This window comes from Streptomyces sp. NPDC002004, from assembly GCF_053593975.1.
The window spans coordinates 1-56,190 of the sequence record NZ_JBSFDP010000034.1 but is presented as its reverse complement, the minus strand read 5'-3'; the positions used below and the strand labels follow the sequence as shown (position 1 = coordinate 56,190).

Annotated in this window: 48 protein-coding genes, 2 tRNA genes, 1 pseudogene and 1 riboswitch (1 of these 52 only partly in view); of the genes and pseudogenes, 17 read left to right on the top strand and 34 right to left on the bottom strand. The window is 73.0% G+C overall.

Annotation, left to right across the window (positions count from 1 at the left end):
* Both ACWCP6_RS31265 and ACWCP6_RS31260 read right to left on the bottom strand, forming a co-directional pair.
* Window positions 1–694, bottom strand: the 5' portion of a protein-coding gene (locus ACWCP6_RS31265; protein WP_450935959.1) for a sensor histidine kinase. The gene continues 674 nt to the left of window position 1, outside the view; 694 of the gene's 1,368 nt are visible here — the first part of the coding sequence; the start codon lies at window positions 692–694; the stop codon falls past the left edge of the window.
* Complete coding sequence (locus ACWCP6_RS31260) at window positions 687–1,382, bottom strand: response regulator transcription factor (RefSeq protein WP_450935958.1); 696 nt, start codon at window positions 1,380–1,382, stop codon at window positions 687–689. Before ACWCP6_RS31260 ends, ACWCP6_RS31265 begins: the two co-directional genes overlap by 8 nt.
* Before the next feature lie 311 nt (window positions 1,383–1,693).
* Here ACWCP6_RS31260 and ACWCP6_RS31255 point away from each other — a divergent pair, with 311 nt between their 5' ends.
* Window positions 1,694–2,032 (top strand): zf-HC2 domain-containing protein, encoded by a 339-nt coding sequence (locus tag ACWCP6_RS31255; protein WP_450935957.1) that lies wholly within the window; start codon window positions 1,694–1,696, stop codon window positions 2,030–2,032.
* 88 nt (window positions 2,033–2,120) lie between these two features.
* Here the strand turns inward: ACWCP6_RS31255 and ACWCP6_RS31250 are convergent, their stop codons facing one another.
* Window positions 2,121–4,031 carry an ABC transporter ATP-binding protein gene (locus ACWCP6_RS31250; RefSeq protein ID WP_450935979.1) on the bottom strand — a complete coding sequence of 637 codons (1,911 nt, stop codon included), beginning with the start codon at window positions 4,029–4,031 and terminating at the stop codon, window positions 2,121–2,123.
* A gap of 305 nt (window positions 4,032–4,336) precedes the next feature.
* On the opposite strand from ACWCP6_RS31250, the gene ACWCP6_RS31245 reads away from it, so the two are divergent.
* Both ACWCP6_RS31245 and ACWCP6_RS31240 read left to right on the top strand, forming a co-directional pair.
* Window positions 4,337–5,299, top strand: coding sequence for a lysylphosphatidylglycerol synthase transmembrane domain-containing protein (locus tag ACWCP6_RS31245; protein WP_450935978.1), 963 nt, complete (start codon window positions 4,337–4,339; stop codon window positions 5,297–5,299).
* A gap of 63 nt (window positions 5,300–5,362) precedes the next feature.
* Entirely contained in the window at window positions 5,363–6,121 is a 759-nt protein-coding gene (locus ACWCP6_RS31240) for a crotonase/enoyl-CoA hydratase family protein (RefSeq protein WP_450935956.1), read from the top strand.
* 220 nt (window positions 6,122–6,341) lie between these two features.
* On the opposite strand, the gene ACWCP6_RS31235 is transcribed toward ACWCP6_RS31240, so the two are convergent.
* Genes ACWCP6_RS31235 through ACWCP6_RS31225 form a run of 3 tightly spaced genes read right to left on the bottom strand, consistent with a single transcriptional unit; the run spans window position 6,342 to window position 10,529 of the window.
* Window positions 6,342–7,604: an NAD(P)/FAD-dependent oxidoreductase gene (locus ACWCP6_RS31235; RefSeq protein ID WP_450935955.1), complete on the bottom strand. Its 1,263-nt coding sequence runs from the start codon at window positions 7,602–7,604 to the stop codon at window positions 6,342–6,344.
* A complete protein-coding gene (locus ACWCP6_RS31230; protein ID WP_450935954.1) occupies window positions 7,591–9,057 on the bottom strand; it encodes an FAD-dependent oxidoreductase in 1,467 nt (488 codons plus the stop codon). The genes ACWCP6_RS31235 and ACWCP6_RS31230 overlap by 14 nt, the downstream gene beginning before the upstream one ends.
* A 23-nt stretch (window positions 9,058–9,080) precedes the next feature.
* Complete coding sequence (locus tag ACWCP6_RS31225; RefSeq protein ID WP_450935953.1) at window positions 9,081–10,529, bottom strand: FGGY family carbohydrate kinase; 1,449 nt, start codon at window positions 10,527–10,529, stop codon at window positions 9,081–9,083.
* Between the two features lie 294 nt (window positions 10,530–10,823).
* Between ACWCP6_RS31225 and ACWCP6_RS31220 the strand changes: the two genes are divergently transcribed.
* The 3 genes from ACWCP6_RS31220 to ACWCP6_RS31210 all read left to right on the top strand — a co-directional run bounded on the left by ACWCP6_RS31220 (window position 10,824) and on the right by ACWCP6_RS31210 (window position 14,977).
* Entirely contained in the window at window positions 10,824–11,855 is a 1,032-nt protein-coding gene (locus tag ACWCP6_RS31220; protein WP_450935952.1) for a hypothetical protein, read from the top strand.
* Between the two features lie 63 nt (window positions 11,856–11,918).
* Window positions 11,919–13,454 carry an amino acid permease gene (locus ACWCP6_RS31215; protein WP_450935951.1) on the top strand — a complete coding sequence of 512 codons (1,536 nt, stop codon included), beginning with the start codon at window positions 11,919–11,921 and terminating at the stop codon, window positions 13,452–13,454.
* 425 nt (window positions 13,455–13,879) lie between these two features.
* On the top strand, window positions 13,880–14,977 hold the full coding sequence (locus ACWCP6_RS31210) for a mechanosensitive ion channel family protein (protein WP_450935977.1): 1,098 nt from the start codon (window positions 13,880–13,882) through the stop codon (window positions 14,975–14,977).
* 308 nt (window positions 14,978–15,285) lie between these two features.
* Here ACWCP6_RS31210 and ACWCP6_RS31205 read toward each other — a convergent pair.
* A tRNA-Pro gene (locus ACWCP6_RS31205) sits at window positions 15,286–15,359 on the bottom strand.
* Window positions 15,360–15,540: 181 nt separating this feature from the next.
* Between ACWCP6_RS31205 and ACWCP6_RS31200 the strand changes: the two genes are divergently transcribed.
* The gene (locus ACWCP6_RS31200) at window positions 15,541–16,080 is read left to right on the top strand and encodes a DUF309 domain-containing protein (RefSeq protein ID WP_450935950.1); all 540 of its coding nucleotides are present in this window, start codon (window positions 15,541–15,543) and stop codon (window positions 16,078–16,080) included.
* 50 nt (window positions 16,081–16,130) lie between these two features.
* Window positions 16,131–16,913 (top strand): precorrin-6A synthase (deacetylating), encoded by a 783-nt coding sequence (cobF, locus tag ACWCP6_RS31195; protein ID WP_450935949.1) that lies wholly within the window; start codon window positions 16,131–16,133, stop codon window positions 16,911–16,913.
* A gap of 250 nt (window positions 16,914–17,163) precedes the next feature.
* Here the strand turns inward: cobF and ACWCP6_RS31190 are convergent, their stop codons facing one another.
* On the bottom strand, window positions 17,164–18,351 hold the full coding sequence (locus ACWCP6_RS31190) for a thiolase family protein (protein ID WP_450935948.1): 1,188 nt from the start codon (window positions 18,349–18,351) through the stop codon (window positions 17,164–17,166).
* 174 nt (window positions 18,352–18,525) lie between these two features.
* Here ACWCP6_RS31190 and ACWCP6_RS31185 point away from each other — a divergent pair, with 174 nt between their 5' ends.
* Together ACWCP6_RS31185 and ACWCP6_RS31180 are read left to right on the top strand one after the other, a co-directional pair.
* Window positions 18,526–19,335, top strand: a complete 810-nt coding sequence (locus ACWCP6_RS31185; protein WP_450935947.1) for an alpha/beta hydrolase — start codon at window positions 18,526–18,528, stop codon at window positions 19,333–19,335.
* Between the two features lie 175 nt (window positions 19,336–19,510).
* Window positions 19,511–19,747 (top strand): WhiB family transcriptional regulator, encoded by a 237-nt coding sequence (locus ACWCP6_RS31180; RefSeq protein WP_450935946.1) that lies wholly within the window; start codon window positions 19,511–19,513, stop codon window positions 19,745–19,747.
* Window positions 19,748–19,907: 160 nt separating this feature from the next.
* Here the strand turns inward: ACWCP6_RS31180 and ACWCP6_RS31175 are convergent, their stop codons facing one another.
* Window positions 19,908–21,923: an ABC transporter ATP-binding protein gene (locus ACWCP6_RS31175; RefSeq protein ID WP_450935945.1), complete on the bottom strand. Its 2,016-nt coding sequence runs from the start codon at window positions 21,921–21,923 to the stop codon at window positions 19,908–19,910.
* A 230-nt stretch (window positions 21,924–22,153) separates the two neighbouring features.
* Here ACWCP6_RS31175 and ACWCP6_RS31170 point away from each other — a divergent pair, with 230 nt between their 5' ends.
* On the top strand, window positions 22,154–22,987 hold the full coding sequence (locus ACWCP6_RS31170) for a PP2C family protein-serine/threonine phosphatase (protein WP_450935944.1): 834 nt from the start codon (window positions 22,154–22,156) through the stop codon (window positions 22,985–22,987).
* A 36-nt stretch (window positions 22,988–23,023) separates the two neighbouring features.
* Entirely contained in the window at window positions 23,024–23,977 is a 954-nt protein-coding gene (locus tag ACWCP6_RS31165; RefSeq protein ID WP_450935976.1) for an MASE1 domain-containing protein, read from the top strand.
* 142 nt (window positions 23,978–24,119) lie between these two features.
* Here ACWCP6_RS31165 and ACWCP6_RS31160 read toward each other — a convergent pair whose 3' ends face one another.
* The 6 genes from ACWCP6_RS31160 to ACWCP6_RS31135 form a co-directional block, all read right to left on the bottom strand.
* Window positions 24,120–25,346 carry a cytochrome P450 gene (locus ACWCP6_RS31160; RefSeq protein ID WP_450935943.1) on the bottom strand — a complete coding sequence of 409 codons (1,227 nt, stop codon included), beginning with the start codon at window positions 25,344–25,346 and terminating at the stop codon, window positions 24,120–24,122.
* A gap of 98 nt (window positions 25,347–25,444) precedes the next feature.
* Window positions 25,445–26,839 (bottom strand): NAD(P)/FAD-dependent oxidoreductase, encoded by a 1,395-nt coding sequence (locus ACWCP6_RS31155; RefSeq protein ID WP_450935942.1) that lies wholly within the window; start codon window positions 26,837–26,839, stop codon window positions 25,445–25,447.
* Window positions 26,829–27,071 (bottom strand): ferredoxin, encoded by a 243-nt coding sequence (locus ACWCP6_RS31150; protein WP_450935941.1) that lies wholly within the window; start codon window positions 27,069–27,071, stop codon window positions 26,829–26,831. The genes ACWCP6_RS31155 and ACWCP6_RS31150 overlap by 11 nt, the downstream gene beginning before the upstream one ends.
* 173 nt (window positions 27,072–27,244) lie before the next feature.
* A complete protein-coding gene (locus tag ACWCP6_RS31145) occupies window positions 27,245–27,928 on the bottom strand; it encodes a hypothetical protein (RefSeq protein ID WP_450935940.1) in 684 nt (227 codons plus the stop codon).
* Window positions 27,929–28,149: 221 nt separating this feature from the next.
* Window positions 28,150–29,160: a zinc-binding dehydrogenase gene (locus tag ACWCP6_RS31140; protein ID WP_450935939.1), complete on the bottom strand. Its 1,011-nt coding sequence runs from the start codon at window positions 29,158–29,160 to the stop codon at window positions 28,150–28,152.
* A 169-nt stretch (window positions 29,161–29,329) separates the two neighbouring features.
* Window positions 29,330–29,406 (bottom strand) — tRNA-Pro (locus ACWCP6_RS31135).
* Between the two features lie 345 nt (window positions 29,407–29,751).
* Here ACWCP6_RS31135 and ACWCP6_RS31130 point away from each other — a divergent pair.
* Both ACWCP6_RS31130 and ACWCP6_RS31125 read left to right on the top strand, forming a co-directional pair.
* Window positions 29,752–30,477, top strand: a complete 726-nt coding sequence (locus ACWCP6_RS31130) for a transketolase (RefSeq protein WP_450935938.1) — start codon at window positions 29,752–29,754, stop codon at window positions 30,475–30,477.
* 64 nt (window positions 30,478–30,541) lie between these two features.
* Complete coding sequence (locus tag ACWCP6_RS31125; protein WP_450935937.1) at window positions 30,542–31,438, top strand: transketolase family protein; 897 nt, start codon at window positions 30,542–30,544, stop codon at window positions 31,436–31,438.
* A gap of 219 nt (window positions 31,439–31,657) precedes the next feature.
* On the opposite strand, the gene ACWCP6_RS31120 is transcribed toward ACWCP6_RS31125, so the two are convergent.
* The 5 genes from ACWCP6_RS31120 to ACWCP6_RS31100 all read right to left on the bottom strand — a co-directional run bounded on the left by ACWCP6_RS31120 (window position 31,658) and on the right by ACWCP6_RS31100 (window position 36,963).
* Window positions 31,658–32,017 carry an MmcQ/YjbR family DNA-binding protein gene (locus ACWCP6_RS31120; RefSeq protein WP_450935936.1) on the bottom strand — a complete coding sequence of 120 codons (360 nt, stop codon included), beginning with the start codon at window positions 32,015–32,017 and terminating at the stop codon, window positions 31,658–31,660.
* Between the two features lie 220 nt (window positions 32,018–32,237).
* Window positions 32,238–33,143, bottom strand: a complete 906-nt coding sequence (locus ACWCP6_RS31115; protein ID WP_450935935.1) for a LysR family transcriptional regulator — start codon at window positions 33,141–33,143, stop codon at window positions 32,238–32,240.
* Window positions 33,144–33,333: 190 nt separating this feature from the next.
* On the bottom strand, window positions 33,334–34,527 hold the full coding sequence (locus ACWCP6_RS31110; protein WP_450935934.1) for a glycine C-acetyltransferase: 1,194 nt from the start codon (window positions 34,525–34,527) through the stop codon (window positions 33,334–33,336).
* Window positions 34,528–34,548: 21 nt separating this feature from the next.
* Complete coding sequence (gene tdh, locus ACWCP6_RS31105) at window positions 34,549–35,577, bottom strand: L-threonine 3-dehydrogenase (RefSeq protein WP_450935933.1); 1,029 nt, start codon at window positions 35,575–35,577, stop codon at window positions 34,549–34,551.
* Window positions 35,578–35,772: 195 nt separating this feature from the next.
* Window positions 35,773–36,963, bottom strand: a complete 1,191-nt coding sequence (locus ACWCP6_RS31100; protein ID WP_450935932.1) for a Gfo/Idh/MocA family protein — start codon at window positions 36,961–36,963, stop codon at window positions 35,773–35,775.
* 412 nt (window positions 36,964–37,375) lie between these two features.
* Between ACWCP6_RS31100 and ACWCP6_RS31095 the strand changes: the two genes are divergently transcribed.
* A complete protein-coding gene (locus tag ACWCP6_RS31095) occupies window positions 37,376–39,259 on the top strand; it encodes a DUF2264 domain-containing protein (RefSeq protein WP_450935931.1) in 1,884 nt (627 codons plus the stop codon).
* A gap of 2 nt (window positions 39,260–39,261) precedes the next feature.
* Here ACWCP6_RS31095 and ACWCP6_RS31090 read toward each other — a convergent pair whose 3' ends face one another.
* The 6 genes from ACWCP6_RS31090 to ACWCP6_RS31065 all read right to left on the bottom strand — a co-directional run bounded on the left by ACWCP6_RS31090 (window position 39,262) and on the right by ACWCP6_RS31065 (window position 45,106).
* The gene (locus ACWCP6_RS31090) at window positions 39,262–39,867 is read right to left on the bottom strand and encodes a GAF domain-containing protein (protein WP_450935930.1); all 606 of its coding nucleotides are present in this window, start codon (window positions 39,865–39,867) and stop codon (window positions 39,262–39,264) included.
* On the bottom strand, window positions 39,864–40,466 hold the full coding sequence (locus tag ACWCP6_RS31085) for a GTP-binding protein (RefSeq protein WP_450935929.1): 603 nt from the start codon (window positions 40,464–40,466) through the stop codon (window positions 39,864–39,866). The genes ACWCP6_RS31090 and ACWCP6_RS31085 overlap by 4 nt, the downstream gene beginning before the upstream one ends.
* Window positions 40,444–40,815 (bottom strand): DUF742 domain-containing protein, encoded by a 372-nt coding sequence (locus ACWCP6_RS31080; RefSeq protein WP_450935928.1) that lies wholly within the window; start codon window positions 40,813–40,815, stop codon window positions 40,444–40,446. Before ACWCP6_RS31080 ends, ACWCP6_RS31085 begins: the two co-directional genes overlap by 23 nt.
* A 2-nt stretch (window positions 40,816–40,817) precedes the next feature.
* Complete coding sequence (locus ACWCP6_RS31075) at window positions 40,818–41,252, bottom strand: roadblock/LC7 domain-containing protein (protein ID WP_450935927.1); 435 nt, start codon at window positions 41,250–41,252, stop codon at window positions 40,818–40,820.
* 62 nt (window positions 41,253–41,314) lie between these two features.
* Window positions 41,315–43,285, bottom strand: a complete 1,971-nt coding sequence (locus ACWCP6_RS31070) for an ATP-binding protein (protein WP_450935926.1) — start codon at window positions 43,283–43,285, stop codon at window positions 41,315–41,317.
* A 606-nt stretch (window positions 43,286–43,891) separates the two neighbouring features.
* A complete protein-coding gene (locus ACWCP6_RS31065; RefSeq protein WP_450935925.1) occupies window positions 43,892–45,106 on the bottom strand; it encodes an MBL fold metallo-hydrolase in 1,215 nt (404 codons plus the stop codon).
* 553 nt (window positions 45,107–45,659) lie between these two features.
* On the opposite strand from ACWCP6_RS31065, the gene ACWCP6_RS31060 reads away from it, so the two are divergent.
* Window positions 45,660–46,280 carry a TetR/AcrR family transcriptional regulator gene (locus ACWCP6_RS31060; RefSeq protein ID WP_450935924.1) on the top strand — a complete coding sequence of 207 codons (621 nt, stop codon included), beginning with the start codon at window positions 45,660–45,662 and terminating at the stop codon, window positions 46,278–46,280.
* 19 nt (window positions 46,281–46,299) lie between these two features.
* On the opposite strand, the gene ACWCP6_RS31055 is transcribed toward ACWCP6_RS31060, so the two are convergent.
* The 3 genes from ACWCP6_RS31055 to ACWCP6_RS31045 all read right to left on the bottom strand — a co-directional run bounded on the left by ACWCP6_RS31055 (window position 46,300) and on the right by ACWCP6_RS31045 (window position 50,769).
* Window positions 46,300–47,091: an SGNH/GDSL hydrolase family protein gene (locus tag ACWCP6_RS31055; protein ID WP_450935923.1), complete on the bottom strand. Its 792-nt coding sequence runs from the start codon at window positions 47,089–47,091 to the stop codon at window positions 46,300–46,302.
* Between the two features lie 218 nt (window positions 47,092–47,309).
* A complete protein-coding gene (locus ACWCP6_RS31050; RefSeq protein WP_450935922.1) occupies window positions 47,310–48,221 on the bottom strand; it encodes a M23 family metallopeptidase in 912 nt (303 codons plus the stop codon).
* A 4-nt stretch (window positions 48,222–48,225) separates the two neighbouring features.
* Window positions 48,226–48,382: riboswitch (cyclic di-AMP (ydaO/yuaA leader) on the bottom strand.
* A gap of 293 nt (window positions 48,383–48,675) precedes the next feature.
* Window positions 48,676–50,769, bottom strand: a complete 2,094-nt coding sequence (locus ACWCP6_RS31045) for an alpha-galactosidase (RefSeq protein WP_450935921.1) — start codon at window positions 50,767–50,769, stop codon at window positions 48,676–48,678.
* A gap of 175 nt (window positions 50,770–50,944) precedes the next feature.
* Here ACWCP6_RS31045 and ACWCP6_RS31040 point away from each other — a divergent pair, with 175 nt between their 5' ends.
* The gene (locus ACWCP6_RS31040) at window positions 50,945–51,742 is read left to right on the top strand and encodes a tyrosine-protein phosphatase (protein ID WP_450935920.1); all 798 of its coding nucleotides are present in this window, start codon (window positions 50,945–50,947) and stop codon (window positions 51,740–51,742) included.
* 28 nt (window positions 51,743–51,770) lie between these two features.
* On the opposite strand, the gene ACWCP6_RS31035 is transcribed toward ACWCP6_RS31040, so the two are convergent.
* The 5 genes and pseudogenes from ACWCP6_RS31035 to ACWCP6_RS31015 all read right to left on the bottom strand — a co-directional run.
* On the bottom strand, window positions 51,771–51,881 hold the full coding sequence (locus tag ACWCP6_RS31035; RefSeq protein ID WP_450935975.1) for a DUF6126 family protein: 111 nt from the start codon (window positions 51,879–51,881) through the stop codon (window positions 51,771–51,773).
* 44 nt (window positions 51,882–51,925) lie between these two features.
* Window positions 51,926–52,618 (bottom strand): helix-turn-helix domain-containing protein, encoded by a 693-nt coding sequence (locus ACWCP6_RS31030; protein ID WP_450935919.1) that lies wholly within the window; start codon window positions 52,616–52,618, stop codon window positions 51,926–51,928.
* 125 nt (window positions 52,619–52,743) lie between these two features.
* Window positions 52,744–54,129 (bottom strand): aspartate aminotransferase family protein, encoded by a 1,386-nt coding sequence (locus tag ACWCP6_RS31025; protein ID WP_450935918.1) that lies wholly within the window; start codon window positions 54,127–54,129, stop codon window positions 52,744–52,746.
* Window positions 54,126–56,006 carry a 1-deoxy-D-xylulose-5-phosphate synthase gene (gene dxs, locus ACWCP6_RS31020; protein ID WP_450935917.1) on the bottom strand — a complete coding sequence of 627 codons (1,881 nt, stop codon included), beginning with the start codon at window positions 56,004–56,006 and terminating at the stop codon, window positions 54,126–54,128. The genes ACWCP6_RS31025 and dxs overlap by 4 nt, the downstream gene beginning before the upstream one ends.
* Window positions 56,007–56,060: 54 nt before the next feature.
* Window positions 56,061–56,190 (bottom strand): annotated as a pseudogene (locus ACWCP6_RS31015) (flavodoxin-dependent (E)-4-hydroxy-3-methylbut-2-enyl-diphosphate synthase); the annotation flags it as partial.

Below are 56,190 nucleotides of genomic sequence, written 5' to 3'. Positions count from 1 at the left end.
GTGCCACCCGGTCGGCCATGGTGTTGAAGGCGGTGGCCAGTTGGCCGATCTCGTTGTTGGGGACGGTGGTGGCGCGCCGGTCCCGCCGGCCCGCCGCCAGGCCCTCGGCCGCGCGGGTGAGCTCGGCGATGGGGGCGGTGGCCCGGCGCGCGGTGTACACGCCGACGACGAGGGCGAGCAGCGCGGCGCCGAGCGCCCCGCCCGCGAGCAGCCGGTTGACGGAGTTCTGGAAGTTCTTGTCGACGGCGGGGACCATGCCCTTCGGCACGCGCACATGAAGGGTGCCGACCCGGTGCCCGCTCACCGTGACCGCGAGGCTGCACCAGGGCCCGAGCTCGCTCAGCATGCGCCGGTGCATGCCCAACTTCTCGGTGTCCATCCGGATGTCGTCGAGCGACCACACCTTGCGGCCCGAGAGATCCAGCAGCTGGGCCTGGGAGCCGGTCATGGACACGGTCGGGGCGAGCTGGTCCAGCGAACCGGTGTCCCACTGGTGGTCGCGCTCGTAGGCCTCGGCGAAGAGGTCGACCAGCTGCTGCTGACGGGCCCGTTGCTGCTCGCCCAGATAGTCGTCGAAACGGGCGGTGAAGGCGGTGTTGACCAGAACGGCGGTCAGCGCGGCCGTGCCGAAGCCGAGCGCGGCGAAGGCCAGGGCGAGGCGGCGGGCGAACCGGCCGCGCAACAGTTCACGCATCGCGTTCCACCCCCAGCTTGTAGCCGACCCCGGGCACGGTGACGATCACCTGGGACGGGGGGCTGTCGACAAGTTTGCGGCGCAGGTTCTTCACATGCACGTCGATGGTCCGCTCGTACGCGTCGAAGGCGTGCCCCTGGACGCGGCCCACCAGCTCCATTCGGGTCCAGGCCTTGCCGGGGCGGGAGGCGAGGGCGGTCAGCAGGTCGAACTCGCTGCGGGTGAGGTCGACCGGCAGCCCGTCGGCGTGCACCTCACGGCGCTCGCTGTCGATGCGCAGCCGGCCCTGCCCGTAGGAGGCCGCCTCGGTGATGTCCGCGCGAGGACCACGGGCGCGGCGCAGCACGGCCTCCACCCGTGCGACCAGCTCCCGCGGGCTGAACGGCTTGACCACGTAGTCGTCCGCTCCGAGCCGCAGCCCCGTCACCCTGTCGTTCTCACCCGCCTTGGCGGTGAGCACCACGATCGGAACGTCGCTCGTCCGGCGCATAAGGCGTGCCACCTCCTCGCCCGGCACGCCGGGCAGGCCGAGGTCGAGCACGACCAGGTCGGGGTGGGAGGTGGCCATGAGGTCCAGTGCGGCGCGGCCGTCGGCCGCCTCCAGCACCGCGTATCCGTCACGCTCCAGGTAGTCGCGCAGCAGCGCGCGCAGTTTGGCTTCGTCGTCTACGACCAGCACCGTCGCCATTCCGGGTGCACCTTTCCTCGTACGTCCCCCGGCTCGACGCGGCCGGCGTCGCCGTGGGCCGAGCCCTACCCCCCAGGGGTAGCAAAGGCGCGCGGCGACGGCGAAGTCGGTTGCTCCAGGTAGTGCTATGCGCCACCGGCGGACGGCGGCCAGTCGTACGTGAGCGCCAGCCGCGCCCCGGGCGGGTTCCCGGGACGCACATGGCCCGCGCATCGCATGCTCACCACGTCTTCACACCCCTCGGTCTACCGTGCCGGTATGCCCGCAGAAACGGGACATGTCCGCAGCGCCGGGACAGAGAGGACACCGCCATGTTCGCCTCGCTCCAGGAATGCCGCACGATCCGTGAACTGCTGGCCGGGTACGCGTTGGGCGCCCTCGCCCCCGACGATGCGCTGCCGGTCCGTGTCCATCTGGCGACCTGTACCGGCTGCCGCGACGAACACGAGTGCCTCGCGGCCGTCTCCGCCCACCTGCCCCTGCTGCGCGCCGCCCTGGCCCGGGACACCGGCCGCCAGCTCGCCGCACGCTACGCACCCGCCCGGCCGCCGGCCGCGGCCCGCCGCCATATGAGCCGCCAGGCCTGTCCTGCCAGGGCCGCCTCCACCGTGCCCGCCCCGAACCGCTTCCCCGGCTGCGTTCCTCGTTGAGTCCGCGCGACCCACGGGCGGGCGGCGTCCCCTGGGCGCCCCGTGCCTCACGGCGGGCGGCGCACCCCTGGGTGCGCCGCCCGCCCGTTCACACGACCGCGCCCTCCTCCTCCGCCGCACCCACGGCCCCGCGGGGCGTCCGCCCGTGCTCGACGAACTGGGTCCGGTAGAGCTCCGCGTAGCGCCCGCCGAGGGCGAGCAGCTCCTCGTGGGTGCCGCGCTCGGCGATACGGCCGCCTTCGACGACGAGGATCTGGTCGGCGGCGCGGACCGTGGACAGCCGGTGTGCGATGACGACGGCCGTGCGCCCCTGGAGCGCCTCGGCGAGCGCCTCCTGCACGGCCGCCTCGGAGGTGTTGTCGAGGTGCGCGGTGGCCTCGTCCAGGACGACGACGCGCTGCCGGGCCAGCAGCAGCCGGGCGATCGTCATGCGCTGGCGCTCCCCGCCGGAGAGCCGGTAGCCGCGCTCCCCGACGACGGTGTCGAGCCCGTCGGGCAGCTCGCGCACGAGGTCGTCGAGCCGGGCCCGGCGCAGCACGTCCCACAGCTCGTCGTCGGTCGCCCCGGGCCGGGCCAGCAGCAGGTTCGCCCGGACCGAGTCGTGGAACAGGTGGCCGTCCTGGGTGACCATGCCGAGCGTGGCGCGCAGGGATGCCGCGGACACGTCGCGCACATCGGTGCCACCGATGCGGACGGTGCCCTCGTCGGCGTCGTACAGCCGGGGCAGCAGCTGCGCGATGGTCGACTTGCCGGCGCCGGAGGAGCCGACGAGCGCGACCGTCTGGCCGGGCTCGGCGCGGAACGAGATGCCGTGCAGGACCTCGGCGCCGCCGCGTGTGTCGAGGCTCGCGACCTCTTCGAGGGAGGCGAGGGAGACCTTGTCGGCGGACGGGTAGCCGAAGCGGACGTTCTCGAACGCGACGGACACGGGGCCGTTCGGCAGGGGCCGGGCGTCCGGCTTCTCATGGATGAGCGGTTCGAGATCCAGCACCTCGAACACGCGCTCGAATGAAACGAGGGCGCTCATCACCTCGACCCGGGCCCCGGCCAGCGAGGTGAGCGGTGCGTACAGCCGGGTGAGGAGCAGGGCGAGCGAGACGACGGCGCCCGGTTCCAGGCTGCCGTGCAGGGCGAACCAGCCGCCGAGGCCGTAGACCAGGGCGAGCGCGAGGGCCGAGACCAGCGTCAGCGCGGTGATGAACGCCGACTGCGCCATGGCCGTGCGGACACCGATGTCGCGCACCCGGCGCGCCCGCGCGGCGAACTCGACGGACTCCTCGTCGGGCCGCCCGAAGAGCTTCACCAGGGTGGCCCCCGGGGCCGTGAACCGCTCGGTCATCCGGGTTCCCATGGCCGCGTTGAGGTCGGCCGCCTCGCGCTGGAGGCGGGCCATCCGGGTCCCCATGCGGCGGGCGGGCACGACGAACACCGGCAGCAGGACCAGCGCGAGCAGTGTGATCTGCCACGACAGCGTGAGCATCACGGCGAGCGTGAGCAGCAGGGTCACCAGATTGCCCACGACGCCGGAGAGCGTGTTGCTGAAGGCGCGCTGGGCGCCGATCACGTCGTTGTTGAGACGGCTGACGAGGGCGCCGGTGCGAGTGCGGGTGAAGAAGGCCACCGGCATGCGCTGGACATGGTCGAAGACGGCCGTGCGCAGGTCGAGGATCAGCCCCTCGCCGAGGTTCGCGGACAGAAAGCGGTTCAGCAGTCCGATCCCGGCCTCCGCCAGCGCGATGACGGCGATCAGCAGGGCGATCCGGACGACGACGCCCGGATCGGCGCCGTGCACGATCGCGTCGACGACCCGGCCCGCGAGGACCGGCGTCGCGACGGCGAGCAGCGCTCCGACGATGCTGAGCAGCACGAACTGGGCGATACGGCGGCGATGCGGCCGGGCGAAGGCGCCTATGCGGCGCAGGGTCGCCCGGGCGAACGGGCGGCTGTCCCGCTGCGCGTTCATGACGCTGTGCAGCTGGGTCCAGGCGGTGGTCTCCATGCTCATGGGACGACCGTAGAACCTCAACCATTCTTCAGGTCAAGAGATGCCGTGCCACCGGGCGTCAGCCGCGCGTTCGTCGTGTCAGCCGCCCGGCGCGCAGTTGACCGGCGTGTCAGCGGGCGTCCTCGTGCACGCAACCCGACGTTGGTGCGGTGCGGAAAACCTCTGTGACTGTGACGGCTGTACGCGTTCCCCCCGCGCTCACGCGCCATCTGTCCCGCCGCGCGGACGGCGCACGCCCGCTGCCCCGCCGCGCCCAGGGCGCCACGGGAGAGCCGGCCCGTGCCGACGGCGCACTCCCACTGCGCCGCCGTGCCGAGGGCGCGCGCCGGCTGTCCCGGCTGCCCGTCCGCCAGGTGCTCTGTCTGCTGCCGCTCGCCCTCGTCGCGGTGGTGGCCGTGCAGCACCGGGCACTGCTGGCGGAGGGATTCGGAAAGCTGGGCGTGGCAGAGTGGCCGTGGCTGGTCGCGGCGGCGGGCACGACGTGTCTGGCCTGGGTGGCGGCGGCGTGCACCCGACAGGGTGCGGTGGTCGAGCGGCTGCCCGCGCTGCGCCTGCTGGCCGCGCAGTTCGCCTCGTCGGCGGCGAACCACATGCTGCCGAGCGGACTCGGTGCGAGCGCGGTGAATCTCCGCTTCATGACGGTGTGCGGCGTCCCGCTCGCCCGGTCCTCGGCCGCGCTCGCCCTCTACCTCCTCGCCGAATCGGTCGGCCGTGTGGGTCTGCTGGTCGCCCTGCTCGCCGCCTTCCCCGACGCCCTGCACCTCGGCACCCTCGTCCCGCACGGCGCCGTGGGGCCGCTGCTCCTCGCGGTCGCGGCGGGGCTCGCCGCAGCGGTCCTGGTCCTCGCGCTGGTGCGCCGCGTCCGTACCGCCGTGCTCGGCTTCCTGCGCACCTCGCTCGGCGAACTCCGCTCCGTGCACACCCGGCCGTCGCGCCTGTTCGCCCTGTGGGGCGGCGCCCTCGCCTTCCCGGCCTTCCAGGCGGGGGGACTGGTCGCGGTCGGCATGGCCATGGGACTGCCGGTGCCGCCCGCGCACATGGCGGTGGCCTACCTCGCGGCCACGGTCGCCGTCGCCCTCGTCCCCACGCCCGGCGGCCTCGGGTCGGTCGAGGCGGCCCTCGTGGTCGCCCTGGTCGCCGCGGGCGGCCCGGCGGCCGTCGCCACGGGGGTGGTCCTGGCGTACCGCATCATCACGGTGTGGCTGCCCCTGCTGCCGGGGGCGCTGACGCTCGGGGCGCTGGTCCGGCTCAAGGTCATCTGAGTACCCTCACGACGCGTCGGCCCGCACTGGGCGCGCAACCGCCGAGGAGAGGGGTCCGCCGGTATGCCGGTCCGCACTGAACGCGAGGGGTACGTCACCACGGTCGTCCTGTCCCGGCCGGAGGTGCGCAACGCCGTCGACGGGCCGACGGCCGCCGAACTCGCCGCGGCCTTCCGGGCGTTCGACGAGGACGAGAACGCGCGGGTCGCGGTGCTGTGGGGCGAGGGCGGCACGTTCTGCGCGGGCGCCGACCTCAAGGCGATCGGTACGGAGCGCGGCAACCGCGTCGCCGAGGACGGCGACGGCCCCATGGGCCCGACCCGGATGCGGCTGTCGAAGCCCGTGATCGCGGCGGTGAGCGGCCACGCCGTGGCGGGTGGGCTGGAACTCGCCCTCTGGTGCGATCTGCGCGTCGTCGAGGAGGACGCGGTGTTCGGGGTGTTCTGCCGCAGGTGGGGGGTCCCGCTCATCGACGGCGGCACGGTACGGCTGCCCCGCCTGATCGGCACCAGCCACGCCATGGACATGATCCTCACCGGGCGCCCGGTGTCGGCCGCCGAGGCCCGGACGACGGGACTCGCCAACCGGGTCGTGCCTCCCGGCCGCGCCCGCGCCGAGGCGGAGGCCCTCGCCGCCGAGATCGCCCGCTTCCCGCAGGCCTGCCTGCGCTCCGACCGTGCGTCGGCGCTCGACCAGGAGGGCCTGCCCGAGCCCGGGGCCATGGCCGGCGAACTGCGCCACGGCGCGGGCGTCCTGGAGGAGAGCCTGAAGGGCGCGGCCCGCTTCGCGTCGGGGGCCGGACGGCACGGGTCCTTCACCTGACCCGCCACGGCCGCCCGGCACACACGGCACTCGGGCCCGCCACGGCCACCGAGGCGGGTCGGTCACCCGATGCGGTCGGTCACCGGGCCGGTAAGCCGCCCTGCCGGCCCGGTGGACCGCCCCGCCGGCCCCGCCGTCACCCGGCCGGTCGCGTCGGTCACCAGGCCGGTCCCGTCGGTCACCCGGCCGGTCCCGTCGGTCACCCGGCCGGTCCCGTGGGTCACCAGGCCGAGATCCGCACCGGCCCGCCCTCGGGGTCCACTCGCTCCGCCCAGTGGGCCCCAATCCGGAGCGGTCTGTTCGGCACGGCGGTACGCCAGTGCCGTTCCTCGTGCAGGCGGTGGCCGTCCTGGGTCACCAGGAGCCTCGGGCGCGGCAGGAAGGCGGCCGTGCGCAAGGTGAGCCGGTCGTACACGGCGTCGGGGGCGATGCGGTGGGGCGCCGCCCAGCGCAACGGCGGGACCGCCTCGACCGGGACGCCCGTGCCGGGCGGCCAGTGGCCGGTGGTCAGGAACTCCGCCACGCGGGCCCCGGCGCTCCTGCCTTCGCGGGCCGCCGCACCGGCGCTCTCCACGGCGTGCAGCAGGTTGCCGACGGCGAACACACCGCGCCGGGAGGTGCGGAACGCCGCGTCGACCGCGGGACCGCGCGTCCCGGGGTCGATGTCGAGGCCGCCCCGGCGGGCGAGTTCGTGCTCGGGCACGAAGTCCCCCGTGAAGACGACGGTGTCACAGGCGAGGGTCGCGCTCCGGCCGTCCGCGCGGCGGATCCCGACTCCGGCGAGGCGTCCGCGGCCGTACAGCCGGGTCACGGTCGTGCCCGTGAGCAGCGGCACCCCGCACCGCAGGCGGGCGTCCATGACGCGTGACCGGGGCGCCTGGGCCCGTGGCAGATCGGTGACCAGGGCGACGACCTCGGCGCCGGACTGCCGGAGCGTGTCCGCCGCGTGGAAGGAGACGGGCTCGGCCCCGACGACCACGGCACGCCGGCCGACGGACCGTCCGTACCGGTGGACCAGCTGCTGGAGCTCTCCGGTGGTGAGGACGCCGGCGGGCCGCGTGCCGGGGACGAGCCGCGCGCTGCGCGGCCGTTCGCGGGCCCCGGTGGCAAGCACGACGGCCCGCGCCGTGATCCGCTCGGGACCGCACGGACCGGTGGTGTCGACGGCGGGCGACTCGCGCGGCCGGTCCCGTGATGTGCCCATGGGCGGATGGGGTCCGGGTGCCCAGTCGAGCACCGTCACGCCCGTGCCGATCACCGCGCCCGCCCGCACCGCGTCCTCGACGGCCCGGCGCGCGTAGTCGGGGCCCGTCAGCCACGGCGCTCCGAAGCCTCCGTGGCCGCAGTGCCGGGGCGCTCCTCCGGCCCACTGCTCCCGCTCGACCGCCTCGGCCCGCACCCCGTGCGCCGCCAGGTGTGCGGCCGCCGCGAGCCCGGAGGGCCCGGCGCCCACGACGAGGACGTCGACGCTACGCATCCGCATGGCCGCTGCCCGCTCCTTCCTCCGTGCCGGGCTCTTCGGCCGGCCCCGTCCCCGCCCCGCCGTCCCCTCCCCGTTCGAACAACTCCCGCACCGCCGCTCCGCAGTAGAACCCCTGGCAGCGCCCGGCCCGGGCCCGGGTGCGGCGGCGCAGGCCGTCCAGCGTCGCCGGGGGGATGGGGCCGGCCAGGGCGTCGCGGATCTCGCCCCGCGACACGCGTTCGCAGTGGCACACGAGGGTGCCGTAGGCGGGATCGGCGGCGACGAGCCCGGCGTGCTGATGGGGGCGGGGGGACGCCTCGCCGAGACCGGGCATGCGGACGGCGGGCAGGGCGCGGGCGGGTCCGAGAGCGAGGCCCAGGCCGGCCAGCAGTCCGGTGACGTGCGCGGCGATCCCCATCGACGCCGTCAGCCCGGTGGAGCGGATACCGCCCACGGTCACGGTGCGGTCGTCGGCGTGGGCCCGAATCCGGTAGTCGTCGTGTTCGGTCGCCGCGCGCAGCCCCGCGTAGACCGCCGTGACCTCCTCCTCCAGGAGCTCCGGGAGGATACGGCGGCCCTTCTCGCGCAGCAGGGCCAGCCCTTCGGCCGTGGACTCGGTGGCGGCCTTGTCGTCCAGGTCCTCGGCGGTCGGTCCGAGCAGCACGTTGCCGTACACGGTCGGCGCGACGAGCACGCCCTTGCCGAGGGCCGTCGGAACCGGCAGCAGGATGTGGCGGACCAGCCCCCTGGCGAGCTTGTCGAACACGATCAGCTGACCGCGGCGCGGGCGCACCGTGAAGTCGTCGTGGCCGAGCACGCGGTCGAGCTCGTCGGCGTGCAGGCCCGCGGCGTTGACCAGGTAGCGGGCGCGCAGGGTGCCCCGGGAGGTGCCCAGCCGGTGGTCTCCGTCCTCCCGGTCGGCCGTCTCCACCCGGCAGTCGAGGTGCAGATGCACCCCGGCGCGTACCGCCTGGGTCGCATGGGCGAGCGTCGTCGTCCAGGGACAGACGACGCTCTCGCCGGGGACGGCGAGGGCACCGAGCGCGCCCGGTCCCAGGTGGGGTTCGAGGGTGCGCAGTTCGTCGGGGCCGATGATCCGGGTGTCGTGGCAGCCGTTGCGTTCGGCCTTCTCGACCAGGCGCGGCAGGGTCGCGAGCTGTTCCTCGTCCCAGGCCACCAGCAGCGCACCGACCGGTTCGACGGGGATGCCGGCCTCGGCGGCGTACGCGGCGAGGCGCCGTGCCCCGTCCCGTACCAGCCGTGACTCGAGCGAGCCGGGCACGGCGTCGAAACCGGTGTGCAGGATCGCCGTGTTGGCCTTGGAGGTGGCGTCGCCGACGTCGTCCCGGGCCTCGACGAGGGCGATGCTGAGCCCGGCGTGCCGGGCGAGTTCGCGGGCGATCGCGCAGCCGACGACCCCGGCGCCGACGACGGCCACGTCGTACGTCCGGCCGGCCGGCGCCCCCAGGGGCATGCCCCGCCTCGTGACCGTCACCGTCACGGCCGCTGCACCGGCGTACGGGCCGTCAGGGCGTCGACCGCCGCGCGGAAGCCGGCGAGGCGGTCCGCGGCCTCGCTCGCGGAGATCCGCGGTTCGTACACCGCGGCGGGCTGCCACTGCGGTACCGCATCGTCCACGCTCAGGCCCGGATCGATGCCGACGCGGGCGAGCGCGCCGACGCCCAGCGCCGTCGCATCGGGCAGCGCCGAGACCTCGACGGGGCGTTGCAGCAGGTCGGCCTGGGTCTGCATGAGGAGCGCCGAGCGGGTGAGGCCGCCGTCGACGCGGAGGGCGGTGAGCGGTTCGCCGAGGTCGGCTGCCGCCGCGTCGGCCAGTGCGGCGACCTGTGCGGCGATGCCGTCGCACAGGGCGCGCACGACATGGCCGGGCGTGGTGTCGAGGCCGAGTCCGGTCAGCGAGCCGCGCAGGTCGCCGCGCCACCAGGGGGCGGCGAGCCCGGCCAGCGCGGGTACGAACGTGACCCCTGCGCTGTCGGGCACGGCCGAGCCGACCCGGTCGAGGTCCGCGGCGCCGGAGATCACGCCGAGGCCGGCCAGCCAGTCGACGGCGGACGCGGCGGCGAACACCTGCCCGTCGAGGCAGTAGCTGGTGTCCCCGGCGAGCCGCCAGGCGACGCAGCTGACCAGTCCGGAGGTGCCCCGCCTGGGCCGTGCGCCGGTGTGGGCGAGCAGGAACGCGCCGGTGCCGTAGGTGCACTTCGCGGTGCCGGGTGCGGTGACCCGCTGGGCCAGCAGGGCGGCCTGCTGGTCGACCAGCAGGCCGGTGAGCGGGAGTTCGGGGCCGAACGCCGTCGTGGTGCCGACCGGTCCGGCGGCGTCGACCACCTCCGGGAGGCGTTCCCCGCCGAGCCCGAAGGCGTCCAGTGCGGCCGGTGCCCAGTGCACGCCGTCGAGGTCGAGGAGCTGGGTGCGTCCCGCGGTCGCCGCGTCGGTGACGAACGCCCCGGTGAGCCGGTGGATCAGCCAGGAGTCGCTGGTGGTGACGACCCCCTCCCGGGTGAGGTGGCGGCGGATCCAGGTCATCTTCGGCGCGGCGAAGTACGGATCGAGGGGAAGTCCGGTGAGCTGTCGCAACTCGTCTGCGTACGGGGCGAGTTCCGCGCACACGGTCTCGGCGCGCTTGTCCTGCCACACGATGGCTTCGGTCAGCGGCCGGCCGGTCGCCGGGTCCCAGGCGAGGACGGTCTCCCCCTGGTTGGCCAGTCCGACGGCGGCGACGGGTTCGGCGGCATCGGCTAGCGCCCTGCGCCCGGCCTCGACGACGGAGTCGTAGAGGTGCCCGGGCTCCACCTCGACCCGGCCGCCGGGGAGATGGCGGGGGCGTACGGGTGCGGTGCCGGCACCGATGACACCGCGCTCGGGGTGGACGACGAGGGCCTTCGTGCCGGAGGTGCCCTGGTCGACGGCGAGTACCGCCCTTGTCATCGTCCACCCTTCATCAGGGGTTGTCAGTGATCACCGCGCGACAGCCTGCTGCAGGCCGTAGCGGCACGTCAAGCACCCTTCGTACGACCTTCAACTTCCTTGATGGGTAAGGGTGTTGAAGAGATCGACAAAGCATTCACCGAACATGAGAACGAGCCCTACACTGGCCGCCGACCACGCTCGCACCACCCGCCACGGCGCCACCCCCGATCACCGTCTTCCCCCCACGACCCTTCGGAGGGCCGTTTTGTCAGCTCACTCCGTCCGTCCGGCCCTCCCGGGAGCCGGAGACTGATGGCTCGCGACGGCTTCCGCCCCGCCTACCACCCGGCCGGGCACGACGCCGGGCTGCGCGCGGCGCTCCAGGACCTGCGTGCCGGGCGCTGGGTGTCGATGCGGAACCTCCTGGAGGAGACCCTGCGCACCGGGGGTTCCGGCGCACCCGGCGCGTCCGGTGCCGCCCTGTGGACCCAGCGCACCCAGATCCTGGCGGCCGCCGCCGCAGGCACCGACCTGGTGCAGACGTGGTGGGCCGAGGAGCCGGGCAGCGTCACCGCCGGGGTGATGCACGCCCGCGTCACGGTCGAACGGGCTTTACGCGCCCACCGCGAGGGGCACCCCCGCACCCACGAGCTGTGGCAGTCGGCCTGGGACGCCTGCCGGCGGGCGGCGCACAGCGCCCCGGAGGATCCGGTGCCCTGGGTGTGCCTGCTGGCCCTGGCCCCGCTGGACCTGGGGCAGAGGTGGGAGGAACACCGGGTCGCGCCGCCCGAGCCGATGCTGCCGCACGGGCCGTGGGGCCTGCTCGCCGAGGCCGACAAGCGGGATCCGAGCAACCGCGAGGCGTACCACCGGATGCTCCAGTTCATGTACGTGCGCCGGGCGGGCGGGCGCCTCTCGGAGGCCGTCAACTTCGCGCACTGGGCGGTGGCATCGGCGGAGCCGGGCTCCCCGCTGCACGTCCTGCCGCTGTACGTCCGGGTGGAGCGCTACCGCCGCGAGGAGCGTCGCGAGACGGCCCTGGACCTGCACTGGGTGGCCGAGGACGCCACCCGTGAGGCGGTGCAGGCGCTGCACCACTGGTTCACCTACGCCGATCCGGCGGAGAGTTCGCTGCTCGACCTCAACCATCTCGCCCACGGTCTGTGGGGCGCCCTCCAGTTCGCCGATGCGGCCCGGGTGTTCGAGGCGATCGGCCCGTACTGCACGCCGCCGCCCTGGGTGTACCGCACGCGCGACCCCGCCGATCCCGGGCTCGCCACGGAGCTCTTCGTGCAGGCCCGCGCCCGCAGCATGACCGCGGCGCGCGGCCCGGGCCGCGGCTAGCCGCGCACCACTCCCCCTCCATCGACGCACGGCACCATCCCCCTTCCCCCCGGAGGTATACGCGTGTCACGCACCACCACGAGCAGCAGCTGGTCGAGTTCCCGTTCGGCTCCCCCGCAGGACGAGGAGCAGCGGCTGCGCGAGCTGGGCTACCGGCCGGTCCTGGCCCGGCGCATGGGCGGCTTCGGCAATTTCGCCATCAGTTTCTCGGTCATCTCGATCCTGTCCGGCTGTATGACGCTGTACGGCTTCGGTCTGAACACGGGCGGCCCCGCGGTGATGCTGTGGGGCTGGGCGGGCGTGGGCCTGTTCGTGCTGCTGGTCGGCCTGGCACTGGCCGAGGTCACCAGCGCGTATCCGACGTCCGGCGCCCTGTACTACATGGCGGACAGGCTCGGCGGCCGCCGCTGGGGCTGGTACACGGGCTGGCTGAACCTGCTCGGGCTGCTGGGCGCGATCGCCGGTATCGACTACGGCGCGGCCCTGTTCACGGGCGCGTTCCTGAACCTCCGGTGGGGCTTCCACCCGACCCCCGGCTCCACCATGCTGATCTTCCTGGTGATCCTGCTGGTCCACGCCGTCCTGAACCTGTTCGGCGTACGCCTCGTCAGCGTCCTGAACTCCGTCAGCGTGTGGTGGCACCTCGCGGGTGTGGCACTGATCGTGGGCGTGCTGGCGATCGTCCCCGACCACCACCGCTCGCCGTCCTTCGTGTTCACCGAGTTCGTGAACAACACGGGCTGGTCCAACTCGCTGTACGTCGCCGCGATCGGCCTGCTGCTCGCGCAGTACACCTTCTCCGGGTACGACGCCTCCGCCCATCTGTCCGAGGAGACCGCCAACGCCTCGGTGTCGGCGGCCAAGGGCATCGTGCGCTCCATCTGGGTCTCCTGGATCGCGGGCTTCGCGCTGCTGGCGGGGCTGACGTTCGCCATCCAGGACTACCCGGGCACGCTGAACAGCGCGACGGGCGTGCCGCCCGCCCAGATCCTGCTCGACGCGCTCGGCACCGACGGGGCCAGTGCGCTGCTGCTGGTCGTCATCGTGGCGCAGCTCTTCTGCGGCAACGCCGAGGTCGCCGCGGCCAGCCGCATGGTGTTCGCGTTCAGCCGCGACGGTGCGCTGCCCGGTTCGTCGCTGTGGCGGAAGGTCAGCGCCCGCACGCAGACACCGGTACCCGCGGTGTGGCTGGCCGTGGTGGTGGCCGGCGTGCTCGCCCTGCCGTCCCTGTACTCGCCGACGGCGTACGGCGCGGTCACGGCCATCAACGTCATCGGCATCACACCCGCGTACGCCATCCCGATCCTGCTGCGGCTGCGGGCCGGTGACCGCTTCCGGCCCGGGCCCTGGCAACTGGGCCGCTGGAGCAGGCCGGTCGGTGTGATCGCGGTGGTCTGGGTCGCCCTGGTCACGGTCCTGTTCTGTCTGCCGCAGAGCTCACCCGTCACGGTCGACTCGATGAACTACGCGGCCATCGCCCTGGCCGTCGTCCTGGTCCTCGCCAGCGTGTGGTGGTACGTCGCCCGCCGGTCGTACGGGACTCCGCAGGCCTACGGGTCGGACCGGGAGCAGGCGGAGATCGCGGAGGGGATCGTCTGAGGCGAGGGGTGTCCGCGGAGGGTCGCGGGCGCCTCGCGGGAACGGGCGGGGCGGGCGCACGCCCGGACGGCGTGACCACCGCTCGGCATGCCGTGGCCGCTGCGCTGCGCGACGCGGGCCCTGGGGAAACACGCTGCGCGACGCGGGCCCTGGGGAAACAGGCCCGCGCTGTGCTGCGGGGCCCGTGCGGTGGGACCCCGGCCGAGTGCCGCGGCGGCCGCACGGGCAGCGGCGCGCGGGCTCTCGTGGGACGCGGGAGCCCGCCCGCCCAACGCCCCCTGCCGTACGGCAGGATGACTCGACGCGCCGCACCACTGGACCGTGGCCCGGCGCGTCCGCACATCCCACAGAACAGGCAAGCAGGTAGCACCAAGGTGACGACACATCACATCCCGCTCCCGGGGGCCGCACCCGCCGCCCTCGTCCTGAACCGGCCCCTCACCGTGCACGACATGGCCGCCGCCGGGATCGCCGTGGCCGCCGGTCTCGCCGCCGGCCTGCTGCTGCGCGCGCTGCTGCGCTGGCTGGGCGAGCGGGCCCGCGAAACCCGCTGGGCCGGGGACGACATCATCGTGGACTGCCTGCGCACACTGGCGCCGTGGGCCGCGGTGGCCGCGGGCGCCGCGGTGGCGGCGACAGAACTGCCGCTGACGTCGCGCACCGGTCACACCGTCGACCAGACGCTGATCGCCCTGCTCATCGTGGCCGGGACGGTCACGGCCGCACGCGTGGTCACGGGGCTGGTGCAGTCCGTCGCCCAGTCCCGCTCCGGAGTGGCGGGTTCGGCCACGATCTTCGTCAACATCACCAGGATCCTGGTGCTGGCGATGGGGTTCCTCGTCGTCCTGGAGACCCTGGGCATCTCCATCGCGCCGCTGCTCACGGCACTGGGTGTGGGCGGCCTGGCCGTGGCCCTCGCACTCCAGGACACCCTGGCCAACCTCTTCGCGGGCGTCCACATCCTCGCCTCGAAGACCGTACAGCCGGGCGACTACATCCGGCTCAGCAGCGGCGAGGAGGGCTACGTCGTCGACATCAACTGGCGCAACACGGTGGTCCGCCAGCTCTCCAACAACCTGGTCATCATCCCCAACGCCCAGCTCGCCGGCACCAACATGACCAACTACAACCGCCCGGAGCAGAAGCTGTCGCTCCTGGTGCAGGCCGGTGTCGGCTACGACAGCGACCTCGAACACGTCGAGCGGGTCACCATCGAGGTCGTCGAGGACGTGATGCGGGACGTCGACGGCGCGGTCCCCGACCACGAGGCCGCGGTGCGCTTCCACACGTTCGGGGACTCACGGATCGGCTTCACCATCATCCTCGGCGTCGGCGAGTTCAGCGACCAGTACCGCATCAAGCACGAGTTCATCAAGCGTCTGCACCAGCGGTTCCGGGCCGAGGGCATCACCATCCCCGCGCCCACCCGGACCGTGTCCCTGCGCAATCCGGGCGAGATGCCCATACCGCACCAGCGGGGAGCGGCCGACCCGGTGTCCGGGCGGAACGGCACGGCCGGCTGAGGCGGGACCGGCCACTCGGTGACGGTCCGCCCAGGTGGTGGTCCGTCCCGGTGCCGGCCGCGCTCCCCCGCGCCGTCGCGCCGTCGTCCCTCGCACCGTCGTGCGGGCCACGGGCCGCCGGTCACCCCGTCCGCGTGTCCGGGCGCCGATGACGCAGGCGGATGCCGATGACGCGGGCGGACGCCGATCGGACCGCCGACCGCCGGTGGTCGGCGGCGCCGAATCGGTCGGCGTATCACGACGGCCGAACGCACGGAGGCCGTACCGGAATTGCTCCGATACGGCCTCTGTGCTGCGACTTCAACAAGTCGGGACGACAGGATTTGAACCTGCGACCCCTTGACCCCCAGTCAAGTGCGCTACCAAGCTGCGCCACGTCCCGATGTGGTCCCTCGCGGTGTCCCGCGTGATCGCACAGACAGAACATTACCTCACGCAGAGGTGTGCCCGAACCGGGGCACCACGGCAGGGGCCGTGGAAGCGCGTCCGGGTGCCCGACGGGCCGGATCGGGCCGCCGCCGGCCCGGTCGGCCGGGAGCGATACCCGGCGGGACAATGGGCCCATGGGTACGGAACGAGGAACCGGCCGGGCACCACAGGCACCGTCGCGGGACCGGGACGCCGAGGGGCGGGCCCGGAATGCACGGCCGCGGGACGGGCTGGGGCGGCCGTTGCCGTACGGCGAACAGGGCGTGGCCCGGCAGCCCGAGGGGATCGTACGGACGCCGGACGAGACCGTCGCTGAGGCGCAGACGCTGCTGGACGCCGGCAGGCCCTTTCACGCGCACGAGGTCTTCGAGGACGCGTGGAAGAACGGCCCCGAGGACGAGCGGGAGCTGTGGCGCGGCCTGGCCCAGCTCGCCGTGGGCCTCACGCACGCGGCACGCGGCAACGTCACCGGCGGTGCGCGGCTGCTGCGGCGCGGCGCCGGTGCCGTGGAGCAGTGGTCGGCGGAGCGGGCGGACAGTCGCCCGTACGGCATCGACGTGTCCGGAGTGATGGTCTGGGCCAGGTCGCTGGCCGACCGCGTCGACGGGGCGACGGACGATGTGCGGGGCGTGGACGCGGCGGCGCAGGCGCCTCGTCTTCGCGGCGACGGCTGAGCGCGCGGCCCACCGGGACCTCTCCGCGCAGGGTGCGGCACACTCGACTCGTGCGAGAGATCCATGTCATCGGCATCGGCGCGGGCGACCCCGACCAGCTGACCCTTCAGGCGGTCAAGGCACTGCGGGCCACGGACGTCTTCTTCCTTCTCGACAAGGGCGAGCAGAAGGCGGACCTCGTGCGGCTGCGGCGGGACATGCTCGACGCGCACCTGCCCGACGGTGCCGCGTACCGGGTGGTGCAGGCGCGTGACCCGGAGCGCGACCGGGAGGCGGGCGGCGCGGCCTATCCCTGCGCGGTCGACGACTGGCGCGCCCGCCGGGCGGACGTATACGCCCGGCTGATCGCCGATGAGCTGGGCGAGGAGGAGACGGGTGCCTTCCTCGTGTGGGGCGACCCGGTGCTGTACGACAGCACCCTCGGCATCCTTGAGGACGTGCTCGCCCGCGGCACGGTGACGTTCACGTACGACGTGGTGCCCGGCATCAGCAGCGTGTCGGCGCTCGCCGCCCGGCACCGCGTCGGACTGAACCGGGTCGGCCGCCCCGTGCAGATCACCACGGGCCGACGGCTCGAGGGCGACGGGGGCTTTCCCGACGGCGTCGACGACGTGGTGGTGATGCTGGACTCCCGTCAGGCCTTCCGGCGGTACGCCGAGGAGGGCGAGCCGGAGGACGTGGACATCTACTGGGGTGCCTATGTCGGAACCCCGGACGAGATCCTCGTCTCCGGTCCGGTCCGGGAGGCCGCACCCCGTATCGAGCGGCTGCGCGCCGAGGCGCGCGAGCGCAAGGGGTGGATCATGGACACGTACCTGTTGAGGAGGCGCTGACGGGGTTCGCCCTCCAGGGTGGAGATGCCACCGCGCCCCTCCCGCCGGAGGGGCGTCCGTCCCACCGCTGGGGCACGCCGGACGGAGGTACCCGTCCTCGTGCCACCGACGCCATGGGCGGGACGGGGGGGGGAACAGGACGGGCCCCGCGCTTGTGGACCGCGCGGAGCCCGGGGCCATTCCCGGGTGACGAGGGCCGCGCCGGGCCCGCGGTCAGCCCCTCGTGACGAGGACCGCCCTGGGCCCGCGGTCAGCCCCGCGCGACGAGGACCGCGCTGCCCTGGCCGACGCCCACGCACATCGTGGCGAGGCCGCGCCCGGCGCCGGTACGGCGCATCCGGTGCAGCAGCGTGGTGAGGATCCGCGCGCCGGAGCACCCGAGCGGATGACCGAGCGCAATGGCGCCCCCGGTCGGATTGACCCGTTCCGGGTCGATGCCGAGCCGGTCCACGCACGCGAGCGCCTGCGCGGCGAACGCCTCGTTGAACTCGGCCTCCTCGACGTCGTCGACGGACCACCCGACGCGGCCGAGCGCCTTCTGCGTGGCCGGGACGGGCCCGATGCCCATGACATCGGGATGGACCCCGGCGGAGGTTCCGGCGACGTACCGGCCGAGGGACTCCAGGCCGAGCTCCTCCAGGGCCTCCTCGCTCACGAGCAGCAGCCCGGCCGCACCGTCGTTCATCGGCGATGCGTTCCCCGCGGTCACGCTGCCGCCCTTGCGGAACACCGGCTTCAGCCCGGACAGCTTCTCGTACGACGTGTCCTCGCGGATGCATTCGTCGGCGTCCACGACGACTCCGTCGGGCCGTGTGACGGGGAGCAGCTCGGCATCGAAGAGGCCGTTCTTGCGCGCCTCGGCGGCGCGCCGGTGACTGCGCAGGGCGAAGGCGTCCTGCCGTTCACGCGAGACGTCGTACCGCTCGGCGACCTCCTCGGCGGTCTCACCCATCGACAGCAGCCCGTTCAGCTCCTTCATGGCCGGGTTGACCAGCCGCCAGCCGAGCCGTGTGTCGACGGTCTCGATGCGGTGCGGCAGCGCCTCGTCGGGCCGGGGCAGCACGAAGGGGGCGCGGCTCATCGACTCGGAGCCGCCGGCGAGCACGACGTCGGCCTCGCCGGACGCGATGGTGCGGGCCGCGGCGGTGACCGCCTCCAGGCCGGAGGCGCACAGCCGGTTCACGGTGGCTCCGGGCACCGACTCGGGCAGCCCGGCGAGGAGGGCGGCCATCCGGGCGACGTTGCGGTTGTCCTCGCCCGCCTGGTTGGCGGCGCCCCAGTAGACGTCGTCGATCCGGGCCGGGTCGAGGGCGGGTACGTCGGCGACAAGACCGCGGATCACGGTCGCGGCGAGGTCGTCGGGGCGTACGGAGGACAGAGCGCCGCGCAGCTTCCCGATCGGGGTGCGGCGGGCGGCGGCGAAGTGGACGGGACGCACGGTACGGCTCCTGCGACTCTGCTGAACCATTAATTAGCGGTGCTAGTTTTTGACTATAGTGCGCGCCCGACCCCGTGTGAAGGTCCCTCGGTGTGGCAGGCTGCGATGCCTCGGACGGCGCGGTTCGGCCGCGTTCCGCCACGAGGCAGGCCATGACGACGCGGGAGGCGACCGATGGCGACCGCACGCGAACACACGCTGACCGGAACCAGGGGCACGATCACGGCGCGCGAGTGGGGGGACGGACGGCCCGGGCACGTGGTGATCCTCGTCCACGGCTACGGCGAGCACATCGGCCGGTACGAGCACGTCGCGGACGCGCTGGTGCGCGGCGGCGCAGCGGTCTTCGGCCCGGACCACGCCGGGCACGGGAAGTCGCAGGGCGAGCGCGTACTCGTCGAGGACTTCGAGGACGTGGTGACCGACGTGCGGACGGTGGAGCAACTGGCCCGCGCCGCGCATCCGGAGCTGCCGGTGGTGGTCGTGGGGCATTCGATGGGAGGACTGATCGCCGCACGTCACGCCCAGCGCTACGGCGAGGGACTCGCCGGCCTCGTGCTGTCGGGCCCCGTACTCGGCGACTGGAAGCTGCCGGGGGCCCTGCTCGCCTTCGACGAACTGCCGGACATCCCGATCGATCCGGCGACGCTGTCGCGCGACCCCGCGGTGGGCAAGGCGTACGCGGCGGACCCGCTCGTGTGGCACGGCCCGTTCAGGCGCCGCACCCTGCAGTCCTTCGTCGACATGCTGAGCACCGTCGACGCGGGCGGGGACCTCGGGCCGCTTCCGACGCTGTGGATCCACGGCGGCGACGACCGCATCGTCCCGCTCGACGGAACCCGCGCCGGCATCGAACGGCTGCGCGGCAGCGACCTCACCGAGCACATCCGGCCGGGCGCGCGGCACGAGGTCCTCAACGAGACCGACAGGGACGAAGTGCTCGCGGTGCTAACGGAGTTCGTGCGTCAGGTGGTGTCACGCTGACAGGACGGCGGCTATGACCGCTTTCACCGTCGGACAAGTGTTTTCTCCATGACCGCCTGCAAGGCCGCCTTTCTGCCGTACGGTGGGGAGTTGACCCACCGCGTCCCGCGCGCGGCGGGCGGACGCGCCGCCGACGTGCCGCGGCGATGTCGGACGTGGTCGCAGGGAGGCGATCATGGAGTGGTTGCTCAGGGCCGCTTGCGCGGCCGAGGATCCCGAGCTGTTCTTCCCGGTGGGCACATCAGGGCCCGCACGCCGGGAAACCGAGGCGGCGAAACGTATCTGCGCACGGTGTCCGGTGACCGCGCAATGCCTCTCCTGGGCGTTGCGCACCGGTCAGACCGCCGGGGTCTGGGGCGGCACGGGCGAGGCGGAGCGCGCCGAACTGCGGCGCGGGGTGCCGGGGATCTAGGTGCGGCTCGGACCCCGGCGTACGCATGCCGCCCCGCCGTCTCCCCTACGGCGTCGCGCTCCCCCGCGAGCCGCCGCTCCCCGCCCCTGACGGGGCCGGGAGCGACGTCAAGCTCACGGCTTGCCGGGCCACGACGCACAGGCGCTCGCCCGAGGTCTGTTCACGACTCCGCCGACGTCGCGGCCGAGGTGGCGTCCTGCGTCGCGGACCGGCCGGCCGCACCGTCGGCCGGGTCGTCGGTCCGCTGGGCCGGTACCCCCCGGTCGTTCTGCAACTGCCACAGCTCCCGGAACAGGCCCGGGGCGGTGCTGAGTTCGGTGAAGGTCCCCTGCTGGATGACACGGCCCCGGTCGAGGACGACGATGCGGTCGGCGACGGCGACATTGGCGAGCCGGTGGGTGACCAGGACGACGGCGCGGTCGCGGGCCACGGCGCGCAGACCGGTGAAGATGCGGTGCTCGGCGCGCGGGTCGAGCGCACTGGTGGGCTCGTCCATGACTAGCAGTCCGGCGGGACGGTGGAAGGCCCGGGCGATGGCGATGCGCTGCCACTGGCCGCCGGAGAGCTCCACCCCGCCGAACCACTCGCGGGCGAGCAGGGTGTCGAGGCCGCTGCGCAGCCGGGCCACCACATCGGCCGCGCCCGAGTGCTCGGCGGCGTCCAGGACGGCCTCGTCGCCTCCGTTGGACTGTCCGAGCGTGATGTTCTCGCGGGCGGTCAGCGGCCAGTGGGCGAAGTCCTGCGGCACGACGGCGGTCTGGGTCCACAGCGCGTCCGCGTCGAGGTCGCGGACGTCCACCCCGTCCCACGTCACACGCCCCTCGTCCGGCAGATAGAGACCGGTGAGGAGCTTGCTGAGCGTGGTCTTGCCCGAGCCGTTCTCTCCGACGAGCGCGAGGACTTCGCCCCGGCGCACTTCGAGGGCGACCTTCTCCAGGGCGGGGGTGTCGGAGGCGGGATAGGTGAAGGTGAGCCCTTCCGCCCGGACCACGGCCGGGGCCTGCGGCACGACCGTGCCGCGGCTGATCCGGTGTCCGCCCGCCTCCTGGGTGAACTCCACCCAGTCGTCGAAGTAGAGGCCGGTACGGAAGAGACGGGTGCCGTAGCCGACGATGCCCTGGAGCGAGGTGGCGACCGTGCGGAGCGCGAAGACGGCCGTGCCCGCCGATGCGACCGTCATCCGGCCGGACGCCAGGAGCAGCCCGAGCGCCACCCACAGCAGCCCCGAGGCCAGTCCTCCGGTGAGCGCACCGACCAGGGCGTAGCGAGCGCCCTGGTTGACGGCCTCGTCGGTCGCCGCGTCCACGCGTCGCCCGATGGCGCGGTAGCGGGCGAGCAGGAACCCGGCCATGGTCCCGGATCTCAGCTGGTCCGCGGTGTCCTTGTCGGCGATGTACCACCGCAGGTGCGAGAGCGTGCGGCGTTCGGCCGCCATGGACCGGCTGGCCGCGTACTGCACCCGGGCGCCCTTCATGCTGGCGATGCCCTGCGGCAGCACGGCGAGGACGAGCAGCGGCAGCAGCAGCGGGTGCAGCACCGTGACGACGCCCGCCGCCACGACGACGGAGGCGACGCACGCCATGACCTGCTGCGACTCGGTGATGAGGTCCTGCGCGACTTCGGCGCCCCGGTCGGCGTTCTCCCACTTGTCGTTGAAGCCGGGGTGGTCGTACGCCACCAGCTCGGTGTGGACGGCGGCGTCGAGCATGCCCAGCTCGGCCTCGCGCGAGATCCGCGGGGAGAGCCGGCCGGAGATGTTGCTGATCGCGATGGCGAGCAGGGCGCGCAGTCCGGCGGCCGACGCCAACAGGGCGATGGCGGGCAGCGCTTGGACGAGTCTGTCCTGAATGTGACCGGACGCGATGAGGGCCGTGATGGTCCTCGTGGTGGCGACCAGGCCGAACGCCTCGAGACCTGCGGACACCGCCTGACAGGCGAGGAGCGCCACTACGGCCCGGCGATCGATCCGCCGGGCGAGCCCCAGACCGCGGCCCACCAGCTGCGGGAGCCGCCGCGCCATCTGCCAGGTCGTCACGGGGCGCCGGTCCAGGGCGGCCGTGCGGGACGACCGGTACCGGTAGACCTCGCCGGTGGATGTGCCGAAGCCGTCGTCGGTGGATGCGTCGGCGCCCTCGTCGGTGCCGCCGGGCGGGGATGCACTTGTGTTCTCGGTCAAGCTCCGTTCGTCTCCTTCACGCCGGGATGACGAGATGGTGTGGTTGTCCGGGTACGCACCACAAGTGGTTTTCGACACGATGGGTGACTTCCAGCCAACAGAGCGTGATGCAGCAGGTTCCGTATCCGGTCGGAGGCCTCGGCGGACGGCCGCCGCACGGTCGACGAGGCGGCCCGACGGTCAGCGGCTAAGGTGAGGTGAAGGCACCGGGGCACCCCCTTGGAGCGGTTATGCGTGAACGCCGCCGCACCCCCGACAGCGCCCAGGAACTCCTCCTCACGCTCGGTCGGCTGGTCGATCAGGCGCTGGAGCGGATCAGGGTGCAGCGCGCCCGGATGGAGCTGGCCACGGCCCTCCAGCGCCATCTGCTGCCGCCCGAACTCCCCGTGCTCCCCGGGCTGCGCATCGCGGCCCGCTACACGCCGTCACAGGACGGGCTGGATATCGGCGGCGACTGGTACGACGCATTTCCGATGCCCGACGGGTCGATGGGGATCGCCATCGGGGACGTCCAGGGCCACGACATGGAGGCCGTCGCCTTCATGGGGCAGGTGCGCACCAGTCTGCGCGCCCTGGCCGGCGTCACGACCGACCCGGGCGAGGTCCTGAGCCACGTCAACGACCTGCTCCTGTCGATGGGGTGCGGGCTGTTCGCGACCTGCTGCTTCCTCCGCCTCCACCCGCTCACCGGCGACATCGCCCTCTCCCGCGCCGGGCACATCCCGATGGTGTGGGCCGACGCCGAGGGCCGGTGGGACATCACCCTCGCCGACGGGGGGCCGCCGCTCGGTGTCCTGCCCGGCGAGCGCTACCCGGTGACCCGGCACGTCTGGAAGCGCAGGACCTCCCTGGTCCTGCTCACGGACGGGGTCGTGGAGGGGCCCACTTACCCGATGGAGGGGGGCCTGGCCGAGGTGGCCCGGCTGGTTCGGGCCGGGTTCGACGCCGACCCCGATCTGCTCGCCTCCTCGGTGATCAAAGTCGCCGATCTCACCGGCCACAACGACGACGCGGCGGTGCTGGTCGTCTGCTACGACGGGGTACCGAGCCAAACCGGTACATAAGCTTGTTCAGTGACCGTTCTGTTGCGCGACGAGAGAATGCGGCGTCACGGATCGACGGCCCTGCTGATCCTCGCCATGGCCGCGCTCTACTACGGCGCCGCCCGGCTGGGCCTGCTTCAGCAGCTGGTGCGCGGCCAGGTGACACCCCTGTGGCCGCCGACCGGGGTGGCCGTGGCGGGACTGCTGGTGTTGGGGCTGCGGATCTGGCCGGGAATCGCGCTCGGCGCCTTTCTGGTGAACGCCGCCATCGGGCCCACGGTCCTCGCCGTCCTCACCATCACCGCGGGCAACACGCTGGCCCCGGTCTGTGCGTATCTGCTGCTGCGCCGGTTCGGGTTCCACCCGGAGGTGGACCGTCTGCGGGACGCGCTGGCACTGGTGTTCCTGGGGGCACTGTGCGCGATGCTGATCAGCGCGACCGTGGGCACCGGCGCCCTGGAGCTGTCCGACGCGCTGCCGGCGAGCGGATTCTGGCCGACCTGGTCGGTGTGGTGGACGGGTGATGCGATGGGTGTCCTCGTGGTGACCCCCGTCCTGCTCGCCGCCCGTACCGCCCGGTGGCCACGGCAGGTACGGCCGGGCCGCATCGTCGAGGCGACGGCGCTGGTGGCGGCGACCTTCGCCGTCGCCTATCTGGCCACGAGCACGCACTGGTCGTCGCTGCTCTTCCTCGTTCCACCGTTCCTGATCTGGGCCGCGTTCCGGTTCCAGCTGGCCGGTGCCGCGCCCTGTGCGCTGGGCGTGTCCACGCTGGCGATCCTCGCCGCGGCCCGGGGTCTGGGCCCGTTCGCCGGGCACGATCTGTTCACCAACATGGTCACGCTGCAGGCCTTCAACGGCGTCGCGGCCCTGACCGCGCTGCTCCTCTCGGCGGTGATCACCGAGCGGAACCGGACCTACGAGGAGATCCGACGGGTCTGCGACCAGCTCTCCGAGGCCACCGGAGAGGCGGGCAGCCGTACCTCCGGGGGCACGGACCGCCGGGCCTGACCGGTGACCGGACCACCGGCCCGGAGCAGCGGGGCCGTCGGCCCCGGACAGACACGGAACCGGGGCCGTCGTGTCCCTCGCACACCCGAGCCGTGCCCAGGGGGTCTCCCCGCGGGCCCGGCGCCATGGGCGAGGCGCTCCTCTAGGGGCGCAGCCCGTCGAAGCTGATGTTCAGATGGCGCGGGCCGCGCAGCACCGCGTTGTGCCGGTAGGGCGGGGGGTCTTCCACGAGGCGCGGGTTCTCGAGCCTTCGGGCGAGTTCGGAGAGCGCGATCTGGGCCTCGATCCGGGCCAGGGGTGCGCCGAAGCAGATGTGGATGCCACCGAGGAAGCTCAGGTGCTGGATGTCCTCGCGCCCCGGGTCGAAGGTGTCGGGATTCTCGAAGCGCCCGGGGTCCCTGTTGCCCGCGGCGAGCATGAGCCAGATCTGCGAGCCCTTGGGGATGGTGACCCCGCGGACCTCGATGTCCGCAATGCAGGTGCGCTGCGGCACGAACTGCACCGGCGGCTCGTAGCGGAGAACTTCCTCGACCATGTCGACGACCAGACCCGGGTCGTCGCGCAGCCGTTTCAGGAACTCCGGGTGACGCAGCAGGGTGAGTGTGCCGTTGGTGATGAGGTTGACCGTCGTCTCGTGGCCGGCGATCAGCAGCAGCACCGCGGTGCTGAGGATCTCCATCGTCGTCATGGTGCCGTCCGGGCCCCGGTCCGTCGCCCACTGGGACAGCATGTCGTCGCGGGGCTCCTTGCGGCGCTGCTCGACAAGTCCGGCCAGGTACATGCCCAGCTGCGTCTTTGCCTCCTGCGCCACCCGGGCGGTGTCGTCGGCGTCCCCCTCGGCGGGAGACAGGGTGGCGACCATGGGGTCGACCCAGCTGCGGAAGCGCGGCTCGTCCTCGCGCGGCACCCCGAGCAGTCGGCAGATCACCGTCACCGGGAAGGGGTAGGCGAACTGGTCGACCACGTCGATCTGCCGTGCGTCACCGAAGTCGTCGATGAGGCCCTTGACGATCTCGTGGAGGTCGCCGCGCAGGGAGTCGATGAGGTGCGGGCAGTGCGGCGGGCCGAAGGCCCGGTTGGCCATCCGGCGCAGCCGGTCGTGGTCGGGGGGGTCGAGCCGGAGGAAGCTGGGCGGCAGCCCCGAGTTGTCCGCCCCCACTTCGACTCCGGCGGCGGTGAGGTTGGAGGCGTCGGAGCTGATCCGCGGGTCGTGGACCAGGTTTTCGATGTCCCAGTACGAGCTGATGACGTACGGGCCGCCCTCCTCCTCGTGCAGCACAGGGGTCTTGAGGAGCTCCTTGTACAGGGGATACGGGTTGGCGCGGTTGGCGTGGTCGGTGATCTGCCGCATCAGGGAGGCTTGTGTCATGAGAGGTCCTAGGGGCGTGAACTGATCCGTGGAAGCGGGGCGGGCCGGACCGCGGGAGAGGGCACTGGCCCCGTGGCGGCCCGGCGGCCGGGCGGCGGTCAGTGGCGGCCCGGGGTGAAGACCAGGCGCCGGTCGGCCGGCGAGTAGCCGCTGAGGGTCACGGTCGGACCATGGGTCGGCAGGGACGGGTCGGGGAAGTCGGCCGGGACCGGCTGCCGGCCCTCCGGGCGGCGGTCCGCCGTCGGGAACTCCAGCGGGAAGGGCTCGGCCGTCTCGATCAGCCGCTGGTAGAACTCCAGCCATCGCGTGTTGTCGAAGCTCACGGCGGCGATGACCCTGCCCTGGTAGCCGTACACGCCGACGAAGCGGCGTTCGGCGAGCGCCCCCTGCGCGATCATGATCTCGTCGCCCATGGTCGGCACGCCGACCGACTTGATGTTCACGCCGAACTGGGACGACCAGAAGGCGGGCACCCACATGTGCGGGCGCCGGTCGGCGCTGGCGCTGATCATGTTGTGGGCGGCGACCTCGGCCTGGGTGACGGCGTTGCCCCAGTGCTCGAGCGAGAGGAACTGGTAGCTGAACAGCGGGTGCGGGGACCGCGCCACGTCACCGGCCACGAAGATGTCGTCGGTGACGATGCCCCGCACGTCGAAGGCCCGGCAGCCCGCGTCGCAGGCGATGCCCCGCGGTCCCGCTCCCAGCCCGGATCCGGTCAGCCATTCGGTGTTGCGAGTCGCGCCGAGCGAGACGATCACGACGTCGGTCTCGACGGTGTCGCCGTCGGACAGATGAGCGGCTCGCACCCGGCCCGCCGTGTCGCCCTCCAGACCGGTGACCATGACTCCGGTGCGCAGGTCGACACCGTTCTCGCGGTGCATCTCGGCGGCGACCGCGCCGACCACCCCGCCGAGTGCGCCCACCAGGGGCGCGCCGGCGCGCTCCGCCACGGTGACCGCGATGTCCTGCTCGCGGCAGGCGGAGGCGATCTCCGAGCCGGTGAAACCGGCGCCGATGACGAACACCCGGCGCGGCCCGGCCTTCAGCCTCCGCTGCAGCCTGACGGCGTCGTCGCGGGTGCGCAGGACGAAGACCCCGTCGAGGGCGGCCTCCGCCTCCTTGGGCCAGGGCCTGGCGCGTACGCCGGTCGCGATCAGCAGCCGGTCGTACTCCACCTCGTCCCCGTCGGCGAGCCGGACCCGCTTGGCCTTCATGTCGAGGCCGGTTGCCGCGGAGCCGAGGCGCCACTTGGCGTCGATCTCCCGGCGCCGTGGCAGGTCGGTCCGGTCCGGGGACGCCCTGCCGAGCAGGACTGCCTTGGACAGCGGCGGCCGGTCGTAGGGCTCGTACGGCTCGTCACCGATCATGGTGAGCGAGCCGGTGAAGCCCTCGTCGCGCAGGGTCTCGGCGGCCCGCAGGCCCGCGAGCGAGGCGCCCACGACGACGATCCGGCCCTCGCGCCTGAGCCACTGCAGGTAGTCCTCAGCGCCCATCGGAGGCTCCCTGCCCGTCACGGGAGGTCTCGTCCACGGTGTCGATGCCGTCGACCAGGATCGCCTGCACCGGACAGGCGGCGACGGCTCGGGCCAGCTTCTCGCGATGCTCCTCCTCCGCCCGCGGGTTGTAGACGAGCGCCTCCTCGCCGTGCATGGCGAAGACATCCGGCGCGAGGAACGCGCACTGCGCGTATCCCTGGCATCTGTTGAGATCGACGACAAGCCTCATCAACGCTCCGCATCTTCCGGCGGCCAGGTCCGCGGGGCTGCCGCCTGCTCGGCGGGCGCCCCTGGACGGCGGTCATCTCCCTCACGCCAGCATCGGAGACCGGTGGGGGCCCGCGCTCGCCGAGCCGCGCCGAAGGAGTGACCCTCGGCTCGTGCGCGGCACCCGGTGTCGGGTCATGCCGCCGCGGCGGCGTGCCGCCGCGAGTCGCTGACCACGAGGATGTAGATGCTGATGACCAGGCACCAGCCCGGGAAGACCAGCTCCGCCCAGGGCACCTGCGCCGAGACGAACAGCAGCGTCAAAGAGGAGAGGAAGCCCAGCACGGTGAGCCACCGCGGCAGGATCCCCAGCCGGTGGCCGATGACCGACATGGAGCCGGTGAACACCGCCGCCATCCGCATCGCGTACCCGATCATCAGCGTGTACGCGAAGTGGCGGCCGAAGTCCCAGGTCGGCAGGGAGGGGGTGCCGTCGACCGAGGCGGCGGTGGCGAGCACGGATCCGGCGGCCGCGGCCGCGCCGAACATCGTGGCGACGAAGACCAGCCCGCTGCCGAGGAAGACGGTGGCGAGGAACTTGTCCTCGGCGTCCCCGACATGGGTCCGCACGGCACCCACGAACCACAGGAAGAAGATGCCGGCGAACGGGACGAGCGCGAGCGCCGCCTTCAGTGCGCTCCGCTGCGAGGGGTCGGTGAACCCCGCCGCGGTGACCTGGCCCGCGCCCGGAGGGATCGCCAGCCTGATCAGGACGATGGCCGCCGCGATCAGCAGCGCGAAGACCACCCCGGCGAGACCGGCGGCCCTCGGTGTCTCCAGAACCTTCTCCTGCGACTCGACCGTCTCCATGGTCTCCATGCGCGGCTCGCTTCCTCTCCGGCGGACACTGGGACCAGCAAGCCGCCCCTCCGGGGGCGGCGCCACCGGGAGACGGCCGAACGGCACACGCTTCCCTCCTGCCGTGGCGCAGGCCGTGGGCGGCGGGGCGGGGCCGTGCCGCCGAGGACGGTGCCGGGCGCGGGAGCCTCGGGCCCGTGTCCTGAGTGTGCGTCAGCCGACGTCGCAGGCCCGGTGTGCCGTCAGGGGTGCAGCACGAGACGGATGGGGTTGCCCTCCTTCGTCTCCAGGGCTCGGACGGCCTGCTCCACGTCCCGGAGCGGATAGGTGCCGCTCACCGAACGGGAGAACTCCAGGCGCCCTCCGCGGACCAGGTCGACGATCTGCGTGACGTGTTCGGGAAGGGAACCGTAGTGCCCCAGCAGGCGCTGCTGGAGATAGCTGAAACGGTTGCCGTCCGCCAGGGAGATGGGCTTGTCGGTGAGGCCGACCAGCGTCAACCGGCCCTTGGCGCCCAGGCACTGGACCGCCTGCTCCCGCACCGCCGGGACACCGGCGAAGTCGAACGCGGCGGCCAGGCCGTTCCCGGACGTCGCCCCGCGGATCCTTTCGCGCAGTTCCGGGTCGGCCGGGTCGAGTGCCAGGTCCGCGCCGAAGTCCAGTGCCCGGGCGCGGGCCGCCTCCAGAGGGTCGACCGCCACGATCGGGCAGGCGCCGATCATACGAAGCAGCTGCACCGCGTGGGCCCCCAGGCCGCCCACGCCCCAGACGCCCACGGACTCCGCCGGCCGGACGGCGGCCGTGGCGACGATGGACGCCCACGGCGTCGACACCGCGTCGGGGATGAAGCACGCCTGGTCGAACGGGAGGCCGTCCGGAAGGGGAACCACGGTGCCTGCCGTGGCGAGCGCGTACTGCGCCCACCCCCCGTCGTAGTCGACCCCGCGGGTGTGCACGGTTCCGTCGCGCGTCTCGCCCGCCTGGAGCAGTACGCGGTCGCCGACGCGGACGCCGGCGGTCCCGGGTCCGAGGGTATGGACGGTTCCCGCGACCTCGTGGCCGAGCGTCACCGTGTCCCCGTCGAGGTACTGAGGTGTCAGCATCCCGTCGATGAGGTGCACGTCCGACAGGCACACCCCGGCCGCGGCGACCTCGATGAGCACGTCGCCGGGCCCGGGAACCGGCACCGGGACCTCCTCGACGGCGAACCGTCGCGTCTTCACGTTCAGCCTTCCGGCGGGCATGGTGTCCATCGGCACTCCGCGGTCCGGGACGGGCGACAGCAACGCTCGATCTTCTCCCGGCCCGTCCCGCGCGCGCATCCCGGAGTGCGCGACGCGCACTGTGCGCGGCCTGCGGACGAGGGCATACGAAAAAGGCCGCCTCCGATGATCGGAAACGGCCTCTGACCCGCGTTGTCGCTGGTCGGGACGACAGGATTTGAACCTGCGACCCCTTGACCCCCAGTCAAGTGCGCTACCAAGCTGCGCCACGTCCCGTTGCTCGTGTGACCTGGGGTTTCCCCGGGCCGAACGCGCACGGAAACAATACCGCACTCCGGCCGGTGGTCGCGCACCCGTTTCGTGCCGACGCGTTGCGCCACGACGCCCGCCGGCCGTCCGGACATCGCACCGCGCCCGCCGCAGCCGTCCGGACGTCGCACCATGTCGCCGCCGGACCGGTCCGCACATCCCGCCACGTCCACACGCCTCGCCGTACAGCCCGCAGGCCCCCGCCACACCGACCGCACGCCCCGCCACACCGTCCCGGCGGCCGGTCCGCCCGGCGCCACCGCGCGGACCGCAGTTGACCTCAAGCGGACTTGAGGTTGCAGGCTCCTGGGCATGACGACGACTGCGGAACACATGCATGCCTACGAGGACCTGCCCCGTCTCATGGGGCAGATGACCGGCGACGAGAAGCACGGCCCCGCGGCGACCTCCACGCTCGACGTGCTGTGGGTGCTGTACGACCGGGTGCTGCGGGTGTCGCCGCGGACCGCGGACGCTCCCGACCGTGACCGTTTCCTGCTGTCCAAGGGGCACGGCCCGATGGCGTACTACGCGGTGCTCGCGGCGAAGGGCTTCGTGCCGGTCGACTGGCTGCCGGGCTTCGGCTCGTACGACTCGCCGCTCGGCCACCATCCGGACCGGTTGCTGGTGCCCGGGGCCGAGATCGCCAGCGGCTCGCTGGGGCACGGACTGCCGATCGCGGTGGGCACGGCGCTCGGCCTGCGGGCCCAGGGTCTTTCCGGGCCCCGGGTGTGGGTGCTGGTCGGGGACGCGGAGCTGGACGAGGGGAGCAACCACGAGGCGATCGCGTTCGCCGGGCCCGCCGGTCTGGAACAGCTGCACACCGTCGTGATCGACAACGCCTCGGCCAGTCACGCGCGGCGCGGCGGCATCGCCGCACGGTTCGAAGCCGCCGGCTGGTCGACGCGGACGGTCGACGGGCGCGACCACGACGCCCTGTACCAGGCCTTCACCGCACCGCATCCCGGCCGCCCGTACGCGGTGATCGCCCGGGTCGAGCCCAAGTACTCCCAGGCGGCCGTCGACCACCGGCCATAAGGACCCGCCCCGCATGCCCTGCCCGCTCTGTCTGCTTCGCCTGCCTCGAAAGGACTCCCCTGTCATGGACACCATGCGCGATCGCTTCGCACCCGTCGTCTCCCGGCTGCTCGACGAGGATCCACGGGTCGCCGTGGTGCTCGCCGCGATCGGCGTGGACTCGTTCGCCGACGCGATGCGCCGCCACCCGGACCGGGTGATCAACGTCGGGATCCGCGAGCAGCTCCTCGTCGGCGCCGGGGCGGGCCTGGCGCTGACCGGACTGCGGCCCGTCGTGCACACCTTCGCGAGCTTCCTCGTCGAGCGGCCCTTCGAACAGGTCAAGCTGGACTTCGGGCACCAGGGTGTGGGCGGGGTGCTGGTGAGCGCCGCCGGCTCGTTCGACTGGCCCGCGGGCGGCTACACCCATATGGCGCCCGGCGACGTGGCACTGCTGGACACCCTGGACGGCTGGACCGTGCATGTGCCGGGCCATCCGGACGAGGCCGAGACGCTGCTGCGGCACGCGGTCGCGGCCGGCGACGACAAGGTCTACGTGCGTCTGTCGGTGCAGTCGAACGCGCAGGGTCTCGCCGTGGACGGCGCACGCTTCCTCACCGTCCGCGAGGGGCGCGGCGGCGTGGTGCTCGCCGTCGGCCCGATGCTCGACAACGTCCTCGCCGCGACCGAGGGACTCGATGCGACGGTGCTCTACGCGACGACCGTGCGGCCCTTCGACGAAGCGGCCCTGCACCGGGCGGCGGACCGGGCCGGAGCCGACGTGGTGCTCGTCGAGCCGTATCTCGCGGGGACGTCCACGCGGTTCGCGAACGACGCGCTGGCCGAAGTACCGCACCGGGTCCTGGGGTTGGGCGTGGACCGTCGGGAGCTGCGCCGCTACGGAGGGATCGACGAGCACGTGGCGGCGCACGGCCTGGACCCGAGGTCACTGCGCGAACGCATCACCGCGTTCCTGAGGTGACACGGGCGTGCGGCCCCGGGGCGCCTGCACCCGGCACCGCCCCGGACCGCGGCGACGGCGTATCGGCGCGGACCGGGCCGTGAACCGGCGGGACGGAGAGCCGCGCCGCCGCGACGAGGGCGTGATCGTGCCGCCCGTGAGCAGCCCCGATGGGCTGCGCAGGCCCCTGCGGCCGGGCCCCGGGGCGCCCGGCGTCGTCGCACGGGAGGACGAGCGGTCTCACCCCGAGGCCGGACGCCCCAGCTCGGGGTGGGCCTCCAGGAGCCGAGTGGACGCGGCCTGGCGCCAGGAGTCGGCGAGGATGTCGCGCAGTTCGGCCTCGTCCTCGAGGGCCGCGAGACGGACCCGGACCCAGGCGAACATCGCCTCGTGGTCGGCGATCCAGAACTTCTCCGGCTCCGCCAGCACCAGTTCGTCGCGCTCCTCCTTCGGGCAGCGCACCGCTATGGAGGTCTCCTCCTCGGGGAGCGTGGCGAACATCTTTCCCGCCACCCGGAACGTGGGCATGCTCCAGGCGGTCTTCTCCGTCGTGTCCGGCAGGGACAGCGCGATGCGGCGTACGTCTTCGGCGTCTGGCATGACACGAACCGTAACCAGTGCCGCCGACAATGAACGCGTTCGGTGCGGCTCAGCGGCCCCCAGCTCCGCGCCCTGCCGGGTCCCGGGCGCGAGCGACGGCGCTGCCCGCCGGCCCGTGCCAGGCCGTCACGGCCGGCGCTCGGCCCGGGTTCGCCGCCGTCCGCGCGCATGGCGCGACGGGCGGGGTGCCCCACTCGCCGGTGCCCCGCTGCGCACGCGGCTACTGCGCCGGTGCCGCCTCCCCCAGGGCGTCGAGCACCGGCCGGATCAGCGGATGCTCCTCGGCGCCGCAGCGCACCGCCGCGAAGACCCGGCGGGTGGGCGCGATGCCGTCCACGGGGCGCACGACCACCCCGCTGAGGTCCATGCCGCGCAGCGCCGAGCGGGGCACGAGCGCGACGCCCGCGTCCGCCGACGCCAGCGCCACCACCGCGCGGAAGTCGTCGGACTGGTGCTCCAGGCCCGGCTGGAACCCGGCGGCCTCGCAGGCGAGGACCACCACGTCATGACACGGGTTGCCGGGGTACGGGCCGATCCAGGGGTCCTTGGCGAGCTCCGCCAGCGGCACCCGGTCGGCACCCGCGAGCCGGTGCGCGACGGGCACGACGGCGTCGAAGGGTTCCGCGTACAGCGGGACGCGGGTCAGCCGCGGGTCGTCTGCGCCCGGGGCGCCCCGGTACTCGACCGCGACCGCGACGTCCACCTGCCGGTCCAGGACCATCGGCAGGCTCGCGTCGCCCTCGGCGTCCTGGACGTGGACCCGGATGCCGGGGGCCGTCCGGGCGAGGCAGGCCAGGGCCGGCGCCACGACCAGGCCGATACCGGTGGCGAAGGAGGCGACGGTGACGGTGCCGGCGGCGCCCGAGCTGTAGGCAGCGAGCTCGGACTCCGCCCGCTCCAGCTGGGCGAGTACCGCATTGGTGTGCCGGAGCAGGATCTCGCCCGCGGGGGTGAGCCGTACGCCGCGCGCGCTGCGCTCCACCAGCCGGTGGCCGGTCTCCTGCTCCAGAGCGGCGAGCTGCTGGGAGACGGCCGACGGGGTGAGGTACAGCGCGGCGGCAGCGGCCGTCACCGTACGGTGGTCCGCCACCGCACGGAGGATGTGCAGCCGCCGCGCTTCGATCACGCGGACGATTGTCGCATTTCCCGAGGGTGGTGGCCGCAGGCCCGGCGGGGCGGCCCACCGCGAGCAGCCGCCGCCCCCGCACACGGGCACCCGCGCGCCGGCTCCGCGCGGCCGCCGGGGAGTGCCCGGCCGGCCCGCGCGGATGCCGGGGAGTGCCCGGCCGGCCCGCGCGGATGCCGGGGAGGGGGAGCTACGCCGCCAGCTCCGCGCGCGCCGCGACGAAGGCGTCCACCGCCCGGTTCACGTCCTCGGTCGAGTGCGCGGCGGACAGCTGGACGCGGATGCGGGCCTGGCCCTGCGGCACGACCGGGTACGAGAACCCGATGACGTAGACGCCGCGCTCCAGCAGCAGCTCCGCCATGCGTCCGGCGACGGCCGCGTCACCGATCATGACCGGGGCGATCGCGTGGTCGCCCGGCAGCACGTCGAAACCCTCCGCGGTCATCCGGGAGCGGAACAGCGCGGTGTTCTCGGCGAGCTTGTCGCGCAGGTCGCCCGCCGACTCCAGCAGGTCGAGGACCTTGAGCGACGACGCCGCGATGACCGGGGCGAGCGTGTTCGAGAACAGGTACGGGCGGGAGCGCTGGCGCAGCAGCGCGACGATCTCCGCGCGGGCGGCGACATAGCCGCCGGAGGCGCCGCCGAGCGCCTTGCCGAGCGTGCCGGTGATGATGTCGACGCGGTCCATCACGCCGTGCAGTTCGGGGGTGCCGCGCCCGCCGGGGCCGACGAAGCCGACGGCGTGCGAGTCGTCGACCATCACCATCGCGTCGTAGCGGTCGGCGAGGTCGCAGATCTCGCGCAGCGGCGCGAGATAGCCGTCCATCGAGAAGACGCCGTCGGTGACGATGAGACGGCGGCGGGCGTCCTGCGCCTCCTTGAGCTGAGCCTCCAGGTCGGCCAGGTCGCGGTTGGCGTAGCGGAAGCGGCGGGCCTTGGAGAGCCGGATGCCGTCGATGATCGACGCGTGGTTGAGCGCGTCGGAGATCACGGCGTCCTCCGCGCCGAGCAGCGTCTCGAAGACACCGCCGTTGGCGTCGAAGCAGGAGGAGTAGAGGATCGTGTCCTCCTGGCCGAGGAACGCCGAAAGGCGCTGCTCCAGCTCCTTGTGGACCTCCTGCGTGCCGCAGATGAAGCGGACGGAGGCCATGCCGTAGCCCCAGCGGTCGAGCGCCTTGTGGGCGGCGTCGATGACCTCGGGGTGGTCGGCGAGGCCGAGGTAGTTGTTCGCGCAGAAGTTGAGGACCTCGCCGGGGCGGCCGCCCGCGGTGACGTTGACGGTCGCGGACTGCGGGCTGTCGATGACGCGCTCGGGCTTGTGCAGCCCGGCGGCGCGGATCTCGTCGAGGGTGGCGCGCAGGTCGTCGCGTACGGAATCGAACATCTTCAGTTCCTTAGGGAGATCTCAAGCGGTCCAGTCGAGGATGACCTTGCCGCCGCGGCCGCTCGCCGCGTCGTCGAACGCCGTCTCGAAGTCGCGGTAGTCGTACCGGCCGGTGATCACGGGGGCGAGGTCCAGGCCGCCCTCCAGGAGGACGGACATGGCGTACCAGGTCTCGAACATCTCGCGGCCGTAGATGCCCTTGATCGTGATCATGGAGGTGACGATCCGGGACCAGTCGACGGGGAACTCCTGCGCGGGCAGCCCGAGCATGGCGATACGGCCGCCGTGCGTCATGTTGGCGATCATGTCGCGCGTGGCCTCGGGGCGACCGGACATCTCCAGGCCGATGTCGAAGCCCTCGCGCAGCCCGAGCATCTTCTGCCCGTCGGCGATGGTCGCGTCGGCGACGTTCAGGGCGAGACTGACCCCTATCTTGCGGGCGAGCGCCAGACGGTCCTCGCTGACGTCGGTGATGACGACGTTGCGGGCACCCGCGTGCCGGGCCACGGCCGCGGCCATCAGGCCGATGGGCCCGGCCCCGGTGATCAGGACGTCCTCGCCGACGAGCGGGAAGGAGAGCGCCGTGTGGACGGCGTTGCCGAACGGGTCGAAGATCGCCGCGACGTCGAGGTCGACGGGGACCCGGTGCACCCACACGTTGGAGGCGGGCAGGGCCACGTACTCGGCGAAGGCACCGTCGCGCCCGACGCCGAGGCCGACCGTGGCGCGGCACAGGTGACGGCGGCCGGCCAGACAGTTGCGGCACTTGCCGCAGACCAGGTGGCCCTCGCCGCTGACCCGGTCGCCGATCTGTACGTCCACGACGTCGCGCCCGGTCTCGACGACCTCGCCGACGAACTCGTGCCCGACGACGAGCGGCGTACGGATGGCCTGCTGCGCCCAGCCGTCCCAGGCCCGGATGTGCAGATCGGTGCCGCAGATCCCGGTCCTGAGGACCTTGATCAGTACGTCGCCGTGTCCGATGGACGGCTCGGGGACGTCCGCGAGCCGGAGCCCCGGCTCCGCCTTCTCCTTGACCAGCGCCTTCAACGCTACGGCTCCTGTGAGTGAGGTCCCCCTGAGCCGGGCATGCCGAAGAGGCCCGATCCGGGGGGAGGGTGGAATCTCGTAGGAATCTGCCGTACGGCGGCGCTCCCGGTCCATCGAGGTTTTCTTAAGCGCCGCCGCAGCTTTCCTTCATACGCGCATGCGTGCGCGCCCGGACTCCCCCTGCTGCCGACACGCTCAGAGGTCCCTCGTCTGTCCCCGTTCGAAGTAGGCGACCAGCTCCGGGGCGAGCGGCGGCACCTCGCGGGGCGTCCCGCCGTCCCGGAGCGACTCGGTGGCGCGCACCCCGGCCGCCACGGCCATGCGCGCGGCGACCGGGGACGTGTCGGTGGTCCCGCCGTGCCGCGCGAACCGCACGAATTCGTCGACGAGGAGCGGGTCCGCGCCGCCGTGCCCCGCCTCGTCCTGCACGTCCGGCACCGGATACTCGGCATCCGCCTCGGCCCGGTAGCCGGAGCGGCGGGCGTTCCACACCTTCACGACGCCGCCCGGCCCGTCGCCGAAGTTCTCCAGGCGGCCCGCGTCGCCGATGACGGTGTAGTTGCGCCAGTAGTCGGGGGTGAAGTGGCACTGCTGGTAGGTGGCGAGGACACCGTTGTCGAGGCGCAGGTTCACGAGGGAGACGTCCTCGACGTCGACGACCGGGTTGAGCGCGCGCTGGGTGTGCGGCGGCCAGTGCCCGTCGACGGCGAGCCAGTCCTGCGCCTTGGGCTCCCCGGGAGCCCGCCGGTGCGGGTTCGCGCCGTACACCATCAGGTCGCCGAAGGCCTGCACCTGCCGGGCGCTGCCGCCGGCGAGCCAGTGCAGCACGTCGATGTCGTGGGCGCCCTTCTGGAGCAACAGGCCGGTGGTGAAGCGGCGTTCGGCGTGCCAGTCCTTGAAGTAGAAGTCGCCGCCGTATCCGACGAAGTGGCGCACCCAGACCGTCTTGACCTCGCCGATCTCGCCCCGCGCGACGATGTCCCGCATCAGCCGCACGACCGGCATGTGCCGCATGTTGTGCCCCACGTACAGCCGGGTGCCGGTCTCGTACGCGGTGCGCAGGACGTCGTCGCACCGTTCGATGTCGACTTCCAGGGGCTTCTCGACGAAGACCGGTTTGCCGGCCTTCAGGGCGGCGCGGGCGACGTCGGCGTGGGTGTGGTCGGGGGTGAGGACGAGCACGGCGTCGACGCCCGGGTCCTCGATCACCTGCTCGTGGCCGGTGCGGACCACGGCGTCCGGGAAGGCCCGGGCCGCCTCGGTGCGTGCCCGGGCGTCGTGGTCCGCGACGGCCACGATGCGTGAACCCGCTCCCGGCCGGTGGGCGGTGCGGGCGAGGGAGCCGCGCAGTCCGTAGCCGAGGACGCCGAGACGGAGGTCGGTCATGGGGTGCCTTCCTGTGCGTGGACGCGTGAACACGTGGTCGGGAGGAGCCGGTACCGGAGGTGCGGGCGCCGTGAGAGCGAGCACTCCGCTCCCGTGACCTCGGCCCCCACGTACCGTGCCCCACCCTCGGCGCCGGGCACAGAGGGCCGCAGGGACTTTCCGCACTCGTGATCACCCGACGGCCCGCCCGGCCCTCGGAGCCCGGGCCGAGCGAGGGCGGCAAGACAGTAATCGCTTGCTCTCGCTGTCAAGGGACCACGCATACCCGCCACCCTCTCCCCGGTGGACAGCCGTAACGCACGTGCATACGCGCCGCCGTGGACGAGAGCAACACCGCTGCCCTCTTGCAAGGGCACAGCAAACGCTTACATGCTGGCGCCGAGCCCGTCCCCCGAGGAGCAACGGAGCCGTCATGCCCGCACCCCACCTGCCCCTCCCGCCCACCGACCGTGTGCGCTCCCCGTCGACCGGCTGGACCCGCGCCCACTGGGAGACGCTCGCCGACCGGCAGCTGGACGCGCTCGTCCCCTACGCGACACCCGGTTTCGCGCAGTACCGGCTGCCCGGCCGCACCAGCTGGTCGGGAGTCGTGTCGGACGGGCTCGAAGGCTACGCACGGTCCTTCCTGCTGGCCGCGTTCCGGATCGCCGGTGCGTCCGGCGCCGTCGATCCCGGTCTCGTCGAGAGGTACGCCGCCGGGCTGGCGGCGGGCACCGACCCGGACAGCGGCGAGGCCTGGCCCGAACTCACCGACTGCTCCCAGCAGATGGTGGAGGCCGCGTCGATCGCCATCGGCCTGCACGAGACCCGCCCGTGGATATGGGACCGGCTCGGCTCACGGGTGCGGGAGCGGGTCGTGGACTGGTTCTCCGGGTTCGTCGGCGCCCGCACCTGGGACAACAACTGGCGCCTGTTCCAGGTGGTGTCGGAGCAGTTCCTCGCCTCCGTCGGCGCCCCGCACAGCCGCGCCGAGATCGAGGGCGGCCTCGACCGCATCGAGGACTGGTACGCGGGCGACGGCTGGTACACCGACGGCGACGGCCGCAACTTCGACTACTACAACGGCTGGGCGCTGCACCTCTACCCGCTGCTCTGGTCCCGGATGACGGCCGGTGCGGACGGCGGACGCGGCACGGTCTACCGGGAGCGGCTGCACCGGTTCCTCACCACCTACCCGCACTTCTTCGGCGCCGACGGCGCGCCCGTGCACCAGGGCCGCTCGCTGACGTACCGCTTCGCCGCGACCGCACCGGTGTGGATGGGCGCCCTCGCCGACTGCACCCCGCTCGCCCCCGGCCTCACCCGGCGGCTCGCCTCCGGCACCGCGCGGCACTTCGTGGAGCGCGGGGTCCCGGACGACCGGGGGCTGCTGCCGCTCGGCTGGTACGGGACGTTCCTTCCGGCGACCCAGGCGTACTCGGGGCCCGCCTCGCCGTACTGGGCGAGCAAGGCCTTCCTGGGGCTGCTGCTGCCCCCTGAGCATCCGGTGTGGACGGAGCGTGAACTCCCCCTCCCCGTCGAGGAGTCCGACCAGTACACCGCTCTCCCGGCGCCCGGCTGGCTGCTGCACGGCAGTCGGCACGACGGCATCGTGCGGCTCGTCAACCACGGCAGCGACCACCAGGCCGTCGAGGGGCCCGCAGCCGACGATCCGCACTACGCCAAGTTCGGGTACTCGACGGCGACGGCGCCCGACAGCGCGCCGGGCGCCTGGGAGCGCACGGTCGACGGTCATCTGGCCCTGCTCGCGCCGGACGGCACGCCTTCACGCCGCTTGCGCATCCATCCGCTGCGCTGCACGGGCCGCATCGCCGCGTCCCGCCATGACGCCCACCTCCCGGGACAGCGGGAAGGGGTCGCCGTCGAGTCGACGAGCGTGCTGCACGGCCCCTGGGAGGTCCGGGTGCACCGCGTGCGGTGCGCGCCGGCCGCGGTCGCGGTCCGCGAGGGCGGCCACGCGGTCGCGGACACGGCCCGGCCACACGCGGAGCGGGGCCCCGGCTGGGCCATGGCCCGAACCGAGGCCGGGCTCACCAGCGCCGTCGTCGCGCTGCACGGCTTCGACGAGGAGACGGGCGTCGCCCGGGAGGCCGGGGCCAATGCGTTCGGGCCGCACTCGGCGACCCCGTATCTGCGCTCCGGCGACCACCCGGGCGGCGACAGCGTTCATGTCGCCCTGCACGTCCTCACCCGGGACATCGTCCACCCGGATGCCCTGCGCACGGCGGTGCGCTGCGAAGTGGACGGAGACCTGGTGCGGCTCCGCTTCCCCGGCGGCGAGACCGTCGAGGTGTGACGTCAGGTCGCGTGTCTTCCCGTCCCGAACCCGGTGGACTCCCGACCGAGGAGCTGGTCGGCCAGCTCCGCCGCCATCGACTTGATCATGTCGAGCCCGGCCCGCCCCCACGGGCGCGGCTCGACGTCCACGACGCACACCGTGCCGAGCGCGATGCCGGTACGGTCGATGAGGGGCGCCCCGAGGTAGGAGCGGACGCCGAGTTCGTCGACGACGGGGTTCCCGGCGAAGCGGGGGTAGTCGCAGACGTCTTCGAGGACGAGTGCCTTGCGGCGGACGACTACGTGCGGACAGTAGCCGTGGTCGCGGGCCAGATGGCGGCCGAGGCCGCCGTGCCCGGCCGCCGACGCGGCCGCGGTCGTGGCGAGTCCGGCGCCGGAGCGCGTGCGGTCCGGGGTGTGCAGTCCGGCGAAGAACTGGCGGTTCTCGTCGATGAAGTTGACCATGCCGTACGGCGATGCGGCGGCCGAGGCGAGCCGCGCGGCGAACGCGTCGAAGGCCTGCTCCACCCGCTCGCCCACATCGAGACTGCGCAACCGCTCCACCCGGGCGGGTGCGTCCGGATCGGCGGGGGTCAGCAGCAGGCCGCCGGCCGGGTCGACTCTCATGTGTGTGCTCCGTGGCTGGGTGCGGCGTGGGTCGGGGAGTTGGCCAGGAGGTACCTGACGAGCGTCAGCAGGGTCTGGATGGCGGAACTGGAGATCCTCGCGTCGCACTTGACCACCGGCACCTCCGGATCGAGGTCGATGGCACGGCGGACCTCCTCGGCGTCGTACCGGTGGGCGCCGTCGAATTCGTTGACGGCGACGATGAAGGCCAAGCCGCGCTGTTCGAAGAAGTCGACGGCGGCGAAGCAGTCCGCCAGGCGACGCGTGTCGGCGAGGACGACCGCCCCGAGTGCGCCTTCGGACAGCTCGTCCCACATGAACCAGAACCGCTCCTGGCCGGGAGTGCCGAAGAGATAGAGGACGTGCTGCGGGTCGAGGCTGATCCGGCCGAAGTCCATCGCGACGGTCGTCTCGACCTTGTTCTCGATGCCTTCGAGGCTGTCGGTGGCGGCACTGACGGTGGTGAGCAGCTCCTCCGTACTCAGCGGCGCGATTTCGCTGACGGCACCCACGAAGGTCGTCTTGCCGACCCCGAAGCCGCCGGCGACCAGGATCTTCAGCGCGGTGGGGAACGGGTCAGAGCTGTCGTCGTAGTCCATCGAGCACTGCCTCCAGAAGGGACCGGTCAGTGGGGTTGTGGTAGAAGGCGGGCGGTTTGGTGGTGAGGGCGCCGCAGTCGAGGAGGTCGGACAGCAGCACCTTGGTGACGGCCGCGGGGAGTCTCAGATGCGCGGCGATCTCGGCCACCGAGACGGGGGCGCCGCAGAGCTGGAGTGCCTCGGCGTGCTCCGGCCCGAGATAGCCGAAGGGGGTCGTGCCGGTCGCCATGACCTGCGACATCAGGTCGAGCTCGGTGGTGGGCCGGGTGCGTCCGTTGCTGACCGTGTACGGGCGCACCAGTCGGCCGGCCGCGTCGTCGAGCCATGGCCCGTCCTGCGGGGCCGCCACGTTCACGGCCTCATCGCCGAGGATTCGACCACGTGCGCACGCGCCGGGGTGACCAGATAGGGCCGTACGCTCTTGACGAGCATGGTCATCTCGTAGCCGAGGACCGCCGCGTCCGCCTCGCGTCCGGCGAGCACGGCCAGGCAGGTGCCGGAGCCGGCGGTGGAGACGAACAGCAGTGTGGAGTCCAGCTCGACGACGACCTGCCGCACCTCCCCGCCGTCGCCGAAGCGGACGCCGGCGCTTCGTCCCAGCGAGTAGAGGCCGGACGCGAGGGCCGCCATGTGGTCGGCGCTGTCCGGGTCGAGGCCGTGGACGGACTTCACCAGCCCGTCGGAGGACAGCAGCACCGCGCTGCGGGTGTGCGGCACGCGCTGCACCAGGCCGCTCATCAACCAGTCGAGATCGGATACCTGGCCGGTCGGCACATCGCTCGCCATGGTGGATCGACTCCTTGGGTACGAAAGGGCTGCGGGAGCGGAAGGTGGGGGGGTGGGGGCGTTCAGCCGGCGGGTCCGCTCCCGTCGCGCCCGGGCCCCAGGTCGTGTTCGGTGATCGTGTCGAGTGCGGCCTGCGCCTCCGCGAGGCCGATACCGCGCTGGAAGGCGGCCATCAGCCCGGGGTCGTGGTCCACATGACGGTCGGCGTCCTGACGGGTGCCCGGACCGCCCCGCAGCTGCGGGGCGATGTGCTCCTGGGCACGCCGCCTGGGCAGCAGGGGGCGCTCGATGGTGCCGCGTACCACGCCGTTCAGGGGCGTGGGCAGCACACCGGCGTGGGAGTCGGCGGCCGCGCGGTCCTCGGCCCGGACGCCGGGGCGCGCCTCGGACGGGTTGGGCCGGTCGGCGCGGGAGTCCCGCACCGGGAGCGGTGCGAGGCCCGCTCCGCCGGGGCGGGGCGGTGCCGTGTCCTGCCCCGGCAGTGGCTGCAGGGGCACGGGCGGCGCCGGCCGGGCGCGTACGTCGTCGTCGGGGCCGCCCGGCTGCCGGGCGATCGCACCGCCGGGCGTGCCCGGAAGCGTGCCGGGTACATCGGCGGAGGCTCCCGGAAGCGGGATGCGTACGTCTCCGGGGGCTCCCGGCAGCGGGGGCCGGACGGCAGCGGGCCCGCCCTGCCGCCGGCCGCGCGCGTCGACGGGCGCCGCTGCCCGGAATGCCCGCGGGTCCCTCGCGGCGGGGGCAGCGTGCGGCCCCGCCCCCGTGTCCCGTACGTCCTGGAGGGCGGCCGGGGCCGTGGCGTGCGGGTGGACGGCGGGCACGGCGTCGGCCTCCTCGGCGCCGAGGAGGCCCTTCGGCAGGACGACCACGGCCTGGATGCCGCCGTAGATGTTGGTCTGCAGACGCACCGCGACGCCGTGCCTGCGGGCCAGTTGGGAGACCACGAACAGACCGATCCGGCCGTCCTGGAGCAGGCTTGCGACATCGACCTTGTCGGGGTCGGCGAGCAGCGCGTTCATGGTGTTCTGCTCGGCGACGGGCATCCCGAGGCCGCGGTCCTCCACCTCGACGGCCAGCCCCGAGGTGACGCCGTTGACACGGATCAGCACCTGGGTGTGCGGGGCGGAGAACACCGAGGCGTTCTCGACGAGTTCGGCGAGCAGGTGCACGACGTCGGCGACGGCGTGGCCGCGCAGGGTGCCGTCGATCGGCGGCACGAGTTTGACCCGCGAGTAGTGCTCGACCTCGGCGGTGGCCGAGCGCAGCACCTCCATCATGGAGACGGGGCTGCTCCACTGGCGGCGGGAGACGGCGCCGCCGAGCACAGCGAGGTTCTCGGCGTGGCGGCGGATACGGGTGGCGAGGTGGTCGACCGAGAACAGGCCCTTGAGCAGGTCGGGGTCCTCGATCGAGTTCTCCAGGTCGTCGAGGATGGAGATCTCGCGGTGCACCAGGGACTGAAGGCGCCGGGCGAGGTTGACGAAGACCTCGACCTTGTGTTCGCTGCGGGCGTGGCCGGACAGCTGGGCCGCCTGGACGACGGCGCCGACGGCGGCGTCCTGGGCGCGCGTCAGCTCGGCGGCGAGCAGATCGAAGTCGTCGCCGTCGGCGGGGCGTGCGGGGGTGCGACGGGCGGGCGGCGGGTCGCCGCGGCGCAGGCTCTCTACGAGGCCGCGCAGCTCGGCCTGGCCGCGTGCGCTGGAGCGGCGCAGCGCGTTCACACGGTCGCGCAGCGCCCTGGCGGTGCGGTCGGCGGCGATGGCGGCCGTGGCGAGTCCGGCGAGGGCGACGCCGCCGGAGCCGGCGAGGACCGCCCAGAGCACGGGGCTCGGGTGCGCGGCCGTCGAGCGCACGGTGAACAGGACGGCGGCGCCGGCGCACAGGGAGACCGCGAGCGCGGGAAGTACGGCGATGCGCAGGAGCTGGGTGCGTATGTGGGTCTCGGGAAGTGGGGGGACGGTGCGGCCGCCCGGCCTGCCGTGCCGTCCGCCCTCACGGCGGTCGGTTCGCGCGGCCGGGGCGCGAAGGTGAGACATCGGTTTCCTCGTACGGTCCGTCGGGACTCCTGCGGCGCGACAGGGCATGCGGCATCGCAGACCGGCGCGGCGAAGGGGTCGGTTCATGATCCCTGCGTTGCCCGGCGGCCACACACAGTAGTCGTCAACCCATCACCTTCGGCGGGCAGTTGATGAACTCCAACACCCAACATCCCGCTGTGGTATGAGGGTTCGCACGGCAGACCGAATAGATGCGTGGGACATCTGTTCGCGGTGCGTATATGCGGGTCGGCTGTGCGGAGTCGGGTGCACGGGGTCCGCGCAGCGCGCGAGCCCTCGGTGCTCCGTGCTCGGTACTCCGTGGTCCGCGCTCGGTGCTCGGTGCTCCGTGCTCGGTACTCCGTGGTCCGCGCTCGGTGCTCGGTACTCCGTGCTCGGTACTCCGTGCTCCGTGCGGGAGGCTTGTGTTCCACGGAGCGGGTTTCGCCCGGGGAGCATCCGCGTGCGACGCGGCCGGGCTCCGGGGGGCGCGCAGGGCACCCGTGTGCGACACGGGACATCGCGCGGACGGGGTGCCCGCATGCGGATACGACTGCGGGCCGACCGTGGTGTCCGGTCGGCCCGCAGTGCGATGTCCGTCGGCGCTCAGCCCACGACGGGCGCCGCCTCCGGTTCACCCGTGTCGTCGGAGGCGGAGCCGGCCGTCCGGCCGGCGGGCGCGGCCTCCGGCCGTTTCGGCCAGCCGCCGGCCGGTGCTACGGCGACCGGCCGCCACCAGGGCTCGGCCGGTACATCGGCGGCCGTGGGCTCGAAGGGCTGTCCGGGGCGCGGCAGTGCGAGAGCGGCACCGGCACGCCCCGCCGCCGCGAGGGTGCCTTCACCGGGCTCGGCCCACGGGTGCGGCGCCAGGTTGAAGGTGCCCCAGTGGATCGGCAGCATCACTCCGGAGGGACGCCCGCCCTGGAGGTCGAGATGGGCGCGCATACCCTCCTCGGGGGTCATGTGGATGTCCGGCCAGAAGTCGCTGTACGCGCCGATCTGGATCATCGTCGCGTCGAACGGCCCGTGCTCCGCACCGATGTCCAGGAAGCCGGGGAAGTAGCCGGTGTCGCCGCTGTGGTAGATGCGGTGTTCGTCGCCCGCGACGACCCAGGACGCCCATAGCGTGTGCTGCTGGTTGCGCAGCCCGCGTCCGCAGAAGTGGCGGCCGGGCGTGGCCGTCAGCTTCAGGCCGGCGATGTCGGTGGACTCGTTCCAGTCCAGTTCGCGCAGCCGCCCGGCGGAGACGCCCCAGCGCTCCAGGTGGGCGCCCACGCCGAGCGGCACCGCGAACACGGTGTCCGTACCGGCGAGGCTCTTGATCGAGGGAAGGTCGAGATGGTCGTAGTGGTCGTGCGAGATGACGACCGCGTCGACCGGGCCGAGCGCGGCGAGCGGCACGGGCACGGGGTGCAGCCGCTTGGGGCCGACGAAGGCGAAGGGCGAGCAGCGCTCGCCCCAGACGGGATCGAAGAGCACCCTTCGGCCGTCGATCTCGGCGAGCACGCTGGAGTGCCCCATCCAGGTGAGTCTGAGGCCGGTCGCCGGGGGCTTGGCGATGTCCGCGAGCAGGGTGGGGTGCACCGGGACCGTGCCCGCCGGACCGCGCCGGGCGCGTGCCTCCTTCTCGAAGTAGACCTTCGCGAATTCCAGCGTCGAGCCCGTCGGCCGGGTGCGCGCCCCGACCGGGTTCTGGAACGACCCGTCGGCGAAGTTCGGCGACCTGCGGATCCGCTCCAGCCGGTCGCCGGCCGGGTCGGCGCCGAACGCGGCGGGCCGCAGCGAGCGAAGTCCGGAGGTCAGGGAACGGCGTCCGGTCACGGTGCCTCCTGAGGGAATCGGGTCGGGCATCCCATTATGTGGCGGGCCGGCGGCGCACGGGATACCGGCTCCCCCTTGTGCGACGCCCGTCACAGCGGGGCGGGCCGGTCCGGGAGATGTCGCGTTCCCGGGCCCTCTTCGTCGTACGGGTGACAGCGCATCGGAACGCACGGGAGGCGGCTCCCGTCGCCCGTATCCCGCCCGCCCCTCCCCGGGCCCGCTTCGTCCGCCTGCATCCGCTTCGTGGAGCGGTGCTCCAGGTGCGTGTACGGGACCGTCCCGGACCCGGCGAAGGCGCCCGCCCACCGGCCGCGGGCGCTCCGGGCGGATGGTGACCGCCGCCCGGGCCGAAATGGTGACCGTCGCGGCGATCGGCCGCTCGGGGTGCATGGACTTCGGCTCCTGCGATCTGCGGGGCGCCGAGGCCGGGTGCGGTCCCCGCCTTCCCGGGCGCGCGGGCTCCGGGGCGCCGGGTGAACGGCCCCGCGGGGTGTGCGCCTTGCGGGACCGCCCCGCGCTGTCCGCGTGCGGGGCGAGGATCTAATGTTTGCCCGTGGCAAGAGTCCGGTTGAGCGTGGCCGAGCGGCGTGAGGAGCTGCTGCGTGCCGCCGTCGAACAGATCGAGGCGCGGGGCGTGGCGGCCGTCCGTATCGCCGATGTCGCCGCCCGTCTCGGTGTGAGCAACGCCCTGGTGCTCTACCACTTCTCGACGAAGGAGAAGCTCGTCGCGGAGGCCTTCGCGTATGCGGCCGAGGGTGACCTCGCGCATCTGCGCAAGCTGCTGGGCCGGCGCACCTCGGCGGTGCGCCGGCTGCGGGCCGCCGTGCGCTGGTACGCCCCGACCGGTCCCGCCAAGGGCTGGCGGCTGTGGATCGAGGGCTGGGCGGCGGCGCTGCGGGAGCCTGCGCTGCGCGAGGTGGCCCAGGACCTCGACCGGCAGTGGAAGGCCGCGCTGACGGAGGTCGTCGCCGAGGGGGTCGCGGGCGGCGAGTTCCACTGCCCGGACCCGGTGTCGACGGCCCTGCGCCTCACGGCCTTCCTGGACGGCCTCGCCGTGCAGATGACGGCGTACCGGGGTGCGCTCTCGCAGGCCCGCATGCGGGACTGGGTCGACGAGGCGCTCGCCCGGGAACTGGGCCTGGACCGGGCGGATCTGACGGCGACCGCCCGTTGACAGCCGTCCGCGGGCACACCTACAGGGGCATCAGGTCCGGCCGCTTGGCCTCGACGTGGTCGCCGGACGACTCGCCGCGCAGCCGGCGTCCGATCCACGGCACCAGGTAGTCGCGCGCCCAGTGGATGTCGTCGCGGCGTACCTCAAGGGTGCCGCGCGGCGGCAGCGGCGGCCAGGGCTGGTCCGGGTCGGCGGGCACGTCGAGCCCGAGGACCTGGCCCGCGCGCAGCGCGACCCTGGTGTGCCCCTCGGCCGAGAGGTGCAGCCGGTCGTCGTCCCAGGCCCTGCGGTCCTGCACGGTCCTGAGGGACCACAGGTCGAGGACGGGGCAGCCGTACCGGTCGGCGATGGCACGGACGTGGCCGTTGTAGGTGGCGATCCTCCCGCGCAGGTGCTTGAGCACGGGGACGCCCCGGGTGTCGAAGCCGGTGGTCACCATGACGGTGCCGACGGCGGAGGAGAGGTCGGCCACGGCCCGCTCGAAGCGTTCGGCGACCTCGTCGGGGTCGGTGCCGGGGCGGATGATGTCGTTGCCGCCGGCGCAGAACGTCACCAGGTCCGGGGCGAGTTCCTTGGCCCGCGGCACCTGGTCCGCGACGATCTGGTCGAGGAGCTTGCCGCGCACGGCGAGGTTGGCGTAGCGGAAGGTGTGTTCGGGAAGCCGGTCGTCCAGCAGGACGGCCAGCCGGTCGGCCCATCCCACGAAGCGTCCGTCGGGGCCGGGGTCTCCGACGCCCTCGGTGAAGCTGTCGCCGAGGGCTGTGTAGGACCTGTAGGTGTCACTGGTGAGGGATGTCGACTCTGCTGCCACGTCCGTACATCCTTCACCTTCCTAAGTGACCTACGCCACCGTAGGAAGGGGTTGACGCCTGGTGAGATACGCCACCGTCCGAGATGCGCCCGATCCGGAATAGATCGGCGACCTCGTGAACACGTGGGGGCCGCACCCCTGTTGGAGGGTGCGGCCCCGCGTGATCGGCTCGGTCCGTCAGGAATCCGAGCCGGTCCGGATGGTGCCCGGGTGCCGGGTCAGACGCCCACGCCGTGGGCACGCAGGTAGGCCAGCGGGTCCACGTCGGAGCCGTAGTTGGGCGTGGTACGGATCTCGAAGTGCAGGTGCGGTCCGGTGACGTTGCCCGTGGCCCCGGAGAGGCCGAGCTGCTGGCCCGCGACCACGGTCTGGCCCGCGGAGACGGCGAGCTGCGACATGTGGGCGTACTGGGCGTACATGCCGTCGGCGAGCCGGATGACGATCTGGTTGCCGTACGCGCCGCCCCATCCGGCGCTGACGACGGTGCCCGCGCCGACGGCCTTGAGCGGGGTGCCGGTCGGCACCACGAAGTCGACGCCGGTGTGGTAGCCGCTGGACCACATGGCGCCCGCCTTGTGGTACGGCGTGCCGATGGTGGCACCGGTGACGGGGAGCACGAAGCCGGTCGCGGTGGTGGCCGCGGCGTCGGTGGCGTCGGCCACCTTCGACGCGGCGCGGGCGACGGCGGACTCGGCGGCGGCGGGCTTGGGCGCGGACTTGGGCACGGAGGCAGGCTTGGGCGCGGACTTGAGCGCGGCGGCAGGCCTGGGTGCGGTGGCGTGGGCTCCGACGACCAGCTTCAGGCCCGGGTGTATCAGCGCCGGGTCGGCGCCGACGGCCTTCCGGTTGTCCGCGTAGAGCCGCTGCCAGCCGCCGACGACATGCCGGACATCGGCGATCCTCGCGAGGCAGTCGCCCGCCTTCACCGTGTAGACCGCGGGGGCGGCCTGTGGGGCGGTGACGACGGTCCTGGGGGCGGCCTGTGGGGCGACGGTCCCGGGGGCGGCGGCGTGCGCGCCGGTGGCACCGAGGAACGGCAGCGCGAGCGCGGCACCACCCGTGCCGGCGACGGCGAAACGGCGGGTGAATCGCAGGGACTTCGGACGGCGGTGTTTACCCTTCGCGGGCATGGCGAATTCCTCTCCGGTGCCTGCGAGGTGAGCTGTCGGGTTCGGGCGGAGGCGCCCGGCCGCCTTTGCAGGTGCGGCTTCACCCCGAGCCGGCCCGGCGACCCGGGCGGCGAACTACCTGCGGATCCCACGCTCCTGCCGTGCACGGGTGAGTGCGGTTGTCCGGACGGCGGCAGGACTCGGCGTTCCATCCGGCTGAACGGGAACGTAAGCGAGTGCGAATGTCCGGGACAAGGGATGAATTCCCTTTTGTTTCGCCTTGCTTGATCCTTTCCGGAAATTACGGTCACATTCCACACGGAAACGATCTCCACGCGTGCGCCAACACCGTTGGGGCGACAGGGGCATTGCCCGGCGGAGATCGCCGCGCACCGCCACGACTATGACGCTGCTCACGACGGCGGTCTCATGATGGCCTATTTCAGGGCTAGTTCCAGCAAAAGGCGCAATTCGGTCAAATAAGACAGAAGCGGAAAATGGCCGCGTCCATGTCTCCCCTGAGGCCGGTGTCCAGTCCGTGGTGCAGCAGCACCGCACCCCGGTGCACCGCCCCGGTGTCCCGGCACCGGTACTCCGCGTCCGGCCGGAGCCCCCGCAGCCGCACCGGCGCAACCGGCTCCCCGTACGACTGCGCGGGCAGCCAGGCGAGCACGACGGCGTCGTCCCCGTGGACGTACTGGACCGCTGCCGGCCCGTCCCCCGGCGGGCGCAGACGGTAGAGATCGCCGCGCTGCACCACCGGGCGGATCTCCTTGTAGAGGTCCACCCAGCGCCGGGCCTCGGCCAGCTCGTCGTCGGTCCACCGGGTGAGGTCGCCGCCCACCCCGAGCACCCCGGCCATGGCGCCGACGAAGCGGAAGCGCATGCTGCTGACCCTGCCGTTGAGCTGCACGTTCGGGCTGTCCGTGACCCAGGCGGCCATCACCCGCGCCGGGTGCAGCTGGCTGAAGCCGTGCTGGATGGCGAGCCGGTCGACCGGGTCCGTGTTGTCGGAGGGCCACACCTGGTCGGTGCGCGCCAGGATGCCGAGGTCGACCCGGCCGCCGCCGCCGGAGCAGGACTCGAAGGCGACGGCCGGGTGGGCGGCGCGCAGCCGGTCCAACAGGGCGTACAGGGCATGCACATGCGCGTTCCAGAGCTTCTGGGGGTACGGCTCCCCCGGCCATCCCGGATCGGTGAAGCAACGGTTGAAGTCCCATTTCACGTAGTCGACGGGCGCGCTCCTCAGCAGGGCGTCGAGACGCTCCCACAGGTGCTCCTGGACGTCCCGGCGGGCGAGGTTCAGCACCAGCTGATGGCGGAACTCGGTGCGGGCGCGGCCCGGCATGTGCTGCACCCAGTCGGGGTGGGCGCGGTAGAGAGCGGAGTCCGGATTGACCATCTCCGGCTCGACCCAGAGCCCGAACTGCATGCCCAGTGCGTGCACCGCGTCGGCGAGGGGTTCCAGGCCGCCGGGGAAGCGGTCCGGGTTCGGGGTCCAGTCACCGAGCCCGGCCCGGTCGCCGGTCCGCGCGCCGAACCAGCCGTCGTCGACCACGAACAGCTCCACGCCCAGGGCCGCCGCCCGGCGGGCGAGAGCCAGCTGCTGCTCCTCGCCGATGCCGAAGCCGGTGGCCTCCCAGGAGTTGTAGAGCACCGGCCGGTCCCGCCCGGCACCGGGAACGACGTGCGCCCGCTGGTACGCGTGCCAGGCGCGGCTCGCCCCGCCGAAGCCGCCGTCGGTCCACAGGCCCGCGAAGACGGGCGTGACGTACTCCTCGCCGGGCGCCAGCAGCCACTGGCCCGAGTCGTCGTGCCCGGTGCCCCCGGTGATCTGGACCGCCCCGTCGGGGATCTGCTGCACGGCGATCCGCCATGACCCGGACCAGGCGAGCGCACAGCCGTACACCTCGCCGTGCTCCTCGGTCGCCGTCCCCTCGGCGTCCAGCGCGACCCACGGCAGATGCTGGTGACCGGTGTGCCCGCGCCGGCTGCCGACGACCTTCTCGCCGGGGGTCAGCTCGCAGCGCACGAGGCGCGTCTCGGCCGCCCAGCGCCCGTGCAGCTGGGTCAGCCGCCACCGGTCGCGGTGCGGCAGGGTCCACGTGGCGGAGTCGGCGCGCAGCAGCTCCAGGGACGGGTCGCCGGTGCCGCCCTCGTGGCGCAGGACGGCGGAGCGCTCCACGACGTCGTCGCGCATCGCGTACCGCAGGGTGATCGCCAGCCGGTGCACGTCGTCGGCGAAGTGCAGCCGCAGCACGTCCCCCTCGGCCGTCGAGCCGCGGTGGCGCCACCGGGTTCCGCGCACCTCGGCGGTCCGGACGGACAGGGCGGGTCTGACGAAGCGGGGACCGCCCTCCACCGGATACTCCTCGCGGCCGTCCAGCGGCGACTCGAAGGGCCACGGCCGGGGCAGGGGCGCGGCGGCGAGGGCCTCCGCGTCGGCGAGGGCGATCCGCGGCCCCCAGTGGAGGTGCAGCAGCTCGTCGGCGTCCGTGAGCCGGAGCGCGTAGCTGCTGGTGGGGCCCGCGAGGAGCCACGTACGACCGTCCTTGCCGACCTCGATCATCAGGCCCCCGCAGAGTCGGACACATCCGCTCGGACCCGCACATCATCGGGGGTGGATGCCGGGCGGACAACGGTTCGGGCGCAGATGATTGCCCCAGGAATCCATGTCGTATCGTCGAGGGACGTCTCGCCGACGAGCGGCGTCGATGCGGGCGGAAGAGCGGGAGGAGCCTCACGTGACGCAGCAGGTGCCGTCGACCGAGCCGGAACTGGCCGGAGTGCGCAACTTCCGCGATGTGGGCGGTCTGCCGACCGCGGACGGGCGCCGGGTGCGGGCCGGTCAGCTCTTCCGCAGCGGCCACCTCGCGCACGCCACCACCGAGGACGCCGCGTTCCTGTCCTCCCTCGGGCTGCACACGATCTTCGACTTCCGCAATGCCGCCGACCGGAAGCTGGAGGGCCCGGACGTCGATCTGCCGGGCGTGCGCAACGTGAACCTGCCGTTGAGCGACCCGGCGGACGGCGCCGAGTTCTGGAAGATGGTCAGGGACGGCGATCTGCCGCAGCTGCGGTCCATACTCTCCGACGGCCGCGGGGCCGGCCGCATGATCGCCTCGTACCGCACGATCATCACGCAGCGCACCGCCGAGCACAGCCGCGTGCTGCACGACATCGCCGGGGACAGCGTGCCGGTGCTGATGCACTGTGCGGCCGGCAAGGACCGTGCGGGCCTGTCGGTCGCCGTGACCCTCCTCGCCCTGGGCGTCGAGCGCGAGGCGATCCTCGCGGACTACCTGGAGTCGAACGCGGCGCACCGGCGCTACAAGGTCCACCGCAGCAGCACATCGCCCGACGCCCTGTCCCCGGAGGTCATGGAGCTGCTGAGCCCCCTCTTCGACGCCCGGGCCGAGTACCTGGCGGCGGCCTTCGCCACGATCGAGGAGAAGTGGGGCCGGGTCGACACCTACCTGGAGAAGGGGCTGAAGCTCGCCCCCGAGACCCGGGAACGGCTTCGCGAGCGGCTGCTCGACTGAGCCCGGCGGCTGCGTCGCGGCCCGGCGGCTACTTGGCGCCCACCTCGAACAGCAGGTAGACGAACGCCGCGAAGAGGTGTCCGACGGCGATGTAGATGATGAGCCGGATCCACAGGGCCCGCGGGAACTTCTCCTCCATCGAGCGGCGCGCGGGCTCCTGGGACCGGGGCTGCGAGTGCTGGGTCATCGGGTCTCTCCCGGGCTCGGGTGGCCCGCCGCCGGGCCCAGGCACAGCGTGGCCGTGGGGCTCTGCAGCAGGGTGTGGACGAACAGCAGGTCCGCCCCGCCGCGATCGGCGGCGGCGATGCGGTGCGGCGTCAGCGAGTCGAAGTGCGCGCTGTCACCGGGGCCGAGGGCGTGCGCGGTGTCACCGAGCCGCAGCCGCAGCTGCCCCCGCAGGACGTACAGCCACTCCTCGCCGGGGTGGACGCGCACGATGTCCCCCTGCGCCCCGTACGGGACGTGGACCCGCAGGGCCTGCATCCCGCGTCCCGGGGCGCCCGCCTGCCAGTAGGTCCAGCCGCCCGCACGGGTCGGCTCCATGGCGGCGGCGCTCACGACCGCGTCCCGGTCGGCGACGGTCTCGCCGAGCAGTTCGGAGACCGTCGTACCGTAGGTGCGGGCGAGTGCGAGCAGCATCGGCAGCGAGGGCTGGCGATGGGCGGTCTCCAGACGGGACAGGTGCGCCGGTGACAGCCCCGCGGCCTGCGCGGCTGCCTCCAGCGTCAGCGCCGCGCGCCGGCGCAGCTCACGCAGCCGGGGCGCGACCGCGGTCAGTTCGCCGGGGCCGGAGGTCCCGGGGTCGGACGGCCGCGCGCCCTCGGACTCCTGTCCCGGGGGCCACGCCTCCGAAGGGTCGTGCTCGGAAGGGCTCATGCCTCGATTGAGCCAGAGCTGTGCCTCCTGGGCAAATTTCTTACCCAGGAGGCAAAATCGCGCGCGGCCGGTTGCGGGACGGGCCCGGCGGGGACGCGGCCCGCGCGGTGCGGGTCGTCGCCCGGTCAGCGGTTGGCGACCGCCTGCTTCACCAGGGTCCTGCCGAAGTCCCAGATCAGCCCGCCGCCGCTGTGTGCGTCGTCCATGACGGCCGTGAACGCCTCCACGAAGCGGTCCGCATCCTCCTCGGACAGGACGAGCGGCGGGATCAGCTTGATGACCTCAAGGTGATCGCCGGACACCTGCGTGAGGATGCGGTGCCGCTGGAGCAGCGGGACGACGACCATCTGCGCGAACAGCCCCTTGCGGGCGGTCTGCAGCATGGTCCAGCGGCTGCGCAGCTTGAGCGAGTTCGGCCGCCCGAACTCGATGCCGATCATCAGACCGCGCCCACGCACCTCGCCGAGCAGCTCGTACTTGTCCACGAGCGCCGCAAGGCGCGACTTCAGGGACTCGCCGACCGCACGGGCGTGGGCCACGGTCCGGTCGCTCTCCATGACCGACAGCACGGCGAGGCCCGCCGCCATGGCCTGGGCGTTGGCACCGAAGCTGGCCGAGTGGACCAGGACCCGGTCCATCGACGAGTAGACCTTCTTGAAGATCCAGTCCTTGCCGAGCGTGGCGCCCACCGGTACATAGCCCCCGGACAGCGCCTTGGCCACGCAGACCAGGTCCGGCTCGACGCCGTCGTCGTGCTGGTAGGCGTAGAAGTCGCCCGTGCGGCCGAGGCCGGTCTGCACCTCGTCGGCGATGAGGAGCGCCTTGTGCCGGTGCAGGAGGTCCTGTGCGGCGCGCAGATACCCGGACGGGGCCTCGTGGACGCCCTTGCCCTGGATCGGCTCGACGATGAGCGCGGCCACGTCGCCCTGCTTCAGCTCGCGGGCCAGCGCGTCGAGGTCGCCGAGCGGGACGGCCGTGTCGGGCAGCAGCGGCGCGAAGCCGTCGCGGAAGCCGGTCTCGCCGTTGACGGACAGCGAGCCCGTGGTGAGCCCGTGGAAGGCGTGTGCGCAGTACAGGACGCGCGGCCTGCCGGTGGCGTAGCGGGCGAACTTCAGGGCGGTCTCGACGGCCTCCGTGCCGCTGTTGCCGAAGAAGACGCGGTCCAGGTGCGGGCTGTGCGCCAGCAGCCGCTCCGCGAGCAGCCCGGGCAGCGGCTGGCAGTCGAAGCGGGTGAGGTCGGCGAGGGAGGCGTCGAGGACGTCGTGCAGCGCCTTGCGGACCACCGGGTGGTGGCGGCCCAGGCCCATCACGCCGAACCCGGCGAGCATGTCCAGGTAGTCGTTGCCGTCCTCGTCCCAGAAGTGTGCGCCCTCGGCCCGCTCGTAGACCTTGTCGAAGCCGATGGTGTGCAGCATCCGGGGCAGCTGGTGGTTGAGGTACTTGGCGTGCAGCTCGTACCGCTCGCCGCCCCGCTCGGCGAGCAGTGCGCCGAGGTCGAACTCCGTGCTCATTCCTGCTTCTCCTTGACTGCCGGGCTGCCGCTGATCCGCCCTGCGATCTCGACGGGCGTCAGCCCGATGTCGGCCAGCACCTCGCCGCGCTTGGCGTGGGCCAGGAACTGCTCGGGGATGCCGAACCGCCGCACCGGCACGTCGACGTCGGACTCGCCGAGCGCGAGCGCGACCGCGGCGCCGACGCCTGCGGCCCGGCTGTTGTCCTCGACCACCGCGACGAGGCGGTGCCGCGCGGCGAGGGCCGGGAGGGCCGGGTCGACGGGCTTGACCCACCGCGGGTCGACGACGGTGCAGCGGACGCCGCGCTCCCGGAGCAGCTCGGCGGTCTGCAGGCAGACGGGTGCCATGACGCCGACGGCGACGAGCAGCACGTCGGGCGACTCCTCGCGCAGGAGGACGTCCATTCCGCCGATCCGGTCGAGCGCCGGGATCGCGGGTCCCGCCGACTCCTTGGGGAACCGCAGCAGCGTCGGGGCGTCGTCGACCGTGACCGCCTCGCGCAGCTGGGCGCGCAGCTGGTCGGCGTCGCGCGGCGCGGCGATGCGCAGCCCGGGGACGACCTGGAGGACCGACATGTCCCACATGCCGTTGTGGGACGGTCCGTCGACGCCGGTCACGCCGGCCCGGTCCAGGACGAAGGTGACGCCGCAGCGGTGCAGGGCGACGTCCATGAGCAGCTGGTCGAAGGCGCGGTTGAGGAAGGTGGCGTAGACGGCGACGACCGGGTGCAGCCCGCCGGTCGCCAGGCCGGCCGCGGAGACGACGGCGTGCTGCTCCGCGATCCCGACGTCCCACACCCGGTCGGGGAAGCGCTCGGCGAACTTCGTGAGCCCGACCGGGTGCAGCATCGCCGCGGTGATCGCCACGACGTCCTCGCGCTCCGCCCCGAGCTCGGCCATCTCGTCGCCGAACACGGAGGTCCACGACGGGCCGCCCGACGGCGCCAGCGGCTCACAGGTCAGCGGGTCCATGACGCCGACGGTGTGGAAGCGGTCCGCCTCGTCCGCGAGGGCGGGCTCGTAGCCGCGGCCCTTCTCGGTGAGGCAGTGCACCAGGACCGGGCCGTGGAAGCGCCTGGCCCGGCGCAGTGCCGACTCGACGGCGCCGATGTCGTGGCCGTCGATCGGGCCGACGTACTTCAGGCCCAGGTCCTCGAACATGCCCTGGGGCGCGAAGGCGTCCTTGAAGCCCTTCTTCGCCCCGTGCAGGGACTCGTACAGCGTCCGCCCGACCACGGGGGTGCGCTGGAGGACGTCCTTGCCCCAGGCGAGGACCCGCTCGTATCCGTCGGTGGTGCGCAGCGTGGCGAGATGGTTGGCGAGGCCGCCGATGGTGGGGGCGTAACTGCGCTCGTTGTCGTTGACGACGATGATGAGCGGCCGGTCCTTGGCGGCGGCGATGTTGTTGAGCGCCTCCCAGGCCATCCCGCCGGTGAGTGCCCCGTCGCCGATGACGGCGACCACATGGCCCCGGTCCCCCTGCACCTGCCGCGCCTTGGCGAGCCCGTCGGCCCAGCCGAGCGCGGTCGAGGCGTGGCTGTTCTCGATGACGTCGTGCTCCGACTCCTCGCGCGAGGGGTAGCCGGACAGGCCGCCCTTGCCGCGCAGCTTGGAGAAGTCCTGCCGGCCGGTCAGCAGCTTGTGGACGTAGCTCTGGTGGCCGGTGTCCCACAGGATGCGGTCGACGGGCGACTCGAAGACCCGGTGCAGCGCGATGGAGAGCTCCACCACCCCCAGGTTGGGTCCGAGGTGGCCGCCGGTCCTGGCGACGGCGTGGATCAGGAACTCCCGGATCTCCTCCGACAGTGTGTCGAGTTGTTCCTCGGACAGCGCCTTCAGGTCGCGCGGCCCCCGGATGCTCTCCAGAATCGTCACGCTCGGGCCCCCTCTCGGTACGGACTGGACGTGCTGTGCGTGTGGTGCGCGGGTTCAGCCGACGGTGACGGCGGGTGCCCCCGGTATCCCGCCGTCCTTCTCCATCTGCTCGGCGAGCTTCATCGCCTCTTCGATGAGGGTCTCGACGATCTTCGACTCGGGCACGGTCTTGATGACCTCGCCC

Bases quoted from the DNA above. Each gene is read 5' to 3' on its own strand.
- ACWCP6_RS31165 (WP_450935976.1), top strand. From the start codon at position 23,024: ATGCGGCGTCACGGATCGACGGCCCTGCTGATCCTCGCCATGGCCGCG.
- ACWCP6_RS31075 (WP_450935927.1), bottom strand. From the start codon at position 41,252: ATGGCGAGCGATGTGCCGACCGGCCAGGTATCCGATCTCGACTGGTTG.
- ACWCP6_RS31225 (WP_450935953.1), bottom strand. From the start codon at position 10,529: ATGACAAGGGCGGTACTCGCCGTCGACCAGGGCACCTCCGGCACGAAG.
- ACWCP6_RS31250 (WP_450935979.1), bottom strand. From the start codon at position 4,031: ATGGAGACCACCGCCTGGACCCAGCTGCACAGCGTCATGAACGCGCAG.
- ACWCP6_RS31150 (WP_450935941.1), bottom strand. From the start codon at position 27,071: ATGAGGCTTGTCGTCGATCTCAACAGATGCCAGGGATACGCGCAGTGC.
- ACWCP6_RS31110 (WP_450935934.1), bottom strand. From the start codon at position 34,527: ATGTTCGATTCCGTACGCGACGACCTGCGCGCCACCCTCGACGAGATC.
- ACWCP6_RS31220 (WP_450935952.1), top strand. From the start codon at position 10,824: ATGGCTCGCGACGGCTTCCGCCCCGCCTACCACCCGGCCGGGCACGAC.
- ACWCP6_RS31035 (WP_450935975.1), bottom strand. From the start codon at position 51,881: ATGGAGGAGAAGTTCCCGCGGGCCCTGTGGATCCGGCTCATCATCTAC.
- ACWCP6_RS31180 (WP_450935946.1), top strand. From the start codon at position 19,511: ATGGAGTGGTTGCTCAGGGCCGCTTGCGCGGCCGAGGATCCCGAGCTG.
- ACWCP6_RS31125 (WP_450935937.1), top strand. From the start codon at position 30,542: ATGGACACCATGCGCGATCGCTTCGCACCCGTCGTCTCCCGGCTGCTC.
- ACWCP6_RS31090 (WP_450935930.1), bottom strand. From the start codon at position 39,867: ATGAGAGTCGACCCGGCCGGCGGCCTGCTGCTGACCCCCGCCGATCCG.
- ACWCP6_RS31025 (WP_450935918.1), bottom strand. From the start codon at position 54,129: ATGAGCACGGAGTTCGACCTCGGCGCACTGCTCGCCGAGCGGGGCGGC.
- ACWCP6_RS31030 (WP_450935919.1), bottom strand. From the start codon at position 52,618: ATGAGCCCTTCCGAGCACGACCCTTCGGAGGCGTGGCCCCCGGGACAG.
- ACWCP6_RS31155 (WP_450935942.1), bottom strand. From the start codon at position 26,839: ATGGGCGCTGAGGACTACCTGCAGTGGCTCAGGCGCGAGGGCCGGATC.
- ACWCP6_RS31070 (WP_450935926.1), bottom strand. From the start codon at position 43,285: ATGTCTCACCTTCGCGCCCCGGCCGCGCGAACCGACCGCCGTGAGGGC.
- ACWCP6_RS31145 (WP_450935940.1), bottom strand. From the start codon at position 27,928: ATGGAGACCATGGAGACGGTCGAGTCGCAGGAGAAGGTTCTGGAGACA.
- ACWCP6_RS31120 (WP_450935936.1), bottom strand. From the start codon at position 32,017: ATGCCAGACGCCGAAGACGTACGCCGCATCGCGCTGTCCCTGCCGGAC.
- ACWCP6_RS31100 (WP_450935932.1), bottom strand. From the start codon at position 36,963: ATGACCGACCTCCGTCTCGGCGTCCTCGGCTACGGACTGCGCGGCTCC.
- ACWCP6_RS31085 (WP_450935929.1), bottom strand. From the start codon at position 40,466: ATGGACTACGACGACAGCTCTGACCCGTTCCCCACCGCGCTGAAGATC.
- ACWCP6_RS31045 (WP_450935921.1), bottom strand. From the start codon at position 50,769: ATGATCGAGGTCGGCAAGGACGGTCGTACGTGGCTCCTCGCGGGCCCC.
- ACWCP6_RS31260 (WP_450935958.1), bottom strand. From the start codon at position 1,382: ATGGCGACGGTGCTGGTCGTAGACGACGAAGCCAAACTGCGCGCGCTG.
- ACWCP6_RS31140 (WP_450935939.1), bottom strand. From the start codon at position 29,160: ATGGACACCATGCCCGCCGGAAGGCTGAACGTGAAGACGCGACGGTTC.
- ACWCP6_RS31240 (WP_450935956.1), top strand. From the start codon at position 5,363: ATGCCGGTCCGCACTGAACGCGAGGGGTACGTCACCACGGTCGTCCTG.
- ACWCP6_RS31160 (WP_450935943.1), bottom strand. From the start codon at position 25,346: ATGACACAAGCCTCCCTGATGCGGCAGATCACCGACCACGCCAACCGC.
- ACWCP6_RS31050 (WP_450935922.1), bottom strand. From the start codon at position 48,221: ATGCCCGCGAAGGGTAAACACCGCCGTCCGAAGTCCCTGCGATTCACC.
- ACWCP6_RS31235 (WP_450935955.1), bottom strand. From the start codon at position 7,604: ATGCGGATGCGTAGCGTCGACGTCCTCGTCGTGGGCGCCGGGCCCTCC.
- ACWCP6_RS31095 (WP_450935931.1), top strand. From the start codon at position 37,376: ATGCCCGCACCCCACCTGCCCCTCCCGCCCACCGACCGTGTGCGCTCC.
- ACWCP6_RS31185 (WP_450935947.1), top strand. From the start codon at position 18,526: ATGGCGACCGCACGCGAACACACGCTGACCGGAACCAGGGGCACGATC.
- ACWCP6_RS31170 (WP_450935944.1), top strand. From the start codon at position 22,154: ATGCGTGAACGCCGCCGCACCCCCGACAGCGCCCAGGAACTCCTCCTC.
- ACWCP6_RS31230 (WP_450935954.1), bottom strand. From the start codon at position 9,057: ATGCCCCTGGGGGCGCCGGCCGGCCGGACGTACGACGTGGCCGTCGTC.
- ACWCP6_RS31200 (WP_450935950.1), top strand. From the start codon at position 15,541: ATGGGTACGGAACGAGGAACCGGCCGGGCACCACAGGCACCGTCGCGG.
- ACWCP6_RS31255 (WP_450935957.1), top strand. From the start codon at position 1,694: ATGTTCGCCTCGCTCCAGGAATGCCGCACGATCCGTGAACTGCTGGCC.
- ACWCP6_RS31130 (WP_450935938.1), top strand. From the start codon at position 29,752: ATGACGACGACTGCGGAACACATGCATGCCTACGAGGACCTGCCCCGT.